The following is a 57,671-nucleotide window of genomic DNA, read 5'->3' as shown; positions in this document are numbered from 1 at the left end:
TATTGTTGCAGATGAGTATGTAGATATGGAATTTGGTACAGGTGCTGTAAAGATAACTCCATCTCATGATCCCAATGATTTTGAAGTAGGAGGAAGACACAATTTAGGACAATTAAAGATAATGAATGATGATGCTACAATCAACGAATTGGGCGGAAAATATGAGGGATTAGATAGATATGAGGCAAGAAAGAGAATAATTGAGGATTTGGAAAGTGAAGGGTATCTATTAAAGATTGAAGAACATGCAAATAGTGTAGGACATTGTGAAAGATGTAAAACTGTAGTTGAACCTATTATTTCAAAACAATGGTTTGTAAAGATGGAGCCATTGGCAAAACCTGCCCTCAAAGTCTATGAAAATGGGGAATTAAATTTCATTCCAGAAAGGTTTGGGAAAATTTATACGCATTGGCTTGAAAACATAAGAGATTGGTGTATATCTAGACAACTTTGGTGGGGGCACCGACTTCCTGTATACTATTGTAGAGAATGTGGAGAAATAATGGTTACAAGAGAAAATCCAGGGAAATGTACTAAATGTGGAAGTACAAATATATATCAAGATGAAGATACTCTTGATACATGGTTTTCATCAGCTCTTTGGCCATTTTCAACATTAGGATGGCCTGAAGAGACAGAAGAATTGAATTATTTTTATCCTACAGATGTGTTGGTTACAGGATATGATATTATATTTTTCTGGATTGTAAGAATGGTTTTCTCTGCACTAGAACAAACTGGCCAAGTCCCATTTAAAGATGTATTTTTGACTGGATTAGTTAGAGATTCAGAAGGAAGAAAGATGAGCAAGTCTCTAGGGAATGGCATAGATCCATTAGAAATAATTGACAAGTATGGTGCTGATGCTTTAAGATTTACTTTAATCACTGGCAATTCTCCAGGAAATGACATGAGATTTTATATAGAGAGAGTGGAAGCCAATAGAAATTTTGCAAATAAACTTTGGAATGCAACAAGGTTTGTACTCATGAATTTAGATGAAGAAGTAGCTAAAGATGAAATAGATATTAAAAATTTAGAAGAAGAAGATAAATGGATATTGTCAAGAATAAATAGCATTATAAGCGAAGTAACAGAAAATTTGTCAAAGTATGAAATAGGTATTGCGGGACAAAAGATTTATGATTTTGTATGGGATGAGTACTGTGATTGGTATATAGAAATGGTTAAGCCAAGACTTTATGGAGAAAACAAAGAGAGCAAAGAAACTGCCCAAAGAGTACTATTATCAGTTCTAAAAGATATATTGAAACTGCTTCATCCATTTATGCCATTTATAACAGAAGAAATATGGAGTTACTTGCCAGGAAATGAAGAAGCACTAATCATAAGTTCATGGCCAGTATATGATGAAAAACACGAATTTAAGCAATCAGAAAAGAGAATCACATATATAATGAATGCTATAAAAAATATTAGAAATGCAAGGGCAGAAATGAATGTTGTTCCATCTAGAAAGGCTAAACTTATTTTTGTTACATCAGATGAGGAAGTAAAGGAAATATTAAAATATGGAGAAGGCTATTTTACAAATTTAGCTTATGCACAGGAAATAGAAATAAAAGATAATAAAGATGGACTAGGAGAGGACAATGTAGCAGTAGTTATTGATAGATGTGAAATATATATTCCATTGAAGGATTTAATTGATTTTGACAAGGAGATAGAGAGATTAGAAAAAGAAAAAGAAAAGTTAGAGGGAGAACTTAAGAGAGTTAGAGGCAAACTTTCAAACGACAAGTTTGTAAGCAAAGCTCCAAAAGATGTAGTAGATGCAGAAAGAGAAAAACAAGTAAAATATGAAAATATGATGAAGAAAGTATTAGAACGATTAGATAGTCTAAAGAAGAATATATAAATATAAATAAGGCGGTCTCAATTTTTTTGAGGCCGCCTTATTAGAATATATAAATCAATTGTTTAATTGATTTATATACATAGGCAACTTGATTATCGAGATATTATTGGTTAATTAGTTGTAAAATCTAGCAGATCCTACATTTTTAATTTTACTACCAAATGATAAACCTACTCCAGCACTATCTTTACCTACAGATACACTAGGAGAGGCATATGCGGTATTTAATCCATAAGCAGCATAGGCTACGATATCTGGAGTTTTTGTCTTAGTAGATAGTTCTGATATAATGGAGCCTGCATCTATCCAGTGACCTCTAACATCACCATTAACTACTGTAGATTCATTTTTTATTACCTGAATACTTGATAGATACAGATCATCAGCATTTACAGTTGCTGTAGTATCAACTGTATCACCATAATGTGTATTAACATATGATAAGTATCCACGAGAGCTCCTTTCAATAAACGGAGAACTCCAAGTAACTGCAAATATATCTTTTGAGGCAAATGAATTGCCTTCGGAATATTTTCCTTTCCATCTGAATGCAGCTACCATTTGTGTACTAGAACCACTGCTATTTGAAGTAAAATTATTGAATCCACCATATACTTCGCAATTTGATGAAGCCATTCGTAACATTTCATCGCTACCATCAAAATTACGAATAGCACTTAATGGTAACTTTTTCGACTTTTCCGCCTTTTTGCTCTATTATTTCTAATGCTTTAATGTGATCATTTGGGTCATGACTTTCAAGAAGCTTGTTAATGATATCAACCGAGTTATCACCATCAGCAAAAACTTTTGATGGCACTTTTAACCCTATCATCAAGGTGAATACAAGTAAACTTGAAATTACAACTTTAAATACTTTTTTCATAAGATCTCCCCTATTTTAGTTAAGTTTTTAAAACCGGTTATTTTTTAGTATCTCGATAAAACAAGTTTTATATTTTAAAAAATTTCTTGTAATATATAATTATTTAATCTCATTCTTTTTTATTTTTCGTAAAATAAAATATCCCATTGTTGCTACAGAAAAAATTCCACTGAAATCATCATTATAGAATGAACCCAATCCACTTCCTAGTCGCCCAATAAAAAGTGTAGTTATTATAGCTAAAAACTCATACATTTTCTCAGCTCCTTTTCATTGAATGTTTTTATTAATTTTATTATAATGTTGATGTTTTCTTTTATATCTATTTGTACTAAATTTTAATGTTTTAGATATTTTAGTGTTAACCCAATAATAGGGCTTGTCTTTATTTTCTGGAGGTATTTATGCTTTTATTTATTACCTTCAACTTTTTCTAATACCTCATAATCATGTCGTATTTTGTTAAATATTAGAACTTATGCATTATAGTTACTTAGAATACATTATTTAACTATAAATATATCAAATTTTAAAATTTATGTCAATACTATTTTATACATAATTTTTTTTAGTTGTTCTTACATAACTAAAATAAAAATTATCTCAAAAGTGGTTTAGTTACCAACTTTTGCAACACTCCCATTTATTAAATTATCTTAACAATCGGAAAATTGGGAAAGTGATAAAATATAATAAAAAAGAAAACTCTTCAAGGGGGAAGATTATGAAGAAGACAATTGTTTTATTTATCGCCTTTTTTATATTTATATCTGTATTTCATATTTATTATAATGCAGATATTATTGCTAAGCCACCTTCTTTTGATTGGAGTAGGGATGTAAATTTGCAAAGTATAAAGTTTAATAGGACACCATTAGCAGGAATAGATGATGATAACAATGTAGTTTTAGTATATCCATATGAAAATGGAGAAGGAAAAGTAGGAGTCAATTTATATGATGAAAAGCTAGAATTGATAAAAGATGAAGTTGTAGATATAGAAGAATTGAATTTCAACAAAATATTAAAAGATGAGATATTTGTATATGGGAGTAGAATTTATTGGAGAGATAACTTACTTAATAAAGTTTATATAGGAAGATTTTGTGATGAATATAAGAAAATAGAGATATTTAGCGAAATTGAAAATGTAAGTAGAATGAATGTATATAGTGATGGAGAATTTGATTATTTAGCTTATGTAGATAAAGATGATATTTTTATTGCAAAAATTAAAGACGGTTCTGTAAAAACAATTGAAGGGCCTAAAAATCAATTAGATATAAAAGATATAAAAGTATTTAAAGATAGTCAAAAAATATATTTACAGTTTGCTAAAAAAGATAAATCTGTTGGATGTAAAGAAATATTTGTTTCAGAGTGTGATGGCGAAAATTGGTCTAAACCATTGATGTTAAATAAAATAAATGAAGTGAAGATTTCAATAAAAGATATGAGTATTTTTGCAGATGATGTAAATGTTTATTCAATAATTACAATTCAAGGAGATAACAAATCTAGCTTTACTTATATTGTAGATGGATATGATAAAAAAACTAAAAAAACATTTGAAACTTTGAAATTAAATAATGCTATGAAATATGGCGTAGGAGATTTTTCAAGTATACCTGCAATTATCAATTCTACAAATGAAGGCATAGAACTAATAACTACTGCCCCTACAACTATAGATATATATAGCCGAAATGCTTCAAATGTGGTAAAATTGCTATTGGATGATAGTGGGATAAAAAAAGTAAAATTGCTTTCAAAAACTAAAAGCTGGTCCAATAGACCCAATTATATCAAGGGAAACTATGAGTATGTATTTTGGAATGAATCCGAGAATGGTTACAATCAGATAAAAGGTGCAACTACTGAAAAAACAGTGTTTAATAGAACTACAAATAAAACTAGAAAAGTAATCGCTGAGGCTATTGGTGAAGAAGTACCAGTACTTATAAGTTTTAATTTTCTTCTTTCTTTTGGGGGAAGGTTTATATCAATTTTTCCAGCACTTATGTGGCTTGTATATATTTTTATGTATAATGAAAAAATGCAAAAAAAACAAGATAAGATGTTTTTAATTGGAATAGCAATTTTTTATGTGTTTCAACTGGTGACAATAAAGGATTTTTATGTGCCACAAGCTATGGCATTTATGCCTAATGTATTAAAAATTTCGGGTGCAAAATTCATATATCCAACTATTTTTACAGCAATAGGTTGGCTTGGAGCAAATTTTTATAAGAAGAATGCAAATGTCAAGGAAGGATATAAATTATATGGAACTTTTTTAGTTGTTTCTTATATACTTATGAATCATTTATATTCACCATATCTTTTTAAGTAAGAATACAAAGAAAAATTAGGAGGATGAAAATGAACTACCAAGAAGCATTAGATTTTATAAATGAAGCAGAAGGGTTAGGATCTAGACTTGGACTAGAAACTATAAAAAAATTGATGAATTTATTAGGAGATCCACAAAAGGATTTGAAATGTATCCATATTGCAGGTACCAATGGAAAGGGTTCCACCACATCATATATTTCCACAATGCTCAAGGAAGCAGGATATAAAGTTGGAATATTTACATCTCCATATTTAGAGAGATTCAATGAAAGAATTCAAATAAATGGAATAGATATACCAAATGATGTTTTTGCTAGAATTACTGAAAAAGTCAAAGAAAAAACTGAAGAAATGGTAAGTAGAGGTCATTCTCATCCTACAGTTTTTGAACTCATAACGGCTATTATGTTTATGTATTTTAAAGAAGAAAAAGTGGATTTTGCAGTATTGGAAGTAGGTCTTGGTGGCAGGATAGATTCTACCAATGTCATAGATAATTCATTGATTTCTGTCATAACAACTATTGACTATGATCATATGGATGTATTGGGAGATACTTTATATAAAATTGGAAGCGAAAAAGCTGGAATCATAAAGGAAAATGGAATAGTTGTATCCTATCCTCAAAATGAAGAAGCTTTAAAGGCCCTTTTGGAAAAGGCAGAAGAAAAAAATGCAAATTTCATAATATGTCCTATGTCAAATATAAAAATACATGAATTAAATGATAGTGGAGCAGTTTATGATTTTCAATATGATATTTATAAATTTGATAAGTTGGTTATAAATCTTTTAGGGAAACATCAAATATATAATTCAGCTCTTGCTTTGACTGCTATTCTTGAATTAAGAAGTAAAGGCCTTGTAAATATAAGTGATGAGGAAATAAGAAATGGACTTATGAAGACTAGATGGAATGGAAGACTTGAAGTTATAAGTAGGGATCCTATCTTTTTAATTGATGGAGCTCACAATAAGCAAGGAATTGAAGCCTTAATTTCTTCTCTTAAATTGTTTAATTATGATAGATTGATTTTAGGAATAGGAATACTCAAAGATAAAGATGTAAGCCACATGGTGGAAATTTTAGCTCCTTTAGCTGATGAAATAATAGTTACAGAAGTTGATAGTCCTAGAAAGATGGAAGCTAATGAATTGGCTCGAATGATAAAAAAATTTAACAAGAATGTTAGGGTGGAAAAAGATATTAGAGATGCAGTAGAGAAATCTCTAGAATTAGCGGATAAAAATGATTTGATTGTATTTTCAGGTTCAATTTATATGATAGGTGATGTGAGAAAAATTGTTTTAAGTTTGTAATCAATGGACCTCTCAATGAATAATATATAGTATATGTTTCTTGGGAGGTTTATTTTATTATGAATGTGGTAGAATTTTCGCTTTTAAAAAGATTAAAAGATGAAGATTTAATTGAAAATACATGCAATAATATTGATGAATTGAAATGTCTATTAGATACAGGAGATAACGAAGAGTATTGGGAAAAAGCCATGGTTGTGAATGATATGATTATAGAAATTAAAAAAAGAAATTTAAAAATAAGGGAAGATGAGTTGTTTGAGAAAATCATTAAAAAATAGATGCATATCTTGATTTGCTTTTTCAAATCACCTTCATATTGTATATTGCATAGATTGATATATATACAGTAGTGGAGGTGATTTTTAGCAATGGAATGGAAAGTAGTTGTAGCTAATACTGGAGAAGACTCTATTGGAATAATAGATTTGCAAAAAAAATATGCATGTGAAATAATTTCCATTATTTCATTTTTAAAAAAAGAAAATGATTTAAATATTTATTTAGATAACTATCAACTTGGACCTTATGATTTATGCTTGAGTAGCTATAAGGACAAAATTTATTTGGCAAATGCATATGACAATTCTATTTTTAAAATTGATATTTATAACAAAAAAATTGATGATATACTAGCAGTAGGTAGATTTCCTTCTTGTGTAAGAGTATATGATGAACTTATTTTTGTTTCTAATTCAGATTCAAATTCAGTTTCTATAATAGATGAAAAAAGCTTTAAGCTCATTGAAAATATTCAAGTTGGAGAAAATCCAGAGGATATAGAAATAGATAGAATATCAAAAAAAATATATATTGCTAATAACAATGGTCATAGTATAAGTGTTATAGATTTAAAAAAAGATAATATAGAAAAAATTAAATTAGATAAAAACCCTATAAGAATATGTTTGGAAGATGAAAGCATATATATGCTTTCACGTTTCAACAACGGTACTTTAAACAATAGCAATTTTTCTGTTTTGAATATAAAAGATTTTAATATAGTAAAAAGTATAGACATAAAAGGTATATTCAACAATATGATAAAAATCAACAATAAAGACATAGTTTATATAACTAGTCTTGAAAATGGATATTTGAATAAGATAGATATTAAAAATGGCAAAATTGTCAGCAACAAATATATAGGAGGAATGCCAAATAAAATGTTATGGATTGCTCCAAATATATTATTTATAACTAATATATCTCAAAAAAACATAACTATTTTTGATACTATTGAAGGCAAAATAATCAAAAATTTAGAGGTGGGTTCAGAACCAAATGGTTTAATTATATTCTAAAATAAATTTTAGTTAATTAATGTATTAAGTATTTGTTGATATATTTTGGAAGGGTCGGTCTTCCAATTATCACATATGGTTTTTGCTTGCTCACTAGATACTACATTTAAATAAAGGCTAAACAATGTAGTATCATTTTCTACTAGTTTTAAATTTACGATATATTCATTTTCATTTTTTTTAAAACAATCTCCAATTACTTGTGTTTCTCTTTTTATTTCTTCTTCTTTTATCTTAAAATTTTTATCTATATCTTTTTTTATTTCTTCTGGTATTCTATCTATAAAATAGTCAAGTGTAATTTTGCCTTTTTCCAAAAGAGTATATATTTCTTTATTACCATTTCTTGAATTTTCTATGAATTGAGAAGCTACTAACTCACTTAAAAATTGCTGAATTAGGAAATAATTCATATAATTATTTTCTAGAACAAATTCAGTTATTTGTGCATTTGTAAGTGGAGTTTCTGATTTATCTATAATATAGAGCAAAAGAAGTTTACTTTGAGCAAGTTCTTCAGTATTTTCTATAAACATTCTAACACCTTCTTTACAAAAAAATTGTAATATATTTTAAATTATATCATATAAAAACGAGAAGTGAAATTTCCTTCTCGTTTTTAAAATTAATTATTTACTTGTTAATTGTCTTTGGGCATCTTCTACAAGCTTTTTAACCATATAGCCTCCAACATACCCATTTTCCCTTGAAGTCAAATTTCCTTTATCTATATTGTTATAATCAGGTATTCCTAGTTCATTTGCGATTTCAAGTTTTAATTGATTTAATGCTTCTCTTGCTTCTGGAACAACAATTCTATTGTTTCTAGCCATTTTTTATTCCTCCCTTTTTAAAATGTTTTAGGAGACCTATTAATAATTTAACCTATTTAAAAAAATATATCCTTTCAGTATATGGAACTGTATTTATTTAATGGTTAGCATTTAATACTATTCTACTATTTTAATTCATATTATATATAATAACAAATAAATTAATAAATAAATAATATATTTTAGTAGGAGGTAAAAAACATGAATGAAAGCAAGAATATCACTTTAAGGATTTTACTTGTAATTTTGATATTATTTATATCTATTATTTATACTAGTTATAGCAATAATATTAGTATAGTAGAAGTTTTTTATGAAAAAAGGGAATTGCCAATATATTCAGTAGAAACAGATGAAAAGAAAATTTCTATAAGTTTTGATGCTGCTTGGGGTGATGAATATACAAGACAAATACTAGATATACTAGATAAATATCAAGTAAAAACAACTTTTTTTCTGGTTGGTTTTTGGATAGACAAATACCCTGAATTAGTAAAAGAAATATCTGAAAGAGGTCATGATGTGGGAAATCACTCTACAAATCATCCGTATATGAGTAAATTGTCAGAAGAACAAATACTCAAAGAGCTAAATACAACGGGAAACAAAATAAAAGATATAACTGGGAAAACTTCTATACTTTTTCGCCCACCTTATGGAGACTACAACGACAGACTCATAAGAACATGTATGGAAAATGGATATTATGTCATTCAATGGGATGTGGATTCACTGGATTGGAAAGAACTAGGCGTCCAACCAGTAGTTGATAGAGTAACAAGAAATGTGAATAATGGTTCCATAGTTTTATTTCACAACAATGCAAAATATGTAACAGAATATTTACCTCTAGTATTAGAAAAGCTTCAAAGTGAAGGATATGAAATAGTTCCTATTTCAGAACTTATATATAAAGAAGATTTTTATATGGACAATACAGGACGACAATTTCCTAAAAATAGGGGAAACAACTAAAATAAACAGAATACATATGAGCAAAAAGGAGAATAGTTTATGCAAGATGAAAAGATGAGTTTTATTGGTATAGTAGGAAACTCAAGAACAAATATGGCTTTTTATATGATAAAATCAATTTTTATAAAAGCAGGTTTTTCACCTATATATTCTAATGACAATGATAGCATCATAATATTAAAATCTGAGAAAGATAGACAAATTGGATTAATAAATATAATGCCTAAAGATTTAAAAAGCATTTTAAATTTGAAACTTAATTTTAATATTGTAGTATATACAAATATTGTACAAGAAGAAAAAACAGATGATGTAATTTTGAAATTTTTCAGTTCTTTAAAAAATGTGATTATTTTAAATATGGATGAATCTAATTGCATGAATTTACTTAAAGGAAATGACAAGGCACTAGTTATGACTTATGGACTAAATAATAAAGCAACTATAACGGCTTCTAGTTTAGATATAGGAAATTCAATTGCATTTAATTATTGTCTACAAAGAGAATTGTTAACGGTTTTCGACAATAAAATAGAACCTTTAGAATTTCCTGTAAATCTAAATCTTATTGGGAAAGAAAATATTTACAATTCATTAGCAGCTATATCTGTGGCATTGTGCTTTGGCTTAGATATAAATACAATCAGAGAAACGTTAGCAGAAATGAGAGGACTAGAAAGAAATATGGAGAAAATATATGACAATAAATTCATGATTATTGACAATAAATGTATAAATCCTATAGATTATAATCTGACTTTTGAAACTGTTCAACATTTGAAATATAAAAGTATCATACTTTTAAATGGAATGGGGATTGATTTTGGAGATGATAATTTTAAAAAAATTATAGATATTATTTTAAATTGGTCTTCTATATTGGGTATTAAAAATGTATTATTCTATTTTGACAAGAAATATAAATCAATTGAGGAAAGTATAGAGAAAATATTTTTAAATACTGATTTTTCTTATAATGTGTTTTTTTCTTTAAGTGATTCTATAAGATATTGTTTAAAAATTTTAAATGATGATGATTTGTTGTTGATTATGGGGGATGATATATTGAATGGTTCTAAAGATATTTTGTTAAAAGAGCTAAGTTAGTATTGAAAAAAGGATTTTTTTAGGATTTGTCAAATATTAATTTAAGTATACTTTTGTTATAAATTTTTAGAGTATAAATCATATTATGAGGTCTTTTGGAATAAGTATAGATATGAAGCACAAAAACATAAGAATAAGGGGGAGTGACAACAAAATGGTTGACAAAATTATAGATACAAATATGGTTACAATTGTTGGCAAAATAATTTCTGAAAAAGAATTTAGTCATGAAATGTATGGGGAAGGGTTTTATTCGTTTAATTTAGAAGTTCCAAGATTAAGTGAATCAGTTGATGTTTTACCTGTTACTATTTCTGAACGGCTTATTGTGAATATGGACATCAGAATGGGGAAATATGTTCTAGTGGAAGGGCAATTAAGGTCCTATAATCGTTATATAGACAATTCCAACAAGCTTGTCTTAACTGTATTTGCTAGAGACATTTATATGCCAGAAGATGATGAAGAATTGAAGGAATTGCTGAAAAAACCAAATGAAATTTATGTTGATGGCTATATATGTAAATCTCCAATATATAGGACTACACCTTTCGGAAGAGAAATTACCGATTTACTTGTAGCTGTTAATAGACCCTATAATAAGTCTGATTATATTCCATGTATAGCTTGGGGAAGAAATGCAAGATTTTGTCAAAGATTATTAGTTGGAGATCATGTGAGGCTTTGGGGAAGAATTCAGAGTAGGGAATATCAGAAAAAACTTAACAACGGAGAAATGATTTCAAGAGTTGCTTATGAAGTATCCATATCTAAATTGGAATACATAAAAAATGACAACAATAGAGATGGAAAGGAATACGAAGGATAGAATTCTTTCATTGGAAGCCTTTGAATTTAAAAAATTCAAGGTCAACTAATTCATCATCCATTTGACGAATTAGTTGACCTTATATTATCAATTGAGTTATAATTTATCTAATACATATTTAAGGCGTTTTATGATGAGCTATTTAATTTATTTTTTTCTGCTTTATACTTGTATATGAGAATAAGAGGTGTTTTAATGTATTTGAAGATAGTATTGGGTGTGGTTTTTTTTGTTATTTTAATAAGTATACAGTATTCTCTAAACAGGATATTGTATGAATTAAGAGAGATAAAGAAAAACCTTTATAAAAGAAAAGATTATGACTAAGAATACAGAAGGGAGGTAAATAAGTACATGAATAAACAAAGGAGAATATTATTTAGTTCTGAAGAAATACGAAAAAGAAATGAAGAATTGGGTTTGGAAATTTCAAATGATTATAAAAATGGAAATTTAGTAGTAATATCTTTGTTGAGAGGTAGTTTTATTTTTGCTTCTGATTTAGTGAGAAATATAAATATACCTTTAGAGATAGATTTTATGACTACATCAAGTTATGGAAATAGAGAAGAATCTACGGGCAAAGTAAAAATACTGACAGATATACAAAGTGATATTGAAGGTAAAGATGTACTGATAGTTGATGATATAATTGATTCAGGATTTACTATGAAATATGTTATTGATCATATTCAAAAGAAAAGCCCAAGGTCAATAAAGACGTGTGTGTTGTTGGACAAACCTAGCAGAAGAAGGGTAGAAGTATATCCTGATTATGCTGGATTTTCAATACCAGATGTGTTTATAGTTGGATATGGTCTCAATTATGGAGAATACTATAGAAACATTCCGTATATATTTACTTTTGATGAATAAAGTTGAGAGTATACTCTCAACTTTATTCTCTAATATCTTTTAGGATAGCAGTTTTATCAGAAGTCTTAGCGTCTTTTTCTTTAATGAATTTTGCTGGAATACCTGCAACTACACTATTTGGAGGAACATCCTTTGTGACTACAGATCCAGCTGCTATTACAGAACCTTTTCCTATTTTTACACCTTCTAGGATGACTGCATTAGCTCCAATAAGCACTTCATCTTCTATGATTACTGGTGTTTTGCTAGGTGGTTCTAAAACTCCAGCTATAACAGCACCAGCACCGACATGAACGCTTTTCCCTATTTTAGCTCTAGAACCAATTATGGAGTTCATATCTATCATAGTATAATCACCAATTTCAACGCCTACATTTATGACTGCTCCCATCATTATGACTGCTTTATAGCCTATTTTGGCAGTTTCTCTTATGATAGCACCAGGTTCAATTCTAGCTTCAATATCTTTCAAATCAAGTAGTGGAAAGGCAGAATTTCTTCTATCATTTTCTATTTCGTAGTCGATTATATCACTTTTATGATTTTCTAAAATAACTTTGAAATCTTCCCATTCTCCAAACAATATTTTAAAATTTTCATCTCCAAATTGTTTAAATTTCGAGAAGTCTATATTTGAAAGATTTCCTTTCAAATATACTTTTACAGGAGTGGTTTTTTTCGTCTCTTTCATGTACTTTGCCAATGCATAGGGATCATCTAAATAGTTTTTTTCATTGTTCATTTGTATATTAGCACCTCCAAGGCTGTTAACTTTTTTTCATAAGTTTTTCCATATTATAAAATCCATTTTCTTTATTATATACAAATTTTGCTGCTTTAATAGCGCCTTGAGCAAATATTTTTTTAGAAGAGGCACTATGTTTTATTTCGATTACTTCATCACATCCAGCAAATATAACTGTATGTTCTCCTACGATGGTTCCACCTCTTATAGAATGAATTCCTATTTCATTTTTATCTCGAGCTTCTTTTTTAAAATGTCTATCAAATACGTAGTCTTTTTTATCTTCCAATGTGCTATTTATAGCTTCAGCTAACAGGTAAGCAGTGCCGCTGGGAGCATCTATTTTTTTGTTATGGTGTTTTTCTACAATTTCTATATCGAAGGTATCTTCAAGAACTGGTGTAATATCTTTAAGTATAGATGCCAATACATTTATACCTAATGACATATTTGCAGAATAAAAAACAGGTATTTTTTCTGATGCCGTTTTTATTTTATCCATATCATCATTAGTTAAACCAGTTGTGCCTATAACTAAGGCAATGTTTTTTTCTATTGCATATTTAAGTAAATCAGAAAGTGAACTAGGATGAGAAAAATCAATTATTACGTCTATTGCATCATTACAATCGAAAATATGGTTATATACTTTAAAGTTACTTTGAGTATTTAGGGCGTTTACATCGACTCCTGCTATTAAACTCATATCATTATCTTCCTTTACTTCATTAGCTAGTACTTGCCCCATTTTCCCATAGTAACCATTTATGAGGACATTAATCATCATTTTACCCCCTTATATCTAGTCCATAGAATTTCATTTCATCTATTAAGATATTGCGATTTTTATCTTCCATATTTGTGAGAGGAAGTCTTAAATCTCCAACATCCATACCTAATAAATTCATGGCTTCTTTTACTGGTATAGGATTGGTTTCAATGAAAAGGGCGTCTATAAGTGGTTTCATTTTTAGTTGCAATTTTCTACTTTTTTCTAGTTCACCATTTAGATAAGCAAAAACCATATCATGAGTATCTTTTGGCAATATATTTGCAACCACTGATATGACTCCGACTCCACCTAAAGAAAGAAGTGGTATTACCATATCATCATTTCCAGAATAAATATAGAAGTCATCACCACATAATCTTGCAATTTCGGCAACTTGAGCTATATTTCCGCTAGCTTCTTTCACTCCATGAATATTTGGATGTTTTGATAGTTTTTCCAAAGTTTTAGGTAATATATTTAGTCCTGTTCTACTAGGTACATTATAAATAATAATAGGAATATTTACACTATCAGCTATAGCTGTATAATGCTCTATCAATCCCTTTTGAGTAGTTTTGTTATAGTATGGAGTAACTGCCAATAATCCATCTGCTCCAACACTTTCTGCATATTTTGAAAGTTCTATAGAATGTTTTGTATTGTTACTTCCGGTTCCAGCTATAACGGGAATTCTTTTATTTACTGTATCTACTGTAAACTTAATTGTTTCTTTTTTTTCTTCATCAGACATAGTGGCAGATTCTCCAGTAGTTCCACATATGATTATAGCATCTGTTCCTTCAGATATATGCCATTCTAGCAATTCTTTCAATTTTTCGTAGTCAACCTTATCGTCTTTAAAAGGTGTAACTATTGCAACACCTGATCCTTTAAAAAGTTCCATTCAAATACCTCCCATATATTATTTATTTTTAGTTAAAAGCTCTGCAATTTGGACAGTATTAGTTGCTGCGCCTTTTCGAATATTGTCAGCTACTATCCATAAATTAATGCCATTGTCCACACTAAAATCTCTTCTGATTCTTCCAACATATACTTCATCTTTTCCTTCCACTTCTATAGGCATTGGATAAATATTGTTTTTCACATCATCTAATACTATAATTCCCTTGCTTGTTTTTAATGTATTGTATATTTCACTTATTTCAAATTGTTTTTCAAATTCAATATTTGCAGATACACAGTGTCCATATCTAACAGGTACTCTAACAGTAGTAGAAGTAATTTTAATTTTGTCATCATGAAGTATCTTTTTAGTCTCTTCAATCATCTTGATTTCTTCTTTTGTATAGCCATTGTCTGTAAATTCATCTATATGAGGTAGACAGTTAAAAGCTATAGGATGTGGATATTTTTTAGGTTCTAAAGATTTTAACCCATTTTCTAAATCCATCAAACCACCTATACCTGAACCAGAAACTGCTTGATAGGTTGAAAATATTATTCGTTTTATTTTAAAAGCTTCATGAAGTGGTTTTAATGGTACTACACATTGGATTGTGGAACAATTAGGATTAGAGATTATACCTTTATTCCATTTTATATCTTCTGGATTAACTTCAGGAACGACTAAAGGTACATTTTCATCCATTCTCCAAGCACTACTATTGTCAACTACAACAATACCTTTACTTTTAGCTATAGGAGCATATTTTTTACTTATTTCACCTCCCGCAGAAAAAAGTAGTATATCTAGTGGTTTATCAAAAGATTTTTCATTTAATTCTTCAACTTCATATTCCTTATCATTAAATACTAATTTTTGTCCTTTAGATTTTTCAGATGCAAAGAGATATAGATTGTCTACAGGAAAATTTCTTTCTTCCATTACTTTGAGAAATGTTCTACCTACCATACCTGTAGCTCCAACTATGCCAATATTAACTTTATTCAATACTTTCACCCCTTATTAGAATAATTATAGTAATATATATTATTATAGTATAAATAATTGGATACTACTAGAACAAACTGATTGATTTAAATGTGAAAAAAATATACAATTATATAAAAACAGTTAAGGAGGTAGAAATGGAAAGAAAGCACATGAATCCAAGTATTTTTGAAACAAATATTTTTTACTTGATTATTGGAGTTTTACTTTTATTTTTAGGAGGACTAGTTCAGTCTAAAGAAATATATTTAGGTCTTATTATTACTGAATATTTAATTATCCTTCTTCCAACAATTACATATTTAAAAGCTAGAGGATATAGCCTCAAAAAAGTACTGAAATTAAATAAAATTTCAGCTAAAGAAGTAGCTTTGATATTTTTAATTGTTATATTTTCTTATCCTGTTGGAGTGTTTTTAAATTATTTGATGATTCTTCTTTTGAGTAATTTTACAGAGTTAAAGCCAACGCCTATACCTATACCTAAATCTACATGGGAATATTTTTTAGGACTTTTAGTTATTTCTTTGTCTCCAGGTATATGTGAGGAAGTGCTTTTTAGAGGTATGGTTATGTCTTCATATGAAAAATTGGGAAAGAAAAAAGCTATTATTATATCAGCAATTTTATTTGGAATATTTCATTTTAATCTTCAAAATTTAGTGGGGCCTATATTTTTGGGAATAATCTTTGGGTTTATAGCATATAAAACTAATTCGTTATTCTCTACAATGATTGCCCATGGAGTTAATAATTCTATCGCTACAACAATTGCTTATTTAACTATGAGGAACATGGATAAAATATCTATTGAAAGTCAAGATATAGGAATTTCTATGGGAAGTTTTGCTACAGTTTTAACTATAATCGTTGGATTTGTAATAGCCATAATTTCAGGTGCTATAGCTTATACTTTGTACAAATCTTTACCTGATAATAGTTATGAAGAAGATATTAGCTTTGAGGAATACACTCCAAGAGTAGTACATTATTTGCCATTGCTCGTAGTTTTGGTTATATTCATAATCTATAATTATATGGTTTTGTTTGTATACTAGAATAAAAGTAATCCCTCTTGCCATACTAAAAGGCAGGAGGGATTTTAATGGCCAAAAATAAGAAAAAAGAAAAAATAGAAACGTTGGAAGATAAATTAAAGTATGAAATTGCAGAAGAGTTGGGGCTTATAAATAAAATAAATGAAGTAGGATGGGGTGGTCTTACAGCTAAAGAATCAGGCAAAATAGGAGGAATTATAACTGTTAGAAAGAGAGAAATGAAAATTAAGGATGACTTGAAGAAATAGAATTAATATTATAGAATTGAAGTAGTTGCAGGGGGTGGATGATGTGGATATGGATTTGATAAAAAGAGCTAGTGATATGATAAGAAAATCTTCAAAGACTTTTGTTTTAACAGGTGCTGGAATTTCCACAGAAAGTGGTATACCTGATTTTAGAAGTCCAAATACAGGGCTTTGGGAAAATACAGATCCAATGGAAGCCTTGTCTACTACAGTATTATATAATTATCCAAAAAAGTTTTATAGTGAGGGATATAAAATTCTCTTAGATATGAAGGATGCAAAACCCAATAGAGCACATTATGTCTTAGCTGAAATGGAAAGAATGGGATTTATTTCTGGGATTATAACGCAAAACATAGATAATTTACATCAAAAAGCTGGTTCCCAATATGTTTTAGAAGTTCATGGAAATACTAGAGAAGGTAGCTGTGTAAATTGCGGGAAAAAAGTAGATTTAGATGTTTTAACTGAAAAAGTAAACAATAATGAAATTCCTCCTAGATGCGATCATTGTCAGGGAATTTTAAGACCTGATGTAGTTATGTTTGGAGATAAGTTGCCAGAAGATTTTAATGTTGCTGTAGAAGAAGTAGAAAATAGCGATTTACTTATTGTCATTGGTTCTAGTTTGGTTGTAGCTCCGGTAAATTATTTACCTCAAATGGCTAAAAAGTTGATTATCATTAATTCAAGCAGTACTGCTATGGATTTTTGTGCAGATTTGATTATAAATGACAGTGCAAGTAAAGTGTTAGATGCGATACTATATGAGTTAAAGGTGGAGTAGAACAGATGGATTACTATGAAAAATTTGCATTATACTATGATGATTTGATGGATGATATAGATTATGAAAATTGGTTTTTATATATAGAAGATATATTTTCTAAATTTAATTTAAAACCTAAAAACTTACTAGAAATGGCATGTGGAACAGGAAATTTGACATATTACTTGTGCAATAAAGGCTATAAGGTTACTTGTTTTGATCGTTCTTCGGACATGCTTTCAATTGCTTATAATAAATTGTCTTCTTTTAGGAATGTAAATATTTTAAATCAAGATATGGTTAATTTTAGAATAAATAAGAAATTTGATGCCATTGTAAGTATTTGTGATAGTATCAATTATATTGTAAATGAGAAAGAACTATTGAGGACTTTTAAAAATGTATATGAACATTTAGAAAATGATGGGATTTTTATCTTTGATATCAATTCATACTATAAATTGAGTACTGTTGTAGGAAACAACATATTTGTTGAAGATAGAGAAGATATATATTATATCTGGCAAAATTATTTTGATGAAGACAACAAATTTGCTCATTTTTATTTAACTTTTTTCATAAAGGAAAATGACAAGTTTGTTAGATTTGATGAAGAACATCTTGAGAGAGCCTATCAAATTGAAGAGATAAAAAGCTTACTTAAATGTTCAGGATTTGATGATATTTTTTGTTTTGAAGCCTTTTCTTTTAACAAACCAGAGATGGAAAGTGATAGGATAAATTTCGTTGCAAAAAAAAGCTTTAAAGGTTAGATTTCTGGGCTTTGAACACCTGTGAATAATGGCTTGTTTTTTGGAGAATACTATTTGACAAGGGTATATAATTATGATACTATAAAATAAAAGTAGGTGATACATATTCATCTATTAAATTAGTTGTATTGGAGGAATGTTTTAAAATGGTTAAAGGTACAGTAAAGTGGTTTAACGCAACAAAAGGTTATGGTTTTATTTCTACTGAAGATGGCGAAGATGTATTTGTACATTATTCAGCTATAACTCAAGATGGATTTAAAACTTTAGAAGAAGGACAACAAGTTGAATTTGAAATAGTTCAAGGAGAAAAAGGTCCTCAAGCTACAAACGTTACAAAACTATAAAAACAAATACTTTATTATAAATAGTTTTTAACAGTAGCAAATTAGCCCCTATTTTAGGGGCTTTAAATATTTAAAGATAAATTAGGAGGAGAGTTAAAATATGAAAGATTATGTTATAAGGGCAATTGATAAGAAAGGAACTATTCGTGTTTTTGTAGCTACTACTTCTAATTTAGTTGAAAAAGGGAGGCAAATTCACAATACTACTCCTACTGCTACGGCCGCTTTGGGAAGAACTTTAACAGCTTGTGTCATGATGGGTTTAATGATGAAGGGAGAAAAAGATACTGTATCAATTCAGCTACGTGGTGATGGTCCTATAAAAACAATAATTGCAGTATCCAATTCAAAAGGCGAAGTAAAAGGGTATGTTGGCAATCCATTGGTAGATTTGCCACTTAAGGCAAATGGGAAACTTGATGTAGGTCGAGCTGTAGGGAACAATGGGAAAATTGTTGTCATAAAGGATATAGGCATGAAAGAACCATATATAGGACAATCAAATTTAGTTTCAGGAGAAATTGCAGAGGATTTAACTCATTATTTTGCATATTCAGAGCAACAACCTTCGGCAGTAAACTTAGGAGTACTAGTAGATAGAGATTTATCTGTAAAAGCATCTGGAGGTTATATAGTACAGCTATTGCCAAATACATCGGAAGAAGATATTGATAGATTAGAGGAAAAAATAAAAAATTCAGAATCTATTTCATCTTTAATTGCAAGGGGATTGAAACCAGAAGATATACTTCAAAAGATATTTGGAGACTTTGAAATGGAAATTCTTGAAAGAAAAGAAGTTGCATTTAAATGTGATTGCTCTAGAGAAAAAGTAGAAAGTACATTAATTAGTTTAGGAAAAGAAGAAATCAAGAAGATAATAGAAGAAGATGGAAAAGCTGAAGTTGTATGTCATTTTTGCAATAAGAAATATGATTTTTCAGAAGAAGATTTAAAATCTTTAATTTAAATCTTGACTTTATCGATATAATGAGGTATACTGAATACTGTCGTTGTTAGCATATCGTTGCTAAATAAAATTTCATACTGCTGTAATTTATAAAAATTAGCCCAGATAGCTCAGTCGGTATAAGCAGAGAACCCAAATCTATGATTTGGTGTGAATCGCTTAGTCCGCGTTGCTTATGGCATAATTAGTAGATGAAACTTCATACTGCTTGTAGGATGAAAAAATTAGCCCAGATAGCTCAGTCGGTAGAGCAGGGGACTGAAAATCCCCGTGTCGGTGGTTCGATTCCGCCTCTGGGCACCAAAATATGCGGAAGTGGCTCAGTGGTATAAGCAGAGAGCGCAAATCTTTGATTTGGTGCGAATCGCTTAGTGGGAGCCGCCAAGAGTATAAATAGTGTTAAAAGGTGTTGCTAATTAATTAATATGCGGAAGTGGCTCAGTGGTAGAGCATCGCCTTGCCAAGGCGAGGGCCGCGGGTTCGAATCCCGTCTTCCGCTCCATATGGCGGCATAGCCAAGTGGTAAGGCATAAGCAGAGAGCCCAAATCTGTGATTTGGAGCGAATCGCTTAGTCGGGGCCGCTGGTGTTGGTAGTAAGTTTTTTAAGTCAATAAAATTAAAATGGCGGCATAGCCAAGTGGTAAGGCAGAGGTCTGCAAAACCTTTACCCCCAGTTCAAATCTGGGTGCCGCCTCCAGAAAAAAACCTTCTAATATAGAAGGTTTAATTTTTTATCTAAAAGGAGAATATGTATGTTTAAAAACAATCCCTTTATTCCTTACAAAAGTGCAAATATAGCTATTGTTGATGGTAGAGCTAGCGATTCTATTATAAAAACATTAGAGAGTTATAATATAAAAGTGATAAAAACTATTAAGTGCAATGAAGTTCAAGAAGGCATATCTTATCATCCTGATATTGTAATGCATCCTTTAGATTATAAAACCTTAATTATAGCACCAAATGTTTTTGAATACTATGAGGAATTATTATCTAATTCGGGTATAAAAATGATAAAGGGTGAGAAGTGGTTGTCAAGAAACTACCCTGATGATATTGCATACAATGTAGGAAGATTATATGGATATGCAATACATAATTTTAAATATACAGATGAAAAACTTATTTATTATTTAAAAAAACAAGGTTTAGAGTTTATAAATGTAAAGCAAGGTTATTCGAAATGTTCTGTGGCTGTAGTTGATGAAAGAGCTATTATTACATCTGATTATCCAATATATGAAAGATGCATAAATTTAGGTATAGATGTATTGCTAGTAAAGCCAGGGTACATAAAATTAGAAGGATTTGACTATGGATTTATTGGAGGAACTTGTGGAAATTTATCTAAAAAAGATATTGTTTTATCTGGCAAATTAAATTCTCATCCTGATAGTGAAAAAATCTATAAGTTTATTAAAAAAAATAAAAAAAATTTAATTTTTTTAAGTGATGATGAAATTATAGATTTAGGTACGATAATTAGCTTATATTGTTAATATTGTAACTATATAATAGAATAACTTCAGGACAAAAACGTATACTACAAATACGAGAGAAAGGAGAATTTAAATGGAAATATTATCTATTGGAATCAAGGATAATAAGGAAAAGATAATAAGTACTATAGATGAATATGATTTTGAAGATAAAATTGAAATAGAAGAAGAAAAATTAGGGAATAGAGTTTTTATGAAAGTTTTTCCTAAAGATAAAAAGAAAACAAAGAATGATTCTGATTTCTACAATACTCTTTCTTTATTTATAACTGAAATAATTATCGAGTACTATTTAAGGGATATTATATTAAAAAAAGTATTTTTGAAATATAGTGATTTAAATAGAGATGAAAAAATAGCTATAGTTCATTTAGCAGATGATTTATTGTGCAATGATGATTTTTTTAAAGATGAGAAAAAATTGATTTTTGATGAGGTATATGAATATATTTCTAAAAATAATGAGATATTAGTAGATGGGTTTGTAAATTTTAGGCTGAAAAAATTAGAACCTTTTTTGGATAAGGTAATAGATAATTGCATAGAAGAATTTTTTGCAGACAGAGAGTATCTAGAGTTTATAAAAATACTGCAATATTTTGTAGATATTCAAGAGCCCAAGATGAGTTTAGTCAATTTGGTTGTGAGCAATAATGAATATAAATTGTTTGATATAGATAATAAGGAAATAGATTGCGACCTTTTTAGTGAAGTAATCAGTGAATTGTCAGATGAAGGGATAAGTAGGGATGATATATTGATTAGTTCACTTATTACTATAGCACCCAAAAAAATAATATTTCATGGGAGCGAGGAGAGTAAAAAAACGGAAGTGGTTAAAATAATTAAAAGTGTATTTCCGGAAAAAGTTATATTTTGTACTGGCTGTGAATTATGCCATTTGGAATTTCCGATGAATAGTGAAAAATAGAAGTTGATTCAACTTCTATTTTTATGTGCTTCAAAATATTATAGAAAAATGTTATTATATTGGATAAGACAAATTATTAATGGGAGTGATATGAATGGATAGACAGATAGTTAAGCCTTCAATATTACCAGGATTTATGGAATTAACGCCAAATGATCAAATACTTTTCAATAAAATGCTAGACACTATTAGAAAAAATTATGAAAAATTCGGGTTTTTGCCAATAGATACGCCAGTCATAGAGAAATCTGAAGTTCTTCTTGCAAAGGGTGGAGGCGATACTGAAAAACAAATATATAGATTTACAAAAGGTGATAGTGATTTATCTCTAAGATTTGATTTAACTGTACCATTGGCTAGATATGTAGCACAACATTTTTCAGATTTGACTTTTCCTTTTAGAAGATATCATATAGGTAAAGTTTATAGAGGAGAAAGAAATCAAAAGGGAAGATTTAGAGAATTTTATCAATGTGATATAGATATTATAGGAAACGAAAAATTGGATATCATAAATGATGCAGAAATTCCAAGTGTTATATATTATACTTTTAAAGATTTAGGATTTGAATCTTTTACGATTAAAATAAACAACAGAAAAATATTAAGCGGATTTTTTGAATGGATTCACATTGAAGACAGTGCTGAAGTCTTGAGGACCATAGATAAGATGGATAAAATAGGATTGAATGGAGTTTCAAATGAATTGAGTAAAATAGGATTAAATGAAGAAACTATTGATAAAATAATGACTTTTACTCAGATAAAGGGCACAAATGATGAAATATTATCTAATCTTAAAGAAATGAGTATAGAAAATGATGTTTTTAATGAAGGTCTTGAGGAATTAGCTTGTGTAGTTAAGTATGTAAAATATTTTGGAGTACCTGAAGAAAATTTAGTCATTGATTTAACTATTGCAAGAGGACTTGATTATTATACTGGGACAGTGTATGAAACTTTTTTAAATGAATATCCAGATATCGGTAGTATTTGTTCTGGAGGAAGATATGACAATTTGGCAGAATATTATACAAAACAAAAATTGCCTGGAGTTGGTATATGTATAGGTCTTACAAGATTATTTCATCAACTTAGGGAAGCTAATATAATTGAAAGTAAATGGAATAGTTTGACGGAAGTTCTTGTTATACCTATGGAAGATTGCATGGAGTATGGAATAAAGGTTGGAAATCAATTGAGAAATGAAGATATACATACTCAGATTTATTTAGAAGAAGGGAAAATGGGAAAAAAGTTTAATTATGCAGATAAATTGGGTATACCTTATGTAATAATAATAGGGGCAGATGAGGTAAAAAATGAAAAAATTACTTTGAAAAACATGAAAACTGGGGATCAAACTATGCTTGATATTGACGAAGCAATAAATATTCTTAAAAAGTATAGTCAAATCTATTGACAAAAATGAAAAATAGAGCTATAATCTCTAATTAAAACTAATAGAAATGCTATGAAGGGAAGAGTAAGCTAGTTAATACTCATAGAGAGGGATAGCCTTGGCTGAAAGCAATCCTGAGATATTACTAACTGAAGACCACCCCTGAGCTGAATCCATCCATAGTGGAGAAGGATTTCCGCATATTGCGTTATTTGATTTAAGCACCAATTAGGGTGGAACCACGTGAGTTACCTCTCGTCCCTATGTTTTTAGGGATGAGGGGTTTTTTGTATTTAAAAGTGAAGATAGGAGGTATAAAAATGGATAGAATAAAAATTACTTTGCCAGATGGTTCAGAAAGAGAATATCAAAAAGGCGTAACAGTTTATGAAGTAGCTAAAGACATAAGTGAGGGATTAGCTAGAGTTTCATTGGGAGCAGTAGTCAATGGGAAAATATTAGGACTTAAAGATACTATAGAAGAAGATGCTAATGTAAATATTGTGAAATTTGAAGATAAAGAAGGAAAAGAGATATTTAGACATACTAGTTCTCATATTTTAGCACAAGCAGTTAAACGAATATTTCCAGATGTGAAATTAGCCATAGGGCCTGCTATTGACGAAGGATTTTATTATGACTTTGATACTGAACATAGATTTACTCCTGAAGATTTAGAAAAAATTGAAGAAGAAATGGCTAAAATAGTTAAGGAGAACTATGAACTAGAAAAATTTATATTGCCAAGAGATGAGGCTATAAAATTGCTAAAGGATAAAGATGAGCCCTATAAAGTAGAATTGGTTGAAGATCTTCCAGAAGATGCAGTTATTTCGTTTTACAAACAAGGAGATTTTGTTGATCTTTGTGCAGGGCCTCATTTGCCTAATACTAAAAAAGTTAAGGCTTTCAAACTTTTGAGTATAGCTGGTGCTTATTGGCGTGGTGATGAACACAATAAGATGCTTCAAAGAATCTATGGAACTAGTTTTGAGAAGAAGAAAGATTTAGATGAATATTTAGAGAGATTGGAAGAAGCAAAGAAAAGAGATCATAGAAAATTGGGGAGAGAATTAGACTTATTTAGCATTCATGAAGAAGGACCTGGTTTCCCGTTTTTCCATCCAAAGGGAATGGTAATAAGAAATATGTTAGAGGATTTTTGGAGGGAAGAACATAGAAAAAGAGGTTATGGAGAAATAAAAACACCTATAATATTGAATGAGGAGTTGTGGCATAGATCAGGTCATTGGGATCACTACAAGGAAAACATGTATTTTACAACAATAGATGAAAATCAGTATGCTATAAAACCTATGAATTGTCCTGGTTCCATACTTGTTTATAAGACAAATATGTATAGCTATAGAGATCTTCCAATAAGAATGGCAGAATTGGGACTTGTTCACAGACACGAGCTTTCAGGAACTCTTCATGGGTTGATGAGAGTTAGGAGCTTTACTCAAGATGATGCTCATATATTTATGTTACCTAGTCAAGTAAAGGATGAGCTGATAAAAGTCATTGATTTGGCAGATTATGTTTACAGCATATTTGGATTTAAATATCATGTAGAGCTTTCAACAAGGCCAGAAAATTCTATGGGTACAGAAGAACAATGGGAATTGGCAACTAGCAACTTGATTTCTGCATTAGAAGAGAAAAACATTGACTATATAGTAAATGAAGGCGACGGAGCTTTTTATGGACCAAAGATAGACTTCCATCTTGAAGATGCTATAGGTAGAACTTGGCAATGTGGAACTATTCAGCTTGATTTTCAAATGCCAGAAAGGTTTGATTTGACTTATATAGATAGAAATAATGAGAAACAAAGACCTGTAATGATTCATAGGACTATTCTTGGAAGTATTGAGAGATTTATGGGTATACTTATTGAACACTATGCAGGAAAGTTTCCTGTATGGTTGGCACCAGTTCAAATTTCCATACTTCCTATATCTGACAAGTTCAATGACTATGCATATGAGCTTCAAAAGAAATTTGAAGAAAATGGTATGAGAGTAGAAGTTGATGACAGAACTGAAAAAATAGGTTATAAGATAAGAGAAGCACAACTACAGAAGATCCCTTATATGTTGGTTGTTGGAGAAAAAGAAGTGGAAAATAGATTGATATCTGTAAGGAAGAGGGATGAAGGAGATTTGGGTCAAATTGAAGTGGAAAAATTTGTAGATAAAGTAGTTGAAGAAATAAAAAGCAAGATGTAAAAGGTAGGAAATTTCCTACCTTTTATGTTGCATAATTTACTTTAGATTCATATTGCTTAAATATTTCATCCAATTCTTTGCTGGTTATCGATTCTTGTTTCATAAGTAAATCTGCTATGTGAAATAGTATTATTTTATTATCTTCTATGATTTTTATGGCATTTTCGTAGCATTCATCAATTATTTTTCTTATTTCTTCTTTTATTATATTAAAATTGTTTTTTACATAATATTCATCAATAGAAATGTTTCCAATACTACTCATTCCATAGCTACATACCATCTCTTGTGCTATCTGAGTAGCTTTTGTTAAATCATCTTTTGCACCAGTAGTTATTTCACCGAAAACTATTTGCTCAGCGGCTCTTCCTGCTACGAGGCCTGTGATTTTTGACATCAATTCTTTTTTGGTCATAAGATATCTTTCTTCTTCTGGAAATTTTAAAACATATCCTAGTGCTTGACCTCTTGGAACAATAGATATTTTTTGGACCATATCGGTTTTGAGTATTTTGCTTACTAATGCATGCCCAGATTCATGAATGGCTACAGTCTTTTTCTCTTTTAAAAGTATAGATGGATTTTTAACTTCTAGTCCTGCTAACACTCGTTCAATGGCTTCATTGAAATCATCTTTATCAATCTTGTTTTTGTTTTTTCTTACGGCAATTATAGCTGCTTCATTTGCAATATTTGCAAGTTCCGCACCCGAAAGTCCGTGGGTTTTATTAGCTATTTCGTGGATAGAAATATCTTTGCATAAAGGTTTGTTATTAGTATGGACTTCCAATATCTTTTCTCTTGCTTTGATGTTTGGATTTCCCACATAAATATGTCTATCAAATCTCCCAGGACGAAGAAGTGCTTCATCTAATAAATCAAGTCTATTTGTAGCACCTATTACTACTACTGTCTCACTGGTATTGAATCCATCCATTTCTGCTAGAAGTTGATTTAAAGTCTGATCTTTTTCGTTGTTAGAATCTAAATTTCTTTTTGCACCAATAGCATCTATTTCATCAATAAATATTATGCTTGGAGCTTCTTTTTTAGCTTTTTCGAATAAGGTTCTTACTCTTTTAGCACCAACGCCTACATATTTTTCAACAAATTCTGAACCACTTGCATATAAAAAAGTTGAATCTGTTTCTCCAGCTACAGCTTTGGCAAGAAGAGTTTTGCCAGTGCCAGGGGGACCGTAGAATAATATGCCTTTGGGTATTTTTGCACCCATTTTGGTATATTTTTGTGAGTTATTTATAAAATCTATAGTTTCTTGCAACTCTTCTTTTATTTCTTCAAGTCCTGCAACGTCTTTAAATGAAGTATTAGGCTTATTGTTTTCTTTTGAGCCATCTTTTTCATTAGATAGAGCTAATGGGGCTAGTTGTGGATTTGAGTCTAACTGTATATAGTATATAACAAAAATTGTAGTCAATGCCCAGATTAAAAATCTGTCCCAGTTGGTAATATGATGAAAAATATTAGTTGGAAAATATTTATCATAAAAAAGGAAAGATGATAAAACTATCCCCAATATAGATATAGCAAAAATTATTTTTTTCTTTTGCAAACTATCCCCACCTTTTCATATTTTGCTATTAATAGTTTAACCATTTATTTTTTTTAAAATTCATAAGAAAGTGTTTGTTATATAAAAATAAAAAGAAGAATGTTGAAGGAAATATTTTGTAAAGGTATAATGAAAGTGAAGTATTAAATTATCAAAGATACACAATATATAAGAAATTAATAGGGAGGTTATATGATGAATTTTGTAGATTTGGTCGAAAGTTATAGAGAAGATATTATAAAATCAACTCAAGATATAGTGAGCATAAAGAGTGTTGAAGGTGAAAGTAGTACTTTAATGCCTTTTGGAGAAGGACCATATAAAGCATTGGAATATATATTGAATTTAGGTAGTAAAATGGGGTTTAAAACAAAAAATTTAGATGGTTATGCAGGATATATTGAGTTTGGAGAAGGAAGTGAAACTGTGGGCGTATTGGCTCATGTAGATGTAGTTCCAGAAGGAGAGGGGTGGACATACCCACCTTATGGAGGAGAAATTCATGATGAAAAGATTTTTGGAAGAGGAACTTTAGATGACAAGGGACCTGCTATATCAAGTCTTTATGCTATAAAGGCTATAAAGGAATCAAATGTTAAAATAAATAAAAAAATTAGAATGATAATTGGTACAAATGAAGAAACTGGTTGGGGATGTATGAAGTATTATTTTGAACATGAAAGTGCTCCAGACATGGCTTTTACACCCGATGCTGATTTCCCAGTTATTCATGGCGAAAAAGGGATAATAGCTTTTGATTTAGTTAAAAAACTTGAAAATATATCTTGTGGAGACATACAGATTAAGTCTATAAATGGCGGAAATGCAGTAAATATGGTACCAGACTATTGTGAAGCATTGTTGAAAGTAAGAGATATAGATAGTCTACATAAAAAATTGATAAAGTTTATAGAAAAAACAGGATATAATCTTTCTATGGAACGTAAAGGAGAATTAGTTAAAATAAAGGCAAGGGGCGTTTCTGCTCATGGAAGTACTCCTGAAAAAGGTGAAAATGCTATTACTTATTTGATGTCATTTTTAGGGAATATAATAAATTGCCATTGTGACATATGCGACTTTATAAATATTTATAATAAGAAAATAGCATTTAAACATCATGGGGAAGAAATAGGATGTGGATTTGAGGATGATGTTTCTGGTAAATTAAACTTTAATCCAGGAGTTATTAAAACTACTGATGAGGAAATAAGACTTTCAATAAATGTTAGATATCCTATTAAATCTAGTGCTGAAGATGTCTATGAAGGCATTAGAAAAAGTTTAGATGGCACAAATATTGTTCTTGTAGAAGATAAGGATGGGATGAAACCATTGTATGTGCCAAAGGATAATCCACTTGTTGAAAAACTTATGAAGGTTTATAGGGAAGAAACTGGAGATATGGAGAGTGAACCTATAACTATTGGAGGAGGGACTTATGCTAGGGCAATGAATAATGCAGTAGCTTTTGGACCAGTATTTCCAGGGCAAGTAGAAGTTGCTCATCAAAAGAATGAATATATTTCAATTGAACATTTAATGAAAATTACTAAAATATATACAAAAGCATTATATGAGTTGGCAAAATAAATTTTTGTAAAAAATATGAGAAGTTGATTGACAAATTTAAGTTATTGACATATAATGTGTAAGGAAAGTAAATATTGAGTGTTTAAGTAGAAGTATCCGCTTCTCACCTTATAGCTATGGCTCATAAGGTTTAAATTTGAGTTTTTAAAAGTATATTTATATACTTTTGTGGAGATGTTTTTGAATGAAAAGCGGGTATTTATACTCGCTTTATTTTATTTATTAAATTTAGGAGGTGGCGTAATATTAAAGAACTTCAAATCAATGAAGAGATAAGAGATAAGGAAGTGAGACTTATTGATGTAGACGGGTCTCAATTAGGAGTTGTTTCAAGTAAAAAAGCTTTAGATATTGCTTATGAAAGAAAGTTAGACTTAGTGAAGGTAGCTCCTAATGCAAAACCACCAGTATGCAGGATAATGGATTATGGCAAATATAAATATGAGTTAGCTAAAAAAGAAAAAGAAGCTAAGAAGAATCAAAAGGTCATAAATGTCAAAGAAGTGAGACTTACACCAAGCATTGAGAGTCATGATTTAAATGTAAAAGCTAAGAGGGCCATTGAATTTTTGAAATCTGGAGATAAGGTAAAGGTAAGTGTGAGATTTAGAGGTAGAGAATTGGGTCATACTGATATAGGCAAAGAAGTGTTGCTAGAATTTGCAGATATAACTTCAGAAGTTGGCTCTATAGAAAAAGAACCTAAACTAGAAGGTAAAAATATGGTTATGTATTTAGTGCCAAAAGCAGAATAGAAGAAGGAGGTATTTGTTATGCCAAAAATGAAAACTCATAGAGGAGCAGCGAAAAGATTTAAAAAGACTGGAACAGGTCAATTAAAGAGATATAAAGCTTATAAAAGTCATAAAACTGGCAAAAAATCACCAAAGAGAATTAGAAATTTAAGAAAAGGCACATTGGTTAGCGATGCTGATTTAAAGAGAATGAAAAAAGTATTACCTTACTAGAAAACAATTATGGGAAGTGAAGGAGGTAGTTTAGATGGCAAGAGTAAAAGGTGGAGTTAATGCTAAGAAGAAACATAAAAAAGTACTAAAACAAGCAAAAGGTTATTATGGAGCAAAAAGTAAATTATATAGACCAGCCAATCAAGCAGTCATGAAATCTCTAGATTATGCTTATGTTGGTAGAAAATTGAGAAAAAGAGATTTTAGAAAAATGTGGATAGCAAGAATAAATGCTGCTGCAAGATTGAATGGCATGAATTATAGTACATTTATAAATGGATTAAAGAAAGCAAATATAGATATCAACAGAAAAATGTTATCTGAAATGGCAATAAATGATCCAGAAGGTTTCTCTAAATTAGTAGAAATTGCGAAGAGCAAGTAAAATAAAAGTTCCGATATCGGAGCTTTTATTTTTTCAATAGTTTATTTTATAATAATAAATACTTATAATGTAATAATAAACTTAGTATTGTGCGATTTAGGAGATGAGAATATGGTTTTTTTAAAAAAGAGATTGGTTAAATTGGAACTTAATCCCCCAAGAGTATTAGCAATGGGATTTGGCGGACTTATACTAATAGGCGCAATTCTTTTAAATTTACCAGTAGCTTCAAAAACCGGTGAAAGCATTGGATTTTTAAATGCATTGTTTACATCTGCATCTGCTGTTTGTGTGACAGGACTTGTAGTGGTGAATACTGCTGAATTTTGGTCACTTTTTGGTCAAGTAGTAATTATAATTCTTATTCAAATGGGTGGACTTGGATTTATGACCATGGCTACATTGGTAGCACTGATATTGGGGAAAAAGATAACTCTAAAAGAAAGATTGATTATAAAGGAACAGCTTAATCAAGAAACTATGTCGGGATTGGTTAAATTAACCAAGTATGTTATTTTAGCTACTTTTTTAATAGAAGGCATAGGAGCTATTTTGTTGTCTACCAGATTTATACCTGTATATGGTCTTGATAAGGGAATATGGTTTTCTATATTTCATTCTATTTCTGCTTTTTGTAATGCTGGTTTTGATATCATTGGAAATAGTATGGTGCCTTTTGTAGGGGATATAGTAGTTATATTAACAATTAGCTTTTTAATAATAATAGGTGGCTTAGGCTTTTCTGTATATATAGATATTTCGAAAAATAAGAAATTAGGTAGATTGTCGCTACATTCAAAACTTGTTTTGGCTATTACTCTTATATTAATTGTGGCTGGTACTATTCTTATTTATTTGATTGAGTGGGATAATCCAGCGACATTGCAACCATTAGGTGTAAAAGATAGAGTTTTGGCTTCGTTCTTTCAATCTGTAGTTACAAGAACTGCAGGGTTTAATTCAGTTGATATGGCTAAACTTGAGGATACTAGTGTATTTATTATGATAATATTGATGTTTATAGGTGGTTCCCCTGGTTCTACAGCTGGAGGTATAAAGACAACAACCTTTGGTGCTATAATACTTACAACTCTTACGGTTATCAAGGGGAATAAAGATGTAGTAGCATATAAAAAGAGAATTCCCCAAGAAATAATATATAGATCTCTAGCTATTGCAAGTGTGGGAGTGTTTTTAGTCACTGTAGTATCTTTGATATTGACTCTATCAGAAGATGCTACTTTTCTAGATTTGTTGTTTGAGACTACTTCTGCTTTTGGAACAGTCGGATTGACTAGAGGGGTTACACCAAATTTAAGTGATTTTGGAAAGGTCCTAATAACTCTAACTATGTATTCTGGCAGAGTAGGGCCATTGACAATGGCTTTTGCCTTTGCAAAGAGGCAAAAAAATAATTCAAGTAGTTATAGATATTCTGAAGGAAATATATTGGTGGGATAGAAAGGAGATATATGTATGAAACAATTTGCGGTTATAGGATGCGGAAGATTTGGCTCTAGTGTAGCGAAAACATTGTATAATTTGGGAAATGAAGTATTGGCTATAGATAAAGATGAAGAAATAGTTCAAGAAATATCCGAACATGTAACTCATGCAGTACAAGCTGATGTTATGGATGAAAATGTATTAAAAGAATTGGGAATTAGAAATTTTGATGTGGTAATTATAAGTATTGGCTCTGATTTAGAAGCTTCTATATTGGCTACTTTGATCGCTAAAGAGTTGGGGGTTAAATGGGTTATAGCTAAAGCTCAAAGTGAATTACATGGAAAAGTATTATCAAAGATAGGAGCTGATAAGATTATTTTCCCAGAGAGAGATATGGGAGTTAGGGTTGCACACAATTTGGTTTCTACCAATGTACTAGATTTTATAGAATTATCGCCTGATTATAGCATTGTTGAAATAACAGCTATCCCTGAATGGGAAAATAAATCACTTAGAGAATTAAAACTTCCTACGAAATTTGGAATAAATGTAATGGCTATAAAGAGAGAAAAGTATATTAATGTTTCACCTTATGCTGATGATGTAATTTTACCTGGGGATATACTTATAGTTATTGGAAATACTGAAGATATAAGGAGAGTAGAGAAAGCGTAGGTGTTTACTATAATGAAAGATATAACTAGTTCTTCAAATCCAATCATAAAAGAGGTAAAAGGATTATATAAAAAAAAGGAAAGATGGACTAAAAATTTGTTTATTGTAGAAGGAGTAAAAATAGTAGAAGAGTGTATAAGATGGGGTAAAACCCCAAAGTATACACTCTTTTCCGATGAACTCTTTTCTGTAAATGGAGGCGAAGAACTATTTTCTATCTTAAAAAATAAAAATAGTCAAAATTTGATTAAAGTACCCAATAGTTTGTTTAGAGAATTGGCAGATACTGAAAAGCCTCAAGGTATATTGGCAGTTGTTGATTTTAATATTTCAAAAATAGATGAAGTAGTTAAAAATAAGGGAAATTTTATTATTATTTTAGACGAACTACAAGATCCAGGAAACGTTGGAACAATAATAAGATCTGCAGATGCCTTTGGTGCTAGTGGCATAATAATGACGGAAAATTGTGTAGATGTATATAATCCTAAAGTAGTTCGTGCTACTATGGGTTCATTATTTCATATACCAATTATATATATGAAAGATAAAAAAGAAATCATAAATTATTTGAAAGATAGAAAAATTAAGATATATACTACTTCTTTGAAAGGTGAAACCTATATTTATGATGTCGATTTTAACGAGGATTTTGCATTTATAATAGGAAATGAAGCTAAAGGTGTTACGGAAGAAATGATAAAATTTGCAGATTTACTCATAAAAATACCTATGGAAGGCAATGCTGAATCACTAAATGCAGCTATTGCCTCCTCTATTATTATGTATGAAGTAGCAAGACAAAGGGCCAATATTTCTTGAGTTTTAGATACTCTAGTGCTATAATTTAAGGAAACAATTAGAATTTTATGACTTCAATTTCATGAAATAGGTCTTGTTTTTATATAGTTTTTACTATCAGGTATGAAAGGAGTTTAAGCATGAAAGAAAAGATATATAAGATTAGAGAAGAAGCAATGAATGAAATCAGTAAAATGAAAAGCATGGATGAGTTGGAAGAACTGAGAATTAAATTTTTAGGTAAAAAAGGAGAGCTTACACAGGTACTTAGAGAGATGGGAAAACTTTCCAAAGAAGAAAGACCTGTTGTTGGTGAAATAGCCAATGATGTGAGAAAGGATATAGAAGCGGAACTAAATTCTAAAAGAGAGCGTTTAAAAAATGAAATGAAAAAAAAGAAATTAGAAAAAGAGAGAATAGATATATCTATGCCAGGGAAAGAGATAATTTTAGGTCACAGACATCCTTTAATGGCAACTATAGAGGAATTGGAAAATATATTTTTAAGTATGGGTTTTAGCGTGGTCTGCGGTCCGGAAATTGAGACGGTTCAAAACAATTTTGATGCATTGAATTCACCGGAAAATCATCCTTCAAGAGATTTGTCAGATACATTTTACATAACAGAGGATATGCTTTTGAGAACTCATACTTCACCTGTGCAAATAAGAACCATGAGAGAGAGAAAACCACCTTTAAGGATAGTATCAGCTGGAAGAACTTTTAGATTTGACGATGTAGATGATACACATTCTCCGATGTTTCATCAACTAGAAGGTCTCGTGGTTGATGAAAATGTAACAATGGCAAATTTGATGGATACTATTAGTACATTTATAAAAGAGTTATTTGGAGAAGATATGGAAACTAGATTTAGACCACATTATTTTCCATTTACAGAACCAAGTGCAGAAGTAGATGTATCGTGTGTAAAATGTAAGGGAAAAGGTTGTGAGGCATGTAATGGAACAGGATGGAGTATGGAATTGTTGGGATGTGGAATGGTAGACCCAAAAGTACTTGAAAATTGCGGCATAGATCCTGAAAAGTATAGTGGATTTGCTTTTGGCTTAGGAATAGATAGAATTGCTATGGTTAAATATGGCATAAACGATATAAGATTGTTGTTTGAAAATGATATGAGATTTTTAAATCAATTTTAGTTGCATAGGAGGATAGAAATGTTATTACCAATAAAATGGCTAAAAGATTATGTAGATATTAATGTGGATTCAAAGATATTAGCTGATAAATTGACATTGTCAGGTTCCCATGTAGAATCTATTATAGAATTAAATAGCGAGATAGAAAATGTAGTAGTGGGACATATTTTAGAAATTAAAGATCATCCCAATGCGGATAAGCTATGTATTACTATTACAGATGTAGGAAGCGAAAAACTTCAAATAGTTACAGGTGCTACCAATATTAAGGAAGGAGATTATGTGCCTGTAGCATTGGTTGGAGCAAGACTTCCTGGTGGAGTTAAGATAAAGAAAGGTAAATTAAGAGGAGAAGAGTCTTTTGGTATGCTTTGCTCATTAAAGGAATTGGGAGTAAAGGATAGTGTTATACCTAAAGAGCAAAAAGATGGTATTTTCATATTAGATAAAGAATACCCATTGGGAATGGATATAAAAGAAGTGTTAGGATTGTATGGAGAGGTAATAGAATTTGAAATAACACCTAATAGACCAGATTGTTTAAGTATTGTGGGAATGGCTAGAGAAACTTGTGCTACTCTCAATAAGAAAATGAAATATCCTAGCATAAAAATAAACAAGGAAGAAGATAATATAAATGATTATTTGAGAGGAATTGAAATTTTAGATAAAGAGCTTTGCAATAGATATTTTGCAAGGGTTATAAAAGATGTGAAAATTGCAAGTTCACCACTTTGGTTACAAACTAGGCTTATGGAAGCTGGAGTGAGACCTATAAATAATATAGTTGATATAACAAACTATGTTATGTTAGAATTTGGAGAACCTCTACATGCTTTTGACTTGGACAAAATAATAGATAAAAAGATATATGTAAGAAAAGCATTAGAAAATGAAAAACTTGTTACTATTGATGGAGTAGAGAGAAGTTTAAATTCCTCTAATTTAGTTATTGCAGATGGAGAGAAACCTGTTGCTATAGCTGGTATAATGGGTGGATCAGAAACTGAAGTAACTGATGATACAAGGACTATTTTAATAGAAGCTGCAAATTTTAATGATAGAAGTGTAAGACTTACATCAAAGTCATTAGGGCTTAGAACAGAAGCTTCTTCAAGATTTGAAAAAGGAATAGATCCAAATTTATGTCAAATTGCATGTAATAGAGTATGCCAATTAATTGAGGAAATAGGAGCAGGGAAAGTAGTTGGTGGCTATTTTGACAATTATGTACAAGAAAAAAAGGAAACTAGTATTGTTATAAGGCCTAAAAGGGTACATAAACTACTTGGTATAGAGATTGAAAAAAGCAAGATAATAGAAATACTTGAAAGTTTGGAACTTAAGGTGGAAGATAAAGGTGAATTTTTAGAAGTTCTAGTCCCTACTTTTAGATTGGATTTAGAAAGAGAAATTGATTTGATTGAAGAAATAGGGAGAATATATGGATTTCATAATATAAAAAATGAGCCATTAGTTGGAGTCCTCACAAGAGGTGAGAAACCTTATGATAGGCAAATAGAAGATAAATCTAAATCCATTCTTCAAGGGCTAGGAGCAAATGAAGTCATGACTTATTCATTCATAAGTCCTAAAGCCTATGATAAAATGAATTTGAAAGAAGATAGTGCGAAAAGACAATGTGTACAAATAATCAATCCTCTTGGTGAGGATTATAGTGTTATGAGGACTACTCTCATGCCAAATATGATGGAACTATTGTCTAGAAATTATAATTATGGTGTGGAAAGAGCTTTTGCTTTTGAAATTGGGAATATTTTCATACCTAGAGAAATTCCTGTGAAGACTTTGCCTATAGAGAGGAAAACACTATGCATAGGAATGTATGGAGAAGCTGATTATTTCTATTTAAAAGGCGTAGTTGAAACATTTCTAGAGAGATTAGGAATAGTTAAATGTAATTATTTAAGGGAAGAAAATCACCCTACATTCCATCCTGGAAGAACAGCGAATATTATATATGAAAACAAAGTATTAGGAGTTATGGGTGAAGTGCATCCTGATGTGTTAGAAAATTATGATATAGATGAACGAGTTTATATTGCAGAATTGGATTTTGAGGGTATAGTTGAAATTGCTGATTTAGACAAGAAATATAAGCCATTGCCTAAATATCCTGCTATTGTTAGAGATTTAGCTATTGTATTAGATGAAGATATTATGTTTAGAGATGTCGAAGGAGTGATTTGGTCAAAAGGCGAGGGGCTTATAGAGAAAGTTGAATTGTTTGATGTATATACAGGAGAACAAATACCAAAAGGTAAGAAGAGTGTAGCATTTTCAATTACCTATAGATCTCATGAAAGAACTCTAAAAGATGAGGAAGTTTCACAAATTCATCAAAATATAGTTCATGAAATAGAGGAGACTTTTAAAGCCAATCTTAGAAGTTAAACTTTAAAATTAAAGGGGTAGATAAAATCTACTCCTTTAATTTAGTGAAAAATGAAGGAAAAAGAAGATTTAGGTAGAATAGATATATATGAATTAAATTAAGGGAGAGGGTAAGTTATGACAGAAAAGAAAAAAGTAAATGTAAATATAAATGGTCGTAACTTTACGGTTGTAGGTAATGAGACAGAACAATACGTTAAAGGTATTGCTGCTTTTGTAGATGAAAAGATAAAGAATGTAGTTTCCAACAATGATAGATTGAATGATTCTATGGCATCGATTCTTGCTGCATTTAATATAGCAGATGAATATTATAAGACTTATGTTGAGCTAGAAAAACTAAAAAAAGAAGTGAAGGAACCTTTAGAGCAATATGAAAAATTTTCAGAAGACTTAAATGTGGCAAATAAAAAAATTGATGAACTAGAAAAAGAATGTAGTATATATAAAAACGAGTTGTTGGAATCTAAAAGAGCTCACGAAAGTACAGATAAATTGATAAAAAAATATAAGCAAGCTTTAGATCTCAAAGAAGAAGAACTAAAAGAAAATGAGAGGACAATAAAAGAATTGCAAGATAAATTGTTTCAAAGCCAAATTGCATTGGTTGAAACAAAAAAAGAATTAGAAGAACTTATGAGAGAATTTGACAATGATAAAAAAGTTTTTGATGGGGAAGAAGGTTAAATCTAGTGGTAAAAAATAATAGTTATGTGGAATTGTTATCTCCTGTAGGTAATATTGAAGCATTATATGCTGCTATTCAGAATGGTGCAGATGCAGTTTATTTAGGAGGAAAGCTTTTTAATGCAAGGCAATATGCATCTAATTTTGATATGGAAGATTTAAAAATTGCAGTTGAATATGCACATTTGAGGGGAGTAAAAGTTTATGTCACTGTAAATATTTTGTTTAGTGATAAAGAAATTGAAAAAGCGGTAGATTATATAAAATATCTATACGAGATAGATGTGGATGGACTTATAGTTCAAGACCTTGGAATTAGTTATTTAATTAAAAAACTTTTCCCTCAATTTGAGCTTCATGGCAGTACTCAAATGACTATTAACAATTTGCAGGGAGCACTTTTTTTAGAACAAATGGGATTTAAAAGAGTTGTATTGGCTAGAGAATTGTCTATAAATGAAATTAAATATATAAAAGAAAGAAGTAATATAGAACTAGAAGGATTTATACATGGAGCTTTATGTGTTTGTTATTCTGGTCAGTGTCTTATGAGTAGTATGATTGGGGGACGAAGTGGAAACAGAGGTACTTGTGCTCAACCTTGTAGGATGCCATATACTCTTGTTGATATAGAAAATGAAATGACTGTATTTGATAAATTAGAGGGGAAATATATTCTAAGTCCTAAGGATTTAAATACTATTGAAGATATAGATAAGATAGTAGATAGTGGCTTAAAATCTTTAAAAATTGAAGGAAGAATGAAAAAGCCAGAATATGTAGCTCTAGTTGTTAGTAAATACAGAAAGGCATTAGATAGAGGAATAGATGAAATAACAGAGGAAGATAAAAAAGAATTATTGGAAATATTTAATAGAGGATTTACAGGTGGGTATATACTAGGAAATTTTGGAAAAGAGTTCATTTCTTTAGATAGACCCAACAACAGAGGAGTTTATCTTGGAAAAGTTGTGAAAGTGGATCGCAAATATGTTTATATAAATTTAGAAGATGATTTAAATATAGGAGATGGAATTGAATTTACAAAGGATAAAAATGAATATGTAGGGATTATATCAAATACATCAGGGAAAAAAGGTTCTATCATAAAAATTGACAGTCTAAAAGGTATAAATAACAATTCATTAGTATATAAAACATCTAACAAGGAATTGCTGGAAAAAACAAGGGAAACTTTTGAAGGTGTTCAAAATATAAAATACCCCATAAGTGTGGAAATTTATATCTATATAAATAAAAAGGCAGTTTTAATTATAAAAGATGAAAATTATACTATAAGTATTGAAAGTGAAGAGTTAGTAGAAAAGGCACAAAAAGTTTCTCTGACGGAAGAAAGAGTTCGAAGTCAGCTGGAAAAACTGTCTGATGAACCTTATTATATTGACAATTTAAATATTTATCTCGAAGAAGGTTCTTTTTTATCTATAAGTAGTTTAAATAAATTGAGAAGACAGGGAATAGATTTATTAAATGAAAAAAGAAAGAATTTCAATCATAGAGCTAAAATAGATGAAAATTTGTTTGAAGAAAGGATGGAAAATTTTTTTAAATTTAAAAATGGAATCAAAGATACTCCAAATAAAAGATTGTCCATTAAAGTGTCTAAAATAGAGCAATTTGAAAAGTTGGATTTGAATAAACTTGATAGAATTTATTTAGGATTTGACGATGATTTGGAGAATTGTTTAAATGAAATAAAAAAGAGAGGAAAGGAAGTTTATATTTATACAGACAAAATCCTTAATGAAGATGAATTAAAAAGGTTAAATAAAAAATTAGTTCAAGTATATAAAGAAATAGATGGAGTATCTGTATCTAATTTAGGGACGCTTAATCTTGTTAAAGATAATTTTCAATTTAATATTCATGGGGATATAGGACTAAATGTATATAATAGCATTGCAGCTAGAGCATTGAAGGAAAATGGAGTAAATAGTATCACATTATCTCCTGAACTGACTCTGCAACAGATAAAAGAAATTTGCCAAAAAGGTGAAAATATATATGAAACTATTGGATATGGATATTTACCGCTAATGGTTATGAAACATTGTCCAATAGCTTTAGGGAAAGGTTGTGGAAATAACAAAAATTGTAAATATTGCAAATTTAGAAGTGGATATGGTATAAAGGATAGACTAGGTAAAATTTTCCCTATCGTTAGAAATGAAAGTATAACTACGATTTATAATAGTGTTCCTCTTATGGTTATAGAAGAGTTAAATAGTATTTATGATAGTGGAGTAAACATGATAAGAATAGATTATACATTTGAGGAAGATAATATTTATTCTGTACAGGAAGTCTTTTATGAATATATAAATGGGAATTTGAGCGAAAGAGATTTAGAGATATTTTTGGATTTTTATAGAAAAAATACAGGTTTGACTAGAGGACACTATTTTAGAGGAGTTTTATGATTTTTGTATTTGAGGTGATGAAATGAATGAAAAGACATTAAAAGTATTAGAATACTATAAAATAATTGATAAGTTAAAAGAGAAGACAGAATCTTCTTTAGGAAGGGAAATAGCAAACAATCTTAAACCGTCAACTGATATAGAAGAAATAGAACGTATGCAAAGAGAAACTGACGAGGCTTTGTCTCTTTTAATTAAAAGAGGTAGTCCTCCTCTATATGGTATTAAGGATATTAGAACAGAAGTTAAAAGAGCTGAAATAGGAGGTGTATTATCACCTGGTAGTTTACTTAAAATTTCTGATTCTTTGAGGGTTTCACGAAGTCTTAAAAATTATATAAAAGAAACAAGAGAAGATAAAGATTCAAATTATCCTATAATAGAAGGACTTGTAAATGAATTAAAATCTTTTAGAAACATTGAAGAAAATATAAATAATGCAATCATAAGTGAAGAGGAGATATCTGACAACGCCAGTCCTCAATTAAAAACTATACGAAGACAAATAATAGCTAAAAATGATGCAATAAGAGATAAATTAAATTCAATAATAAATTCATCAAGTTATAAAAAATATTTACAAGATGGTATTGTTACTGTGAGGGAAGGAAGATATGTAGTGCCTGTAAAGCAGGAAAATAAATCAAATTTTCCTGGATTGGTACATGATCAATCTTCAAGTGGTGCTACATTGTTTATTGAACCTATGGCTGTTGTGGAATTAAACAATGAATTAAAAGAATTAGAGATGAAAGAGCAAAAAGAAATTGAAAGAATATTATCTGAATTGACATCGATAGTTGCCGAAGAATCTGAGAGTATAATTGAAAATCAAAAAATACTAGAAAAAATTGATTTTATATTTGCAAAGGGTAAGTTAGCTCTTGATATGGATGCTACCAAGCCAATCCTCAATTCTGAAGGATATATAGATATTAAAAAGGCCAGACATCCATTATTAGAGGTAAAAAGGGTAGTACCAATTGATTTATATATAGGGAAGGACTTTAACACATTAGTTGTTACAGGGCCTAATACCGGAGGAAAGACTGTTACTTTAAAAACTGTAGGATTATTGACCTTAATGTCTCAAGCAGGTCTTCACATACCAGCAGATTATAATTCCAGAGTAGCTGTTTTTAATTATGTATTTGCAGATATAGGTGATGAACAAAGCATTGAGCAAAGTTTAAGTACTTTTTCTGCTCATATGACCAATATAGTTGAAATACTTGAAAATATAGATCAAAACAGTTTAGCACTATTTGATGAGTTGGGAGCAGGAACAGATCCTACAGAAGGTGCAGCACTTGCTATGTCAATTCTAGACTATTTATATGGAATAAATGTAAGAACTATAGCTACTACTCACTATAGTGAGTTAAAAGTATATGCATTGACTAAAGAGGGAATAGAAAATGCATCTGTAGAATTTGATGTGGAAACTTTAAGCCCGACCTATAGGTTATTGATTGGTGTTCCAGGAAAATCTAATGCTTTTGAAATTTCTAAACGTCTTGGACTCAACGATTATATAATTGACCATGCAAGAGAACTCATTTCAAAAGAAAATATCCAGTTTGAAGATATACTTCAAGCCATAGAAAAAGATAGGCGAATAGTTGAGGAAAACAAAATTGAAACAGAAAAATTGAGAGAAGAAATTGAAAAATTAAAAGAAGAATTGACTAGAGAAAAGGAAAAAACCTCAAATGCAAGAGAAGATATAATTAGAAAGGCAAAAGAAGAAGCAAGAATTATAATTAAAAGGGCAAAAGAAGAAGCAGACAGTATAGTTGATGAATTAAGAGATATTTCTATTGAAATAGAAAAAGAAAAGAATAAGAAAATTCAGGAAGCCCAAGATAGATTAAAAGAAAATCTTAATGAAGTAGAAAAAGATTTATCAGGTAATTTGCTGAAAGTTAAGAACAATAAACCTCCTAAAAATTTAAAAGAAGGAGAAACAGTAGAAATACTATCATTAGGACAATATGGAACTGTACTTTCTCAAGCGGATGCTGATGGAAATGTAAATGTTCAAGTAGGTATTATGAAGGTAAAAGTTCATATATCTAATTTGAAAAGGGCTAAAGAAGAAAAAACAATACAATCACAAGTAAGTACTAAAAATATAATTAAGAATAAATCCCAAAATATAAAAAATGAGTTGGATTTGAGAGGGGAAACTTTAGATGAAGCATTGTTAGATTTAGATAAGTATTTAGATGATGCTTATCTAGCAAGATTGAAAGAAGTATTTATAATTCATGGGAAAGGTACAGGAGTTTTAAGAGAAGGAATAACTGGTCTTCTAAAAAGTCATAAACATGTAAAGTCTTATAGATTAGGTAAGTATGGTGAAGGAGGAAGTGGAGTTACGGTGGTAGAACTTAAATAAGCCCTTGAAATAATGATGATTGTATTGTATATTTATAATTAATAATTATATAATAGATAATTCTGTGAAAGGGATAGTAGGGTATATTGTTTTGTCAAAGCGAATTGGGGATGGTGAGAGCCCAATACGAAGATATACTTGAAGAGAGCCTTGGAGAATAACATCTGAAAAAAATAGTAGGATGTTACGCAATTGCGTTAAAAGTCATGAGTGGGCAAATTGCCAACTAGAGTGGTAACACGGGATATACTCTCGTCTCTTTATGGAGATGAGAGTTTTTTTTCTAAAAAAATACTTAAGGAGGATAAAAATGATAGATTTTAAAAATCAAGCAGTTAATTTAATATCTCAAATAGATAGCGGTTTGGACATTGATGAAATCGAGTCGTTGATTGAGATTCCACCATCTTATGATATGGGAGATTATGCTTTTCCATGTTTTAAATTAGCTAAAACTTTTAGAAAAGCACCAAATTTAATTGCAGAAGAAATTGCAAATAAAATTAGGGAAAATGAATATTTTGAGAGAATTGAAAATGTAGGTCCATATGTGAACTTTTTTGTCAATAAAGAAGTTCTTGCAAGGACAGTTCTTGATGAAGTAAAAAGTAAAAATGAAACGTATGGTTCTTCAACTCTTGGGGAGGGGAAAACTGTTATTGTCGAATATTCCTCACCTAATATTGCAAAACCTTTTCATATTGGCCACATAAGAACTACTATAATAGGTCATGCACTATATAGAATATATAGCTTTTTGGGTTATAAAACTATAGCTATTAATCATTTAGGAGATTATGGAACCCAATTTGGTAAGTTAATTGTGGCTTACAAGAATTGGGGAGATAGGAGTGTTATAGAGAAAGATCCTATAAATGAACTTTTAAAATTATATGTTAAATTCCATGAAGAAGCAGAAAAAAATGACAATTTAAATGATGAAGCTAGGAGTTGGTTTAAAAAGCTTGAAGACGGAAATGAAGAAGCTTTGGAGTTGTGGCGTTGGATGAGAGAAATAAGCTTAAAAGAATTTAACAAAGTTTATGATTTGTTAGGCATAAAATTTGATTATTTTACTGGAGAAAGTTTTTATTCAGATAAAATGCCAAGAGTAATTAAGGAATTAGAAGAAAAAAATTTATTAGTAAAATCAGAAGGTGCTGAAATAGTAGATTTGGAAAAGTACAATATGCCTCCTGCTCTAATAAGAAAAAGTGACGGTTCTACTCTTTATATTACAAGAGATATAGCAGCAGCAATCTATAGAAAAGAAAAATTTGATTTTTATAAAAACATTTATGTAGTGGGGTCAGAACAAATACTTCATTTTAAACAATGGAAAAAGGTCATAGAATTAATGGGATATGATTGGGCAAAAGATTGTATTCATGTACCTTTTGGAATGGTTAGCCTTGAAGAAGGAACTATGTCTACTAGAAAAGGGAAGGTAGTATTTTTAGAAGATGTTCTCAAAAAAGCTGTTGAAAAAACCCGAGATATAATAGATGAAAGAAATCCTAATCTAGAAGATAAAGAAACAGTAGCAAGACAAGTAGGAATTGGAGCTATTGTGTTTCAAGAATTGTTCAATAGTAGAATAAAAGATTATGTTTTTTCTTGGGATAAGACTTTGAGTTTTGAAGGAGAAACAGGACCATACGTTCAATATGCTCATGCAAGAGCAACTAGTCTTCTAGGGAAAAGTGATTTTTCTGTAGAAGATGAAGTTGACTATTCATTGTTGAATGCTGAAGAAGAAATGAATATTATAAGACTTTTATATGATTTTCCAAGTATTATAATAGATAGTGCGGAAAAAAATGAACCTTCTTTTGTTACTCGTCAAATAGTAGAAATAGCTAAAGCATTTAATAGGTTTTATCACAATTGTCCAATATTGACAGAGGAAGAAGACGTGAAAAAAGCGAGATTGCATTTAGTTTATGCTACAAAAGTTGTTTTAAAAACAGGACTTTCATTGTTGGGAATAGAAGCTCCTGAAAAAATGTAGAGGAGAATATTCATGAATGAAGAAGTTGTAAGAAACTTCCTTTTAAGTGCATTTAGCTTGATTGATGATGAAGAGAAAAAATATATTAGTGAAGTAACTATTGTTACCATAAAATCTCTATTGCCTCAAGAAAACGAAATAGGAAATAGAATTAATTATGACAGATTAGAAAAAGAAATGGAACTTTGGTACTATTATAGACAGGGAGAAAATTCTTGTTTATTAAATTCAATATATTTAAATAACGTTGATATTTATTGGAATGAATTTGATGATAGTATCTATATAAGATTAGCTCCAATTGTCTTTTCAAATAATAATTGGGATATTATAAGAGAAGAAGTACTCAAAAATATTTTATTTACAACAGGGAATATTTCTACCATATTGGAAGGGTTAATGGTTTCTAAAATTTTGTTTCTGCTAATGAATAACAATGAAGAAATAGTTGAAGAGTTAAAATGTGAAATAATAAATTTTTCTCAAAGTGAATTTTTAGAGAATTTTTCTCAATATTTTAGAGTGCCGGTTGAAAAATATCCTAAAAATTTTTCCATAGAATTTGAAAGAAGAAGAATAGCTTTAATAAATATTTTAAATGGTATAGAATTGCATGATTTCAATATTTTGCAAGAATCTTTAAGGGTTATACAAAACAATATTGAAAATGAGTATAGTATCTTTGCTAAGGCACTATACTCAATTAAAACCCCTATATCAGTTAAAGGAGATATGAGAGTTTATGAAAATTTTTGCGATTATTTATACAAACTAAATAGAGGAAGGATAGAACCAAGTTTGTTGACTATTGACAAATATTATTTGCCAAATATATTTTCATTTAAAGAAGGAGAAGAATTTTATCATTCATTATTAAACAAATGCAAAGTATTGAAAAAAGAAAAGACAAAGGTTGTTCTTAAGACAAAATCAGGCATATATGAATTCAAAAGATAGAGGTCCTCAAAATTTAGAGGGCCTATCTTTGTAAGTATTCTAAAAATTCGTCTTCACTACTGTCTGCAAGTAAGCTTAATTCTTTTATTATACTATTCTTTAAATTCATAAAAGCTTCAATATTAGTATTTTTTCCTGTATATTCAAGAGCTTCAAGGATCATTAGCATATCTTTTTTTGACATTTCAGCAATAGAAATTTTTTCAAATTCGTGCATATACTTACCCCTTCCTACAAATATTTAATTATATATTCTATAAAAAAGTATAAAAACCTTCTTAAAAACAAAATATTCTACAAAAAATATATTTTATAGCGAGATTGATTTTATGAAATATAACTCATGTTTAATTGTGTTATAATGGATATGATTAATTTAAAAAGGAAGGATATATTATGAATACAATAATATCTACTTTAAATTCAAAATTCATACATTCATCTCTTTCAATAAGATATTTGAAAAGTTTTTGTCATGATATACCTAATATATATATTAGAGAGTTTACTATAAATCAAAATACAGATTTTATATCTGGAGAAATATACAAAGAAAACCCAGATATAGTTGCATTTTCATGCTACATTTGGAATATAGAAAATACTTTAGAAATATGTGAAAGGTTAAAAATTGTCAATCCTAATATTAAAATAATATTAGGTGGTCCAGAAGTTTCTTTTGATGGAGAAGAAGTGCTTAAAAATTGTGACTATGTTGATTTCATAATCTATGGAGAAGGAGAGATAAGCTTTAGAGAGCTTGTTTTAGAATTAGTGCATAACAAGGACAGTTTTTGTGATATAAATGGATTAATATATAGAGAAGATGGGAAAATAATTAAGAACAAGCCAAGACCGTTAATTGAAAATCTAGACATTATACCTTCACCTTATATTGAAAATTTAGATGATTTTAAAGATAAGATTGTTTATTTTGAAAGTTCAAGGGGATGTCCTTTCAATTGTAAATTTTGTCTTTCATCTACCATAAAAGGTGTTAGATTTTTTAGTTTAGATAGGGTGAAAGATGATTTAGGAAGATTAATAGACGCAAAAGTAAAACAAGTAAAATTTGTTGATAGAACTTTTAATACTAACAAAGATTATGCCATGGAAATTATGAACTTTATCATGGAGAAAGACCCTAAAAATATAAATTTCCATTTTGAAGTTACAGCACATTTGTTAGATAATGAAATGTTAAGTTTTTTGAGCAATGCAAAAGAAGGACTTTTCCAGTTTGAAATTGGAGTACAATCAACAAATCCAGAAACTATTGAGGCTATAGGTAGAGTTACAGATATTGATAAGTTGAAAAAAGTTACTAAAACTATAAAAAGTTATGGAAATATACATCAACATTTGGATTTGATTGCAGGTCTTCCCTATGAAGATTACAATTCCTTTAAAAAATCATTCAATGATGTATACGAATTGAGGACTGAAAAATTGCAATTGGGATTTTTAAAGTTGTTGAAAGGATCTGAATTGAGGAAAGAGGCTGATAGATATGGATTTAAATATTTAGACAAACCTCCATATGAAGTATTAGAAACAAACTATATTTCTTATGATGAAATGTTAAAGCTAAAGACTATTGAAGACTTGGTAGAAAAGTATGGAAATGAGAGTTTTTTTGAAAATTCAATACTTTATATTATAAAAAATTATTATGAAAATCCCTTTGATTTTTATGAAAATTTTGCTCGATATTGGGAGTTTAAAGCTTATCATAAAATTTCACATAGTAGAAATGAATTGTATAAGATATTGTATTATTTTTACAAGCAAACTGTTGGAGAAAACCTAGAGATATTTAGTGAAGTATTGAAATATGATTTTATATTTAACAATAAGAATCCTACTATACCGGCTTATTTCAGAAGGTTTAATGTAGACAAAATACAAAATAAAAAACATGACTTTCTGAAAACAAGAGAAAATATGGCTAAATTTTTGCCAGAATATGTAGATGTCCCTGCAAAAAAAGTTATAAATGAAATTCATATTGAGGCTTTTAAATTTGATATATTAAGTTTTATATATGAGGATTACGATTTAAATTCTTTGCATATAGAGGAGAATTTTATATTGTTTAATTATAGAAAAGATAATGTAATAAGTAAATGCAGAGTAAAAAACATTACTAAAGAATTTAATAAAATATAGGGAGGTATTTTTTTGAATATATTTAAAGATATTTATTATGTAAATTCTACTGTAATCAAGAAAACAGGAAGAGGTTTTGTTAAAAATTGGCCGATCATCTTTTCTGGATTTTTATATACTTTTTTGAATTTGGTGTTATTTAGTATAATAAATTATTTATTTAGAGGCTTTTTAAATATACTGGTTGGATTTGCTGCTGCTATAATATCTAGTAGTCTTATATCTAATTATCTCTATTTATTATATAATGTGATAAAATACGATAGGATTAATTTAAAAAATGTCAAGGAAGGTTTTAGCTATTTTCTTTGGAAAGTATATGGAATATTTTTTATTGCATGGATTTTAAATTTTTTATTAGGGAGATTAGGAAATATTATACCTACTTCTGCAACTAGGATAAATATTATAATAAATTTATTGATACTTATAATATTTAATCCACTTCCAGAGATAGTTTATCAAAAATCTTATTCATCTTGGGAATCAATAACTTATTCCTTTGATTTTATGAGAGAAAATTGGTTAAATTGGTTAATACCAAATATATTATTTTTCTTTATATTATATAAATTAACAGGCAATATCATATCAGATGTGTTCATGACTCACATAATGTATGATTTTGACTTTTCCATAAAAGGAATATTAAATTATCTTTTTGGTCAACTTTTGTTTTCTTTTTTCATGATATATAGAGGTTATTTATTTGAACTTTTAAGTACTAGTACTATGAGAAAGAGAATGTACATGAAAAAACTTAATGATTAGTGGGTGATGAGAATGGAAATAATAGAAAATTATTTTAAAGATAAAGCTAAAAATTTGGCATTTATAGAAATTAAAAAAGGTTCAAGCATTAAGGTAAATGACTGCATTATAGAGGATTATATACCTTTGCCTATTATAACAGATGTCTTAATTGAAGAAATAAACAAGGGAAAAATAGATGAGGAAATAAAAATTTCTCATATAATTGAAGGAATTATCTATACGCTAGGTATAGATCCAAATTTTAAATATAGGGACAAGTATATAGAAATATTGTCTGCATATAGCTGCGAAATAAAAGATTATATTTTCAATAAAGGCATGATATATTTAACAGAATCAAATTATGAATTAGCTATAGTTTATTTTAGAGCCTTAATTAATATTGATAGTAAAAATACAAAAGGAATGTTTAATTATGGTATTTGTCTTGAAGAAAAAGCAAAAAAATTGATTTGTACTGGGAGAGAAGAAGAAGGAGAAGTTTTTTTAAGGGAAGCTACTAAATGTTTTGAGACCATATTAGATATATCAGAAAATTATTCTCTTGCTTATTATAAACTTGGATATCATTATAAATACTTTGGACAATTTTTAAAAGCTAAAATTATATGGGAGAAATTCTTACTTTTTGATAATGATAAAGAGAGAAAACAAGAAGTCAGGGAAGAAATAGCTAATATCGAAGATGATTCAAATTATGAAGAGGGACTTAATCTTTTTTATTCAGGTAAATATGACAGAGCATTAGAGAAATTTATAAACTTAAAAATAAGACATGAAAATTGGTGGAATTTAGAATATATGATAGGATTATGTTATAAAAATATAGGAAATTTAGAAGAGGCTATAGAACATTTTAATAATGGAATTGAATTAAATGGTGATGTAGTAGATTTGTACAATGAATTAGGCATATGTCTTTTTTCAATTGGAAAATTTAAAGAAGCTATAGAAACTTTTACAATTGGGATAGGTAAAGATGAAAATGATTATAAAATAATATGTAATAGAGGAGTTGTATATTATCAATTAGGTTTATATGATATGGCTACATTAGATATAGAAAGGGCCTATAAATTAGCTCCTCAAGATGATATGGTCAAAAAAATTAAAATGAATTTAGATGAGATAAATCGAATAAATAATGTATAATAACTATGTTGGAATATTTATTGTTTTGAAATTTGAATTATAAAATAAATTCAAGGGGGAGTATATATGGCAATAAATAAGTTGGAAGAACTTTTAAAGTTCGAGTATCAAGAGAAAATGAAATTAGCAGTAGTTGCTTCGCACGATGAAGAAGTACTAGAAGCAGTTTCAGAAGCTAGAAATATTGGAATAATTGAACCTATTTTGATTGGTGATAAGAAGAAAACAGAGAGTATTATTGAAGAAAAAGGTCTTAGACTTCAAGATTGTGAAATAATTGATGAGTGTGATTTAGCTAAAGCTGCAGAAATTGGAGTAAGGGCTGTAAGTGAAGGTAGAGCTCATTTTATAATGAAAGGGCTAGTAGATACATCTATTCTTTTAAAACAAATATTAAACAAAGAATATGGTCTTAGAACAGATAGTCTTTTGAGTCATACTATGTTGTATGAAATACCTAGCTATCATAAAATAATCTATCTAACAGATGGAGGCATGAATTTAGTCCCAGGGTTAGAAGATAAGGTAAAAATCATTGAAAATAGTGTCAAAGTTTGTAAAGCTCTTGGAAATGATGAAATAAAAGTTGCATGTCTTGCTGCTAAAGAAAAAGTTGATCCTAAAATGGAAGCAACTGTTCATGCAGCTGAACTAAAAAAAATGTGTGAGAATGGAAAGTTTGAAAGTGGAGTAATAGTAGATGGGCCTATGGCGCTTGACTTAGCTGTTTCAAAGCATGCAGCTGAAATTAAAGGATATAATAGCAAGGTTGCAGGGGATGCTGATATATTATTAGTGCCAAATATAGAGATGGGAAATGGAATAGGGAAAAGTATCACTTATTTTGCAGGAGGAAAATCTGCAGGAATAGTTATGGGAGCCAAAGCTCCAGTTGTTTTAGTATCTAGAGCTGATAGCCATGAAGCAAAACTTTATTCCATAGCATTAGGAAGTATAGTTTCAAAATATCAACTTTAATGAAAAAGTGAATAAAAATGAGAATATGGGAGTTTTAATTATTTAATTCATATTATTTTATATTTTTTTAGCAAATATAAAGTTGAATAATAGCTAAAAATGTGCTAATTTAATATATGTCCTTTGTACGAGAAAACAAATTGAAGTATTGACAAAGGGCAAATAATATGATAACATTTCATATTGTTGCTGAAGAAAATATAGCAAAAGTTTTTTAAAAAAGTTAGTAAAAAAAGTTGACAAAGATTTCAGAATGTGCTATATTGATAAAGCAACTCAAAAGAACCATGAAAATTGAACAGCGTGAAACAATCCTTGAGTTTAATTAAAATTTTTAAGACAGGTAAAACTTTTTTATGAGAGTTTGATCCTGGCTCAGGACGAACGCTGGCGGCGTGCCTAACACATGCAAGTCGAGCGAAGAATACATAAAGAAATCTTCGGATGGAATTATGTATTTCTTAGCGGCGGACGGGTGAGTAACGCGTGAGGAACCTGCCTTGTACTAGGGGATAGCCTCGGGAAACCGGGATTAATACCCTATGACACTTGAAAGTCGCATGACTTTCAAGTCAAAGCGATTTAGCGGTACAAGATGGCCTCGCGTCCCATTAGCTAGTTGGCGAGGTAATAGCTCACCAAGGCGACGATGGGTAGCCGGCCTGAGAGGGTGAACGGCCACACTGGAACTGAGACACGGTCCAGACTCCTACGGGAGGCAGCAGTGGGGAATATTGCACAATGGAGGAAACTCTGATGCAGCGACGCCGCGTGAGCGATGAAGGTTTTCGAATCGTAAAGCTCTGTCCTAAGGGACGATAATGACGGTACCTTAGGAGGAAGCCCCGGCTAACTACGTGCCAGCAGCCGCGGTAATACGTAGGGGGCGAGCGTTGTCCGGATTTATTGGGCGTAAAGGGTGCGTAGGCGGCCTTGTAAGTCAGATGTGAAATCTCACGGCTTAACCGTGGTAAGCATTTGAAACTGTGAGGCTTGAGTACAGGAGAGGAGAGTGGAATTCCTAGTGTAGCGGTGAAATGCGTAGATATTAGGAGGAATACCAGTGGCGAAGGCGACTCTCTGGACTGTAACTGACGCTGAGGCACGAAAGCGTGGGGAGCAAACAGGATTAGATACCCTGGTAGTCCACGCCGTAAACGATGAGTGCTAGGTGTCGGGGGTCAAACCTCGGTGCCGCAGTTAACACATTAAGCACTCCGCCTGGGGAGTACGGTGGCAACACTGAAACTCAAAGGAATTGACGGGGACCCGCACAAGCAGCGGAGCATGTGGTTTAATTCGATGCAACGCGAAGAACCTTACCAGGGCTTGACATCCCCCGGACCGAACTAGAGATAGTTCCTTCCCTTCGGGGACTGGGGAGACAGGTGGTGCATGGTTGTCGTCAGCTCGTGTCGTGAGATGTTGGGTTAAGTCCCGCAACGAGCGCAACCCTTGTCTTTAGTTGCAAACAGTTAGGCTGTGCACTCTAAAGAGACTGCCGATGACAAATCGGAGGAAGGTGGGGATGACGTCAAATCATCATGCCCTTTATGTCCTGGGCTACACACGTGCTACAATGGTCGGTACAACGGGCAGCCACTTAGTGATAAGGAGCTAATCCCACAAAACCGATCCCAGTTCGGATTGTAGGCTGCAACTCGCCTACATGAAGCCGGAGTTGCTAGTAATCGCGGATCAGAATGCCGCGGTGAATGCGTTCCCGGGTCTTGTACACACCGCCCGTCACACCATGGGAGTTGACAATACCCGAAGTCGGTGAGCTAACCGTAAGGAGGCAGCCGCCGAAGGTAGGGTCAATGACTGGGGTGAAGTCGTAACAAGGTAGCCGTATCGGAAGGTGCGGCTGGATCACCTCCTTTCTAAGGAGATTATGACCTAACTTAGTGAACGTAAGTGAGCAAGTTAAGTCAAACGCAATGAGCACCAAATCTATACGACCTTAGGGAGTAATAGATTTGAGTTGCGAAACTGCGATGTGTTTCACGCTGTTTTAATTTGGGGGTGTAGCTCAGTTGGGAGAGCACCTGCCTTGCAAGCAGGGGGTCAGGAGTTCGAATCTCCTCATCTCCACCAGATTCAACCTAAAGGGTTGGAAATTTCAAATTGAACTTTGAAAACTACACAGTAAGAAAAAAATTGTCTTATATATATAATACAATTTTCACTGGTCAAGCTAATAAGAGCATAGGGTGAATGCCTTGGCACCAGTAGCCGATGAAGGACGGGGTAAGCGCCGATACGCTTCGGGGAGCTGCAAGCAAGCTTTGATCCGGAGATTTCCGAATGGGGAAACCTACCTAAACAAACTTTAGGTATCATCTACTGAATACATAGGTAGATGAGGGAACACCAGGGGAACTGAAACATCTAAGTACCCTGAGGAAGAGAAAGAAAATTCGATTTCCTAAGTAGCGGCGAGCGAACGGGAAAGAGCCCAAACTCGTAGAGTTTTCTCTATGAGGGTTGTGGACCGGCATAAAATAAGTATATTTTGTAGTCGAAAAGGTCTGGAAAGGCCTACCATAGAAAGTGATAGTCTTGTAGGCGAAACAAAATAGCTTATAGCCGTGATCCAGAGTACCACGGGACACGTGAAATCCTGTGGGAAGCAGGGAGGACCACCTCCCAAGGCTAAATACTAACTGGTGACCGATAGTGAAGAAGTACCGTGAGGGAAAGGTGAAAAGAACCCCGGGAGGGGAGTGAAATAGAATCTGAAACCCTATGTTTACAAGCAGTGGAAGCACTTTATATGTGCGACCGCGTACTTTTTGTAGAACGGGCCAGCGAGTTACGATATATAGCGAGGTTAAGCTATTAAGTAGTGGAGCCGTAGGGAAACCGAGTCTTAAGAGGGCGTTTAGTTGTATATCGTAGACCCGAAACCGGGTGACCTACCCATGGGCAGAGTGAAACGAAAGTAAAATTTCGTGGAGGCTCGAACCGCTTAGTGTTTAAAAACTATCGGATGACCTGTGGGTAGGGGTGAAATTCCAATCGAACCCGGATATAGCTGGTTCTCCTCGAAATAGCTTTAGGGCTAGCCTCAAGATAAGTGACGTGGGGGTAGAGCACTGAATGGTCTAGGGGCACGTAGTGTTACCAAAACCTATCAAACTCCGAATACCATAGTCATGTTTCTTGGGAGTCAGACTACGGGAGATAAGTTTCGTGGTCAAAAGGGAAACAGCCCAGATCACCAGCTAAGGTCCCTAAGTATAGGTTAAGTGGAAAAGGATGTAAGGTTACACAGACAACCAGGATGTTGGCTTAGAAGCAGCCACTCATTTAAAGAGTGCGTAATAGCTCACTGGTCGAGTGACTTTGCGCCGAAGATTTCCGGGGCTCAAACCTATCACCGAAGCTGTGGGATGCATTTGCATCGGTAGAGGAGCATTCTGTACGGGCTGAAGCTATACCGTAAGGAGTGGTGGACTGTACAGAAGAGAGAATGCTGGCATGAGTAGCGATAAGGTAGGTGAGAATCCTACCCATCGAAAGCCTAAGGTTTCCTGAGGAAGGCTCGTCCTCTCAGGGTTAGTCGGGACCTAAGCTGAGGCCAAATGGCGTAGGCGATGGACAACAGGTTGAGATTCCTGTACTACCTACATGCGTTTGAGAAATGGGGTGACGCAGGAGGATAGGCTGAACGCACCGTTGGTTGAGTGCGTCCAAACTTGTAGAGAGCTCCTATAGGCAAATCCGTAGGAGAGTCTTGAGAAGTGATGGGGAGCGAAAATTAAGTAGCGAAGCAGCTGAATCCACACTGCCAAGAAAAGCCTCTATCGAGTATGTTAGGTACCCGTACCGCAAACCGACACAGGTAGGCGAGGAGAAAATCCTAAGATGTGCGGAAGAACCCTTGTTAAGGAACTCGGCAAAATAGCCCCGTAACTTCGGGAGAAGGGGTGCCAATTGAGGTGAAGTACTTGCTACGTAAGCCTTGATTGGTCGCAGTGAATGGGCCCAAGCGACTGTTTACCAAAAACACAGGTCTCTGCTAAGTCGAAAGACGATGTATAGGGGCTGACACCTGCCCGGTGCTGGAAGGTTAAGGGGAAGGGTTAGCGCAAGCGAAGCTCTGAACTTAAGCCCCAGTAAACGGCGGCCGTAACTATAACGGTCCTAAGGTAGCGAAATTCCTTGTCGGGTAAGTTCCGACCCGCACGAAAGGTGTAACGACTTGGGCACTGTCTCAACAAGGGATCCGGTGAAATTGTAGTACTCGTGAAGATGCGAGTTACCCGCGACAGGACGGAAAGACCCCGTGGAGCTTTACTGTAGGCTGACATTGGATTTTGGTATTGCTTGTACAGGATAGGTGGGAGACTTGGAAACCAGGGCGCCAGCTTTGGTGGAGTCAACCTTGGGATACCACTCTTGCAATGCTGAAATTCTAACCAGAGACTGTGAATCCAGTCTTGGGACACTGTCAGTTGGGCAGTTTGACTGGGGCGGTCGCCTCCTAAAGAGTAACGGAGGCGCTCAAAGGTTCCCTCAGCACGGTCGGAAATCGTGCGAAGAGTGTAAAGGCAGAAGGGAGCTTGACTGCGACACCTACAAGTGGAGCAGGAAGGAAACTTGGACTTAGTGATCCGGTGGCTTCCAAGTGGAAGGGCCATCGCTCAACGGATAAAAGCTACCCCGGGGATAACAGGCTTATCTCCCCCAAGAGTCCACATCGACGGGGAGGTTTGGCACCTCGATGTCGGCTCGTCTCATCCTGGGGCTGGAGTAGGTCCCAAGGGTTGGGCTGTTCGCCCATTAAAGAGGCACGCGAGCTGGGTTCAGAACGTCGTGAGACAGTTCGGTCCCTATCCGTCGTGGGCGTAGGAAATTTGAGAGGAGCTGTCCCTAGTACGAGAGGACCGGGATGGACAGACCGCTGGTGCATCAGTTGTCTCGCCAGAGGCACAGCTGAGTAGCTATGTCTGGAAGGAATAAGTGCTGAAGGCATCTAAGCACGAAGTCCCCCTCAAGATGAGATTTCCCACTTTTTAAGGTAAGACTCCAAGTAGACCACTTGGTTGATAGGTCCCAGGTATAAGGGTAGCAATATCTTTAGCTAAGGGATACTAATAAGTCGAGGGCTTGACCAATTATCTTACTGTGTTAGATTTTCAAAATCAAGATTTTGAAAAAATTGCGAATGTAGTTCATTTGTAATTTACAATTGCCGAAAGGCTTTACCTGGTGATTATAGCAAGAGGGTCACACCTGTTCCCATACCGAACACAGAAGTTAAGCCTCTTTAGCTGCCGATGGTACTTGGGTGGCAACGCCCTGGGAGAGTAGGACATCGCCAGATAAATATTCCTGGGTAGCTCAATGGCGGAGCAACCGGCTGTTAACCGGTAGGTTGTGGGTTCGAGTCCCACCCCAGGAGCCAAAATATTGCCGGGGTGGCGGAACAGGCAGACGCACAGGACTTAAAATCCTGCGATCCCTAAAAGATCGTACCGGTTCGATTCCGGTTCCCGGCACCAATCATTGGACTGACGCGGGATGGAGCAGTTTGGTAGCTCGTCGGGCTCATAACCCGGAGGTCGCTGGTTCAAATCCGGCTCCCGCAACCATTTATTTATCCATGGCGGCGTAGCTCAGTTGGCTAGAGCATGCGGTTCATACCCGCAGTGTCAGCGGTTCAAATCCGTTCGCCGCTACCAATTTTAAATTTATGTAATATGGCCCTATGGTCAAGCGGTTAAGACATCGCCCTTTCACGGCGGTAACCCGGGTTCGAATCCCGGTAGGGTCACCAATTTGGGCGCATAGCTCAGCTGGGAGAGCACCTGCCTTACAAGCAGGGGGTCATAGGTTCGAGCCCTATTGCGCCCACCAAATCCAACCTAAAGGGTTGAAAGTTATAATTTAAAATTGCCGAAAGGCTAATGTGGCCTGGTAGTTCAGCTGGTTAGAATGCTAGCCTGTCACGCTAGAGGTCGAGGGTTCGAGTCCCTTCCAGGTCGCCATTTATTCTGTCTTCGACAGAAAATTACAAATGTCGGAGCCGCCTAGAATAGTATCTCAGTTTTTGAAGTTTCGATCTTAATAGTTATGCTGGTGTAGCTCAATTGGCATAAGCAGAGAACCAAAATCGTGTATTTCGATTTTGCGTGAATCGCTTAGTCGGAGCCGCCTAGAATAGTATCTCAGTTTTTGAAGTTTCGATCTTAATAGTTATGCTGGTGTAGCTCAATTGGCAGAGCAACTGACTTGTAATCAGTAGGTTGGGGGTTCAAGTCCTCTCACCAGCTCCAAATCATTAGGAGGAGTTCCCGAGTTGGCCAAAGGGGACGGACTGTAAATCCGTTGGCTCAGCCTTCACTGGTTCGAATCCAGTCTCCTCCACCAAATATGCGGAAGTGGCTCAGAGGTAGAGCATCGCCTTGCCAAGGCGAGGGCCGCGGGTTCGAATCCCGTCTTCCGCTCCATGTCATGCGGGTGTAGCTCAGTGGTAGAGCCCCAGCCTTCCAAGCTGGTTGCGAGGGTTCGATTCCCTTCACCCGCTCCATTATTTTATAAAAAATAAAATGGCGGCATAGCCAAGTGGTAAGGCATAAGCAGAGAGCCCAAATCTTTGATTTGGTGCGAATCGCTTAGTTGGGGCCGCTGGTGTTGGAGGTAAGTTTTTAAGTCAATAAATTTAAAATGGCGGCATAGCCAAGTGGTAAGGCAGAGGTCTGCAAAACCTTTACCCCCAGTTCAAATCTGGGTGCCGCCTCCATATAAGTACCTATAGCTCAACTGGATAGAGTGTCTGACTACGAATCAGGAGGTTCAGGGTTCGAGTCCCTGTAGGTACACCATATAAGACCTTGTAATCATTTAGATTACAAGGTCTTTTATTTATTTAACTAACCTTCGTTCCACAATTTTTTTTCATTTTTTTCCGAAATATAATTTAAACAGATGTTATCATAAATGATGGTTGTATGTATAAACAATAAAAATAATATATATATTATTTTAAAAATATTATGAACATATTGACAATTAAAAAAATATATATATACTTTATATAAAG

Annotated in this window: 49 protein-coding genes, 17 tRNA genes, 3 rRNA genes and 1 other annotated feature (1 of these 70 running past the window's edge); of the genes, 58 read left to right on the top strand and 11 right to left on the bottom strand. The window is 31.7% G+C overall.

All coding sequences use genetic code 11. From position 1 onward, the window contains the following. Nucleotides 1-1,882 carry the 3' portion of a valine--tRNA ligase gene (locus tag ACFWUA_RS00345; RefSeq protein WP_416198194.1) on the top strand. The gene continues 770 nt to the left of window position 1, outside the view, so only the last 1,882 of its 2,652 coding nucleotides appear in the window; its start codon lies beyond the left edge, outside the window; it ends in the stop codon at nucleotides 1,880-1,882. A gap of 114 nt (nucleotides 1,883-1,996) precedes the next feature. Here ACFWUA_RS00345 and ACFWUA_RS00340 read toward each other — a convergent pair whose 3' ends face one another. The 3 genes from ACFWUA_RS00340 to ACFWUA_RS00330 form a co-directional block, all read right to left on the bottom strand. Then, nucleotides 1,997-2,518 (bottom strand): hypothetical protein, encoded by a 522-nt coding sequence (locus tag ACFWUA_RS00340; RefSeq protein ID WP_416198193.1) that lies wholly within the window; start codon nucleotides 2,516-2,518, stop codon nucleotides 1,997-1,999. A gap of 28 nt (nucleotides 2,519-2,546) precedes the next feature. Beyond that, the gene (locus tag ACFWUA_RS00335; protein ID WP_416198192.1) at nucleotides 2,547-2,768 is read right to left on the bottom strand and encodes a hypothetical protein; all 222 of its coding nucleotides are present in this window, start codon (nucleotides 2,766-2,768) and stop codon (nucleotides 2,547-2,549) included. 99 nt (nucleotides 2,769-2,867) lie between these two features. Then, the gene (locus tag ACFWUA_RS00330; RefSeq protein ID WP_416198191.1) at nucleotides 2,868-3,023 is read right to left on the bottom strand and encodes a hypothetical protein; all 156 of its coding nucleotides are present in this window, start codon (nucleotides 3,021-3,023) and stop codon (nucleotides 2,868-2,870) included. Nucleotides 3,024-3,492: 469 nt separating this feature from the next. On the opposite strand from ACFWUA_RS00330, the gene ACFWUA_RS00325 reads away from it, so the two are divergent. The 4 genes from ACFWUA_RS00325 to ACFWUA_RS00310 all read left to right on the top strand — a co-directional run bounded on the left by ACFWUA_RS00325 (nucleotide 3,493) and on the right by ACFWUA_RS00310 (nucleotide 7,747). Then, nucleotides 3,493-5,121 (top strand): hypothetical protein, encoded by a 1,629-nt coding sequence (locus ACFWUA_RS00325; RefSeq protein WP_416198190.1) that lies wholly within the window; start codon nucleotides 3,493-3,495, stop codon nucleotides 5,119-5,121. A 29-nt stretch (nucleotides 5,122-5,150) separates the two neighbouring features. Further along, a complete protein-coding gene (locus ACFWUA_RS00320) occupies nucleotides 5,151-6,443 on the top strand; it encodes a bifunctional folylpolyglutamate synthase/dihydrofolate synthase (RefSeq protein ID WP_416198189.1) in 1,293 nt (430 codons plus the stop codon). Between the two features lie 59 nt (nucleotides 6,444-6,502). Then, nucleotides 6,503-6,724 (top strand): hypothetical protein, encoded by a 222-nt coding sequence (locus ACFWUA_RS00315; protein ID WP_416198188.1) that lies wholly within the window; start codon nucleotides 6,503-6,505, stop codon nucleotides 6,722-6,724. Between the two features lie 90 nt (nucleotides 6,725-6,814). Continuing rightward, nucleotides 6,815-7,747, top strand: a complete 933-nt coding sequence (locus ACFWUA_RS00310) for a YncE family protein (RefSeq protein ID WP_416198187.1) — start codon at nucleotides 6,815-6,817, stop codon at nucleotides 7,745-7,747. 8 nt (nucleotides 7,748-7,755) lie between these two features. On the opposite strand, the gene ACFWUA_RS00305 is transcribed toward ACFWUA_RS00310, so the two are convergent. Further along, complete coding sequence (locus ACFWUA_RS00305) at nucleotides 7,756-8,283, bottom strand: DUF4364 family protein (RefSeq protein ID WP_416198186.1); 528 nt, start codon at nucleotides 8,281-8,283, stop codon at nucleotides 7,756-7,758. Between the two features lie 93 nt (nucleotides 8,284-8,376). Continuing rightward, on the bottom strand, nucleotides 8,377-8,580 hold the full coding sequence (locus ACFWUA_RS00300) for a small, acid-soluble spore protein, alpha/beta type (protein ID WP_416198185.1): 204 nt from the start codon (nucleotides 8,578-8,580) through the stop codon (nucleotides 8,377-8,379). A 201-nt stretch (nucleotides 8,581-8,781) separates the two neighbouring features. On the opposite strand from ACFWUA_RS00300, the gene ACFWUA_RS00295 reads away from it, so the two are divergent. The 5 genes from ACFWUA_RS00295 (at nucleotide 8,782) to hpt (ending at nucleotide 12,367) form a co-directional block, all read left to right on the top strand. Continuing rightward, nucleotides 8,782-9,555, top strand: a complete 774-nt coding sequence (locus tag ACFWUA_RS00295) for a polysaccharide deacetylase family protein (RefSeq protein ID WP_416198184.1) — start codon at nucleotides 8,782-8,784, stop codon at nucleotides 9,553-9,555. Nucleotides 9,556-9,594: 39 nt separating this feature from the next. Continuing rightward, nucleotides 9,595-10,662, top strand: a complete 1,068-nt coding sequence (locus ACFWUA_RS00290; RefSeq protein WP_416198183.1) for a Mur ligase family protein — start codon at nucleotides 9,595-9,597, stop codon at nucleotides 10,660-10,662. Between the two features lie 154 nt (nucleotides 10,663-10,816). Further along, complete coding sequence (locus tag ACFWUA_RS00285) at nucleotides 10,817-11,491, top strand: single-stranded DNA-binding protein (RefSeq protein WP_416198182.1); 675 nt, start codon at nucleotides 10,817-10,819, stop codon at nucleotides 11,489-11,491. Nucleotides 11,492-11,686: 195 nt separating this feature from the next. Further along, nucleotides 11,687-11,818, top strand: a complete 132-nt coding sequence (locus tag ACFWUA_RS00280; RefSeq protein WP_416198181.1) for a hypothetical protein — start codon at nucleotides 11,687-11,689, stop codon at nucleotides 11,816-11,818. A 27-nt stretch (nucleotides 11,819-11,845) separates the two neighbouring features. Continuing rightward, nucleotides 11,846-12,367, top strand: a complete 522-nt coding sequence (hpt, locus tag ACFWUA_RS00275; protein WP_416198180.1) for a hypoxanthine phosphoribosyltransferase — start codon at nucleotides 11,846-11,848, stop codon at nucleotides 12,365-12,367. Between the two features lie 22 nt (nucleotides 12,368-12,389). Here the strand turns inward: hpt and dapD are convergent, their stop codons facing one another. The 4 genes from dapD to ACFWUA_RS00255 are packed head-to-tail and all read right to left on the bottom strand — an operon-like array spanning nucleotide 12,390 to nucleotide 15,799. Next, nucleotides 12,390-13,109 (bottom strand): 2,3,4,5-tetrahydropyridine-2,6-dicarboxylate N-acetyltransferase, encoded by a 720-nt coding sequence (gene dapD / locus ACFWUA_RS00270; protein ID WP_416198179.1) that lies wholly within the window; start codon nucleotides 13,107-13,109, stop codon nucleotides 12,390-12,392. 25 nt (nucleotides 13,110-13,134) lie between these two features. Further along, nucleotides 13,135-13,896 (bottom strand): 4-hydroxy-tetrahydrodipicolinate reductase, encoded by a 762-nt coding sequence (gene dapB, locus ACFWUA_RS00265; RefSeq protein ID WP_416198178.1) that lies wholly within the window; start codon nucleotides 13,894-13,896, stop codon nucleotides 13,135-13,137. A gap of 4 nt (nucleotides 13,897-13,900) precedes the next feature. After that, nucleotides 13,901-14,788: a 4-hydroxy-tetrahydrodipicolinate synthase gene (gene dapA, locus ACFWUA_RS00260; protein WP_416198177.1), complete on the bottom strand. Its 888-nt coding sequence runs from the start codon at nucleotides 14,786-14,788 to the stop codon at nucleotides 13,901-13,903. A gap of 18 nt (nucleotides 14,789-14,806) precedes the next feature. Further along, nucleotides 14,807-15,799 carry an aspartate-semialdehyde dehydrogenase gene (locus ACFWUA_RS00255; protein ID WP_416198176.1) on the bottom strand — a complete coding sequence of 331 codons (993 nt, stop codon included), beginning with the start codon at nucleotides 15,797-15,799 and terminating at the stop codon, nucleotides 14,807-14,809. Between the two features lie 137 nt (nucleotides 15,800-15,936). Between ACFWUA_RS00255 and ACFWUA_RS00250 the strand changes: the two genes are divergently transcribed. From ACFWUA_RS00250 to thrS, 13 genes are all read left to right on the top strand, one after another. Then, nucleotides 15,937-16,857 carry a type II CAAX prenyl endopeptidase Rce1 family protein gene (locus ACFWUA_RS00250; protein ID WP_416198175.1) on the top strand — a complete coding sequence of 307 codons (921 nt, stop codon included), beginning with the start codon at nucleotides 15,937-15,939 and terminating at the stop codon, nucleotides 16,855-16,857. Between the two features lie 47 nt (nucleotides 16,858-16,904). Continuing rightward, entirely contained in the window at nucleotides 16,905-17,105 is a 201-nt protein-coding gene (locus ACFWUA_RS00245) for a small, acid-soluble spore protein, alpha/beta type (RefSeq protein ID WP_416198174.1), read from the top strand. Nucleotides 17,106-17,154: 49 nt separating this feature from the next. Beyond that, entirely contained in the window at nucleotides 17,155-17,892 is a 738-nt protein-coding gene (locus ACFWUA_RS00240; RefSeq protein ID WP_416199153.1) for an SIR2 family NAD-dependent protein deacylase, read from the top strand. A gap of 5 nt (nucleotides 17,893-17,897) precedes the next feature. Continuing rightward, entirely contained in the window at nucleotides 17,898-18,647 is a 750-nt protein-coding gene (locus ACFWUA_RS00235; RefSeq protein WP_416198173.1) for a class I SAM-dependent DNA methyltransferase, read from the top strand. A 146-nt stretch (nucleotides 18,648-18,793) separates the two neighbouring features. Next, nucleotides 18,794-18,994 (top strand): cold-shock protein, encoded by a 201-nt coding sequence (locus ACFWUA_RS00230; RefSeq protein ID WP_416198172.1) that lies wholly within the window; start codon nucleotides 18,794-18,796, stop codon nucleotides 18,992-18,994. 100 nt (nucleotides 18,995-19,094) lie between these two features. After that, nucleotides 19,095-19,964, top strand: a complete 870-nt coding sequence (hslO, locus tag ACFWUA_RS00225; protein WP_416198171.1) for an Hsp33 family molecular chaperone HslO — start codon at nucleotides 19,095-19,097, stop codon at nucleotides 19,962-19,964. Between the two features lie 227 nt (nucleotides 19,965-20,191). After that, nucleotides 20,192-20,267, top strand: a tRNA-Phe gene (locus ACFWUA_RS00220). A gap of 124 nt (nucleotides 20,268-20,391) precedes the next feature. Then, nucleotides 20,392-20,466 (top strand) — tRNA-Gly (locus ACFWUA_RS00215). A 122-nt stretch (nucleotides 20,467-20,588) separates the two neighbouring features. Then, nucleotides 20,589-20,662: transfer RNA gene (locus ACFWUA_RS00210), tRNA-Cys, on the top strand. Between the two features lie 55 nt (nucleotides 20,663-20,717). Further along, on the top strand, nucleotides 20,718-21,464 hold the full coding sequence (locus ACFWUA_RS00205; protein ID WP_416198170.1) for a DUF6873 family GME fold protein: 747 nt from the start codon (nucleotides 20,718-20,720) through the stop codon (nucleotides 21,462-21,464). Nucleotides 21,465-21,537: 73 nt separating this feature from the next. Beyond that, entirely contained in the window at nucleotides 21,538-22,395 is an 858-nt protein-coding gene (ytxC, locus tag ACFWUA_RS00200; protein ID WP_416198169.1) for a sporulation protein YtxC, read from the top strand. Between the two features lie 94 nt (nucleotides 22,396-22,489). Further along, the gene (gene hisS / locus ACFWUA_RS00195; protein ID WP_416198168.1) at nucleotides 22,490-23,818 is read left to right on the top strand and encodes a histidine--tRNA ligase; all 1,329 of its coding nucleotides are present in this window, start codon (nucleotides 22,490-22,492) and stop codon (nucleotides 23,816-23,818) included. Nucleotides 23,819-24,117: 299 nt separating this feature from the next. Further along, the gene (gene thrS, locus ACFWUA_RS00190) at nucleotides 24,118-26,028 is read left to right on the top strand and encodes a threonine--tRNA ligase (protein WP_416198167.1); all 1,911 of its coding nucleotides are present in this window, start codon (nucleotides 24,118-24,120) and stop codon (nucleotides 26,026-26,028) included. Nucleotides 26,029-26,050: 22 nt separating this feature from the next. Here thrS and ftsH read toward each other — a convergent pair whose 3' ends face one another. After that, on the bottom strand, nucleotides 26,051-27,601 hold the full coding sequence (ftsH, locus tag ACFWUA_RS00185) for an ATP-dependent zinc metalloprotease FtsH (protein ID WP_416198166.1): 1,551 nt from the start codon (nucleotides 27,599-27,601) through the stop codon (nucleotides 26,051-26,053). A 195-nt stretch (nucleotides 27,602-27,796) separates the two neighbouring features. Here ftsH and pepV point away from each other — a divergent pair, with 195 nt between their 5' ends. From pepV to ACFWUA_RS00115, 14 genes are all read left to right on the top strand, one after another. After that, nucleotides 27,797-29,194 (top strand): dipeptidase PepV, encoded by a 1,398-nt coding sequence (pepV, locus tag ACFWUA_RS00180; RefSeq protein WP_416198165.1) that lies wholly within the window; start codon nucleotides 27,797-27,799, stop codon nucleotides 29,192-29,194. A 212-nt stretch (nucleotides 29,195-29,406) separates the two neighbouring features. After that, nucleotides 29,407-29,949, top strand: a complete 543-nt coding sequence (infC, locus tag ACFWUA_RS00175) for a translation initiation factor IF-3 (RefSeq protein WP_416199152.1) — start codon at nucleotides 29,407-29,409, stop codon at nucleotides 29,947-29,949. An 18-nt stretch (nucleotides 29,950-29,967) separates the two neighbouring features. Further along, entirely contained in the window at nucleotides 29,968-30,162 is a 195-nt protein-coding gene (gene rpmI, locus ACFWUA_RS00170; protein WP_416198164.1) for a 50S ribosomal protein L35, read from the top strand. 34 nt (nucleotides 30,163-30,196) lie between these two features. Next, nucleotides 30,197-30,547, top strand: a complete 351-nt coding sequence (gene rplT, locus ACFWUA_RS00165) for a 50S ribosomal protein L20 (RefSeq protein ID WP_416198163.1) — start codon at nucleotides 30,197-30,199, stop codon at nucleotides 30,545-30,547. Nucleotides 30,548-30,658: 111 nt separating this feature from the next. Then, nucleotides 30,659-32,008, top strand: a complete 1,350-nt coding sequence (locus ACFWUA_RS00160; protein ID WP_416198162.1) for a TrkH family potassium uptake protein — start codon at nucleotides 30,659-30,661, stop codon at nucleotides 32,006-32,008. Nucleotides 32,009-32,023: 15 nt separating this feature from the next. Continuing rightward, on the top strand, nucleotides 32,024-32,671 hold the full coding sequence (locus ACFWUA_RS00155; RefSeq protein WP_416198161.1) for a potassium channel family protein: 648 nt from the start codon (nucleotides 32,024-32,026) through the stop codon (nucleotides 32,669-32,671). A 12-nt stretch (nucleotides 32,672-32,683) separates the two neighbouring features. Then, complete coding sequence (rlmB, locus tag ACFWUA_RS00150; RefSeq protein WP_416198160.1) at nucleotides 32,684-33,493, top strand: 23S rRNA (guanosine(2251)-2'-O)-methyltransferase RlmB; 810 nt, start codon at nucleotides 32,684-32,686, stop codon at nucleotides 33,491-33,493. Between the two features lie 119 nt (nucleotides 33,494-33,612). Next, entirely contained in the window at nucleotides 33,613-34,635 is a 1,023-nt protein-coding gene (gene pheS, locus ACFWUA_RS00145; RefSeq protein ID WP_416198159.1) for a phenylalanine--tRNA ligase subunit alpha, read from the top strand. A gap of 18 nt (nucleotides 34,636-34,653) precedes the next feature. Next, nucleotides 34,654-37,050, top strand: a complete 2,397-nt coding sequence (pheT, locus tag ACFWUA_RS00140) for a phenylalanine--tRNA ligase subunit beta (protein WP_416198158.1) — start codon at nucleotides 34,654-34,656, stop codon at nucleotides 37,048-37,050. 117 nt (nucleotides 37,051-37,167) lie between these two features. Further along, nucleotides 37,168-37,737: a cell division protein ZapA gene (locus ACFWUA_RS00135; RefSeq protein ID WP_416198157.1), complete on the top strand. Its 570-nt coding sequence runs from the start codon at nucleotides 37,168-37,170 to the stop codon at nucleotides 37,735-37,737. 5 nt (nucleotides 37,738-37,742) lie between these two features. After that, entirely contained in the window at nucleotides 37,743-40,178 is a 2,436-nt protein-coding gene (locus tag ACFWUA_RS00130; RefSeq protein WP_416198156.1) for a DUF3656 domain-containing U32 family peptidase, read from the top strand. Nucleotides 40,179-40,200: 22 nt separating this feature from the next. Then, nucleotides 40,201-42,579, top strand: a complete 2,379-nt coding sequence (locus ACFWUA_RS00125) for an endonuclease MutS2 (RefSeq protein WP_416198155.1) — start codon at nucleotides 40,201-40,203, stop codon at nucleotides 42,577-42,579. Between the two features lie 55 nt (nucleotides 42,580-42,634). Beyond that, nucleotides 42,635-42,842: a binding site (T-box leader), on the top strand. Between the two features lie 47 nt (nucleotides 42,843-42,889). Beyond that, entirely contained in the window at nucleotides 42,890-44,590 is a 1,701-nt protein-coding gene (gene argS, locus ACFWUA_RS00120) for an arginine--tRNA ligase (protein WP_416198154.1), read from the top strand. A 12-nt stretch (nucleotides 44,591-44,602) separates the two neighbouring features. After that, nucleotides 44,603-45,547: a hypothetical protein gene (locus tag ACFWUA_RS00115; protein ID WP_416198153.1), complete on the top strand. Its 945-nt coding sequence runs from the start codon at nucleotides 44,603-44,605 to the stop codon at nucleotides 45,545-45,547. Nucleotides 45,548-45,569: 22 nt separating this feature from the next. Here ACFWUA_RS00115 and ACFWUA_RS00110 read toward each other — a convergent pair whose 3' ends face one another. Beyond that, a complete protein-coding gene (locus ACFWUA_RS00110) occupies nucleotides 45,570-45,764 on the bottom strand; it encodes a hypothetical protein (RefSeq protein WP_072744096.1) in 195 nt (64 codons plus the stop codon). Nucleotides 45,765-45,943: 179 nt separating this feature from the next. On the opposite strand from ACFWUA_RS00110, the gene ACFWUA_RS00105 reads away from it, so the two are divergent. The 21 genes from ACFWUA_RS00105 to ACFWUA_RS00005 all read left to right on the top strand — a co-directional run bounded on the left by ACFWUA_RS00105 (nucleotide 45,944) and on the right by ACFWUA_RS00005 (nucleotide 57,453). Then, nucleotides 45,944-47,716 carry a B12-binding domain-containing radical SAM protein gene (locus tag ACFWUA_RS00105; protein WP_416198152.1) on the top strand — a complete coding sequence of 591 codons (1,773 nt, stop codon included), beginning with the start codon at nucleotides 45,944-45,946 and terminating at the stop codon, nucleotides 47,714-47,716. Between the two features lie 12 nt (nucleotides 47,717-47,728). Beyond that, nucleotides 47,729-48,487 carry a hypothetical protein gene (locus ACFWUA_RS00100; protein ID WP_416198151.1) on the top strand — a complete coding sequence of 253 codons (759 nt, stop codon included), beginning with the start codon at nucleotides 47,729-47,731 and terminating at the stop codon, nucleotides 48,485-48,487. A 12-nt stretch (nucleotides 48,488-48,499) separates the two neighbouring features. Continuing rightward, the gene (locus ACFWUA_RS00095; protein ID WP_416198150.1) at nucleotides 48,500-49,642 is read left to right on the top strand and encodes a tetratricopeptide repeat protein; all 1,143 of its coding nucleotides are present in this window, start codon (nucleotides 48,500-48,502) and stop codon (nucleotides 49,640-49,642) included. A 66-nt stretch (nucleotides 49,643-49,708) separates the two neighbouring features. Continuing rightward, nucleotides 49,709-50,620, top strand: coding sequence for a bifunctional enoyl-CoA hydratase/phosphate acetyltransferase (locus ACFWUA_RS00090; RefSeq protein WP_416198149.1), 912 nt, complete (start codon nucleotides 49,709-49,711; stop codon nucleotides 50,618-50,620). Nucleotides 50,621-50,972: 352 nt separating this feature from the next. Further along, nucleotides 50,973-52,503: ribosomal RNA gene (locus tag ACFWUA_RS00085) — 16S ribosomal RNA — on the top strand. Nucleotides 52,504-52,641: 138 nt separating this feature from the next. Then, nucleotides 52,642-52,717 (top strand) — tRNA-Ala (locus ACFWUA_RS00080). A gap of 93 nt (nucleotides 52,718-52,810) precedes the next feature. Next, nucleotides 52,811-55,743: ribosomal RNA gene (locus ACFWUA_RS00075) — 23S ribosomal RNA — on the top strand. Between the two features lie 90 nt (nucleotides 55,744-55,833). Then, a 5S ribosomal RNA gene (gene rrf / locus ACFWUA_RS00070) occupies nucleotides 55,834-55,952 on the top strand. Together the 16S, 23S and 5S rRNA genes with 14 tRNA genes alongside form the textbook arrangement of a ribosomal RNA operon. Nucleotides 55,953-55,958: 6 nt before the next feature. Further along, nucleotides 55,959-56,033, top strand: a tRNA-Asn gene (locus ACFWUA_RS00065). Between the two features lie 7 nt (nucleotides 56,034-56,040). Continuing rightward, nucleotides 56,041-56,130, top strand: a tRNA-Leu gene (locus ACFWUA_RS00060). 13 nt (nucleotides 56,131-56,143) lie between these two features. After that, nucleotides 56,144-56,220 (top strand) — tRNA-Met (locus ACFWUA_RS00055). A gap of 13 nt (nucleotides 56,221-56,233) precedes the next feature. Then, nucleotides 56,234-56,310 (top strand) — tRNA-Met (locus tag ACFWUA_RS00050). Between the two features lie 20 nt (nucleotides 56,311-56,330). After that, nucleotides 56,331-56,405: transfer RNA gene (locus ACFWUA_RS00045), tRNA-Glu, on the top strand. Nucleotides 56,406-56,409: 4 nt separating this feature from the next. Then, nucleotides 56,410-56,485 (top strand) — tRNA-Val (locus ACFWUA_RS00040). Nucleotides 56,486-56,539: 54 nt separating this feature from the next. Beyond that, nucleotides 56,540-56,616 (top strand) — tRNA-Asp (locus ACFWUA_RS00035). 212 nt (nucleotides 56,617-56,828) lie between these two features. Next, nucleotides 56,829-56,904: transfer RNA gene (locus tag ACFWUA_RS00030), tRNA-Thr, on the top strand. Between the two features lie 8 nt (nucleotides 56,905-56,912). After that, nucleotides 56,913-56,998, top strand: a tRNA-Tyr gene (locus ACFWUA_RS00025). A gap of 5 nt (nucleotides 56,999-57,003) precedes the next feature. Then, nucleotides 57,004-57,078 (top strand) — tRNA-Gly (locus ACFWUA_RS00020). 6 nt (nucleotides 57,079-57,084) lie between these two features. Next, a tRNA-Gly gene (locus tag ACFWUA_RS00015) sits at nucleotides 57,085-57,158 on the top strand. A gap of 139 nt (nucleotides 57,159-57,297) precedes the next feature. After that, nucleotides 57,298-57,371 (top strand) — tRNA-Cys (locus ACFWUA_RS00010). A 5-nt stretch (nucleotides 57,372-57,376) separates the two neighbouring features. Next, nucleotides 57,377-57,453, top strand: a tRNA-Arg gene (locus tag ACFWUA_RS00005). Nucleotides 57,454-57,671 lie beyond the last annotated feature (218 nt).

This window comes from Sporanaerobacter sp. (genome assembly GCF_047830725.1).
Taxonomy (GTDB): Bacteria; Bacillota; Clostridia; order Tissierellales; family Sporanaerobacteraceae; genus Sporanaerobacter.
Note: the sequence above shows the minus strand (reverse complement) of the source record. Positions and strands in the feature narration are given on the sequence as shown.

Excerpts from the sequence above, each read along its gene's own strand:
- ACFWUA_RS00340 (WP_416198193.1), bottom strand. The coding sequence starts at position 2,518 with ATGGCTTCATCAAATTGCGAAGTATATGGTGGATTCAATAATTTTACT.
- ACFWUA_RS00335 (WP_416198192.1), bottom strand. The coding sequence starts at position 2,768 with ATGAAAAAAGTATTTAAAGTTGTAATTTCAAGTTTACTTGTATTCACC.
- ACFWUA_RS00330 (WP_416198191.1), bottom strand. The coding sequence starts at position 3,023 with ATGTATGAGTTTTTAGCTATAATAACTACACTTTTTATTGGGCGACTA.
- ACFWUA_RS00325 (WP_416198190.1), top strand. The coding sequence starts at position 3,493 with ATGAAGAAGACAATTGTTTTATTTATCGCCTTTTTTATATTTATATCT.
- ACFWUA_RS00320 (WP_416198189.1), top strand. The coding sequence starts at position 5,151 with ATGAACTACCAAGAAGCATTAGATTTTATAAATGAAGCAGAAGGGTTA.
- ACFWUA_RS00315 (WP_416198188.1), top strand. The coding sequence starts at position 6,503 with ATGAATGTGGTAGAATTTTCGCTTTTAAAAAGATTAAAAGATGAAGAT.
- ACFWUA_RS00310 (WP_416198187.1), top strand. The coding sequence starts at position 6,815 with ATGGAATGGAAAGTAGTTGTAGCTAATACTGGAGAAGACTCTATTGGA.
- ACFWUA_RS00305 (WP_416198186.1), bottom strand. The coding sequence starts at position 8,283 with ATGTTTATAGAAAATACTGAAGAACTTGCTCAAAGTAAACTTCTTTTG.
- ACFWUA_RS00300 (WP_416198185.1), bottom strand. The coding sequence starts at position 8,580 with ATGGCTAGAAACAATAGAATTGTTGTTCCAGAAGCAAGAGAAGCATTA.
- ACFWUA_RS00295 (WP_416198184.1), top strand. The coding sequence starts at position 8,782 with ATGAATGAAAGCAAGAATATCACTTTAAGGATTTTACTTGTAATTTTG.
- ACFWUA_RS00290 (WP_416198183.1), top strand. The coding sequence starts at position 9,595 with ATGCAAGATGAAAAGATGAGTTTTATTGGTATAGTAGGAAACTCAAGA.
- ACFWUA_RS00285 (WP_416198182.1), top strand. The coding sequence starts at position 10,817 with ATGGTTGACAAAATTATAGATACAAATATGGTTACAATTGTTGGCAAA.
- ACFWUA_RS00280 (WP_416198181.1), top strand. The coding sequence starts at position 11,687 with ATGTATTTGAAGATAGTATTGGGTGTGGTTTTTTTTGTTATTTTAATA.
- hpt (WP_416198180.1), top strand. The coding sequence starts at position 11,846 with ATGAATAAACAAAGGAGAATATTATTTAGTTCTGAAGAAATACGAAAA.
- dapD (WP_416198179.1), bottom strand. The coding sequence starts at position 13,109 with ATGAACAATGAAAAAAACTATTTAGATGATCCCTATGCATTGGCAAAG.
- dapB (WP_416198178.1), bottom strand. The coding sequence starts at position 13,896 with ATGATTAATGTCCTCATAAATGGTTACTATGGGAAAATGGGGCAAGTA.
- dapA (WP_416198177.1), bottom strand. The coding sequence starts at position 14,788 with ATGGAACTTTTTAAAGGATCAGGTGTTGCAATAGTTACACCTTTTAAA.
- ACFWUA_RS00250 (WP_416198175.1), top strand. The coding sequence starts at position 15,937 with ATGGAAAGAAAGCACATGAATCCAAGTATTTTTGAAACAAATATTTTT.
- ACFWUA_RS00245 (WP_416198174.1), top strand. The coding sequence starts at position 16,905 with ATGGCCAAAAATAAGAAAAAAGAAAAAATAGAAACGTTGGAAGATAAA.
- ACFWUA_RS00240 (WP_416199153.1), top strand. The coding sequence starts at position 17,155 with ATGGATTTGATAAAAAGAGCTAGTGATATGATAAGAAAATCTTCAAAG.
- ACFWUA_RS00235 (WP_416198173.1), top strand. The coding sequence starts at position 17,898 with ATGGATTACTATGAAAAATTTGCATTATACTATGATGATTTGATGGAT.
- ACFWUA_RS00230 (WP_416198172.1), top strand. The coding sequence starts at position 18,794 with ATGGTTAAAGGTACAGTAAAGTGGTTTAACGCAACAAAAGGTTATGGT.
- hslO (WP_416198171.1), top strand. The coding sequence starts at position 19,095 with ATGAAAGATTATGTTATAAGGGCAATTGATAAGAAAGGAACTATTCGT.
- ACFWUA_RS00205 (WP_416198170.1), top strand. The coding sequence starts at position 20,718 with ATGTTTAAAAACAATCCCTTTATTCCTTACAAAAGTGCAAATATAGCT.
- ytxC (WP_416198169.1), top strand. The coding sequence starts at position 21,538 with ATGGAAATATTATCTATTGGAATCAAGGATAATAAGGAAAAGATAATA.
- hisS (WP_416198168.1), top strand. The coding sequence starts at position 22,490 with ATGGATAGACAGATAGTTAAGCCTTCAATATTACCAGGATTTATGGAA.
- thrS (WP_416198167.1), top strand. The coding sequence starts at position 24,118 with ATGGATAGAATAAAAATTACTTTGCCAGATGGTTCAGAAAGAGAATAT.
- pepV (WP_416198165.1), top strand. The coding sequence starts at position 27,797 with ATGAATTTTGTAGATTTGGTCGAAAGTTATAGAGAAGATATTATAAAA.
- rpmI (WP_416198164.1), top strand. The coding sequence starts at position 29,968 with ATGCCAAAAATGAAAACTCATAGAGGAGCAGCGAAAAGATTTAAAAAG.
- rplT (WP_416198163.1), top strand. The coding sequence starts at position 30,197 with ATGGCAAGAGTAAAAGGTGGAGTTAATGCTAAGAAGAAACATAAAAAA.
- ACFWUA_RS00160 (WP_416198162.1), top strand. The coding sequence starts at position 30,659 with ATGGTTTTTTTAAAAAAGAGATTGGTTAAATTGGAACTTAATCCCCCA.
- ACFWUA_RS00155 (WP_416198161.1), top strand. The coding sequence starts at position 32,024 with ATGAAACAATTTGCGGTTATAGGATGCGGAAGATTTGGCTCTAGTGTA.
- rlmB (WP_416198160.1), top strand. The coding sequence starts at position 32,684 with ATGAAAGATATAACTAGTTCTTCAAATCCAATCATAAAAGAGGTAAAA.
- pheS (WP_416198159.1), top strand. The coding sequence starts at position 33,613 with ATGAAAGAAAAGATATATAAGATTAGAGAAGAAGCAATGAATGAAATC.
- pheT (WP_416198158.1), top strand. The coding sequence starts at position 34,654 with ATGTTATTACCAATAAAATGGCTAAAAGATTATGTAGATATTAATGTG.
- ACFWUA_RS00135 (WP_416198157.1), top strand. The coding sequence starts at position 37,168 with ATGACAGAAAAGAAAAAAGTAAATGTAAATATAAATGGTCGTAACTTT.
- ACFWUA_RS00125 (WP_416198155.1), top strand. The coding sequence starts at position 40,201 with ATGAATGAAAAGACATTAAAAGTATTAGAATACTATAAAATAATTGAT.
- argS (WP_416198154.1), top strand. The coding sequence starts at position 42,890 with ATGATAGATTTTAAAAATCAAGCAGTTAATTTAATATCTCAAATAGAT.
- ACFWUA_RS00115 (WP_416198153.1), top strand. The coding sequence starts at position 44,603 with ATGAATGAAGAAGTTGTAAGAAACTTCCTTTTAAGTGCATTTAGCTTG.
- ACFWUA_RS00110 (WP_072744096.1), bottom strand. The coding sequence starts at position 45,764 with ATGCACGAATTTGAAAAAATTTCTATTGCTGAAATGTCAAAAAAAGAT.
- ACFWUA_RS00105 (WP_416198152.1), top strand. The coding sequence starts at position 45,944 with ATGAATACAATAATATCTACTTTAAATTCAAAATTCATACATTCATCT.
- ACFWUA_RS00095 (WP_416198150.1), top strand. The coding sequence starts at position 48,500 with ATGGAAATAATAGAAAATTATTTTAAAGATAAAGCTAAAAATTTGGCA.
- ACFWUA_RS00090 (WP_416198149.1), top strand. The coding sequence starts at position 49,709 with ATGGCAATAAATAAGTTGGAAGAACTTTTAAAGTTCGAGTATCAAGAG.